This is a genomic window from Permianibacter fluminis, from assembly GCF_013179735.1.
In the GTDB taxonomy this organism is placed as follows: Bacteria; Pseudomonadota; Gammaproteobacteria; order Enterobacterales; family Permianibacteraceae; genus Permianibacter; species Permianibacter fluminis.
On the sequence record NZ_JABMEG010000002.1, the window covers coordinates 288,358 to 346,028 of the forward strand.

The following is a 57,671-nucleotide window of genomic DNA, read 5'->3' on the forward strand; positions in this document are numbered from 1 at the left end:
CGGCGCCATGGCAAGTTTGTCCGGACCGCAATGCGCGTGTTTGAGCCGCCCGCTCCGGATTGATTTCGCTGGCACGCGGCATTCGCCGAGAGTGCCAAACACCTACCCACTCACTACCCACTCACTACCCACTCACTATCCCCTCCGGATTGTCAGCCGGCCGGCGTCACGCCGGTCAGGGCAGACGCGTGTCCGGAAATTGTTGGAGGACAGCATGACTTCGGTAAATTCAATGGCCGCAGCATCCGATCGACTGCACGGTCTCGATGCCTTGCGTGGTTTTGCCTTGCTGCTTGGCGTCGCGTTACACGCCAGCATGAGCTTGCTGCCGGGAGCGCAATACTTTTGGTTGGTTAGCGACAGCCGCTCGGCCGCGACTATCGGACTCATGTTTTATGTACCGCACCTGTTTCGCATGCTGATATTTTTTCTGCTCGCTGGCTTCTTCGGCCGCATGCTGCATGAACGTCTGGGAACCCGTGCCTTTCTGTTGAATCGTCTGCATCGCATCGGCAAACCGCTGCTGATTTTCTGGGCACCAATCCTGATGGCCATTACAGCCGTATTGGTGTGGGCGACATGGTTGGCCAACGGCGGTAAATTGCCGGCCGAGACTCCGCCCGGCCCCAGCTTCTTGCCGAACGATTTTCCACTGACGCATTTGTGGTTTTTGTATGAGTTGCTGCTGTGCTACGGCGTGTTGCTGACGCTGCGCGCGGTGATATATCGGTTTGCCAACAGTGGCCGCTTGTGCCAATGGGCGGATCGGTCGCTGGCGTTTTGCTTGCGACCGGCCGGGACGATCCTGCTGGCGTTGCCACTGCTGTTGGCCTTGGCTGGCCAAGCGAACTGGTATGCCTGGTTCGGCATCCCGACGCCTGATCAGACGCTGTATCCCAATGCGCCGGTGCTGGCCTCGTACTGGCTCGGTTTTCTGATCGGCTGGATGTTGCATCGGCAACCGACGCTGCTGTCGCAGTTGGTGCAACGCTGGCATTGGCATCTCGGTGCGGCGGTGCTGCTGACGGGGCTATGTCTGATTCTACTGGGGCTGGCGCCGGTGCTGCAGCCGGCGCCAATGTCTGAGGTTCAAACGTGGTTGTATGTAACGGCCTATGCCATCGCGGCGTGGCAATGGTGCTGGGGCTTGATCGGTGTTGCGCTGCGCTTTATGTCCAAGCCCAGCCCGCTCCGGCGCTATCTGGCAGACGCTTCGTACTGGATCTACATTATGCATCTGCCGATCGTGCTGGCCTTGCAAGTCAGTATGCGGAATCTGCCGCTGTCGCCATGGTTGAAGCTGTTGCTGATCATCAGCCTCACTATGGCCGTATTGTTGGCCAGCTATGCGCTGTTGGTGCGTGCGAGCTTTCTCGGCGCCATGCTCAATGGTCGCCGGCGACCGCGAACCCGCAGCGAGTGCTGAGTGGTTTATGTTGAGTGCGGGGCGCCAGCGCTGCTGGCTGCAACCATGTGTCGAGCCGTGTCAACTTGGCTTTTTACTAGCCAATTTGACCCGGCTCTCAACGCAAGCCCGGTTCCGGAAACAGTATGTCTTGGCGGGCGGGTCAATAGCCGTAATTATTGCCCCGTTGAATTCTCTAAGATGCATGCCATATTGACGGCCTGACGAAATGGGGTCGTCCCCACTGTGGAGCGGTAAATGCTCAAGTTCACCTGTTGTGATGCCGTTCGGCAGTTTTCCTCGCAGGCCAACGCCCAAGTGTTGCGCGGCATCGTGCGCGGATTGGAAAAGGAATGCCTGCGCGTGACGGCGGACGGCGCACTGGCGCAAACACCGCACCAAACCGCACTCGGCAGCAAGCTGACCCATGAGTGGATCACCACCGATTACTCGGAAGCGCTGCTGGAGTTCATCACGCCGCCCAGCAGTGATCCGGATTTACCGCTGACTTTCCTGCAGCACATCCACCAATTTGCCGTGCGCCAGATCGGTGATGAGCTGCTCTGGAGCGCATCCATGCCCTGCGTGGTTGGCGATGACAGCACCATTCCCATCGCCGATTACGGGCCGTCCAACAAAGGCCGGTTCAAATACGTCTATCGCGAAGGATTGGGTCATCGTTACGGCCGGCACATGCAGACCATTGCCGGCGTGCATTACAACTGGTCGCTGCCGGATGCGTTCTGGCAGGCGATGATGAGCGCCTGCGGCTGTGGTGGCTTGAGCCTGCGCGAATACAAGGACGCCCAGTATTTCGCCCTGATCCGCAACTACCAGCGCTATTCCTGGCTGATCCCGTATCTGTTTGGCGCATCACCGGCGATTTGCCGGTCGTTTGTCAAAGGCAAGAAAACCGAGCTGCTGGAGTATTCATCGCGGACGCTGTTCGCGCCGCACGCGACCAGTTTGCGGATGAGCGATATCGGCTATCAGAACAACGCCCAGGCCGGGCTGCAGGTCAGCTTCGACAATCTGCAGGTCTACACCGAAGCGCTGGAGCGGGCCATCCGGACGCCAGATCCGTTTTATGCCGCCATCGGCGTCGAGGTGGAGGGGCACTGGAAGCAGCTGAACGCCAATCTGCTGCAGATTGAAAACGAGTTTTACGCCGGCATTCGGCCGAAGCACACCCCGGTCAACGGTGAGCGTCCGGCGAAAGTGCTGCGCAGCCATGGGGTGGAATATATTGAGGTTCGGCTATTTGATCTGGACCCGTTCTCGCCGCTCGGCGTCAACGCCGACATGATGAATTTTGCCGACGTGCTGCTGCTGATGTGTCTGTTCCGCGAGAGTCCCTTGATCACCGCTCGGGAAGAAGCCGAGAACAAAGAAAACAAACGGCGGGTTGTCATGCAAGGCCGGCATCCGGATTTGACCTTGTTGCTGCACAATCGCGAACACGAATTTGCCAGCGTCGCCAACGGCCTGTTTGACGACATGACGCCATTTGCCGCCATGCTTGATACCGCTTACGGCAATGATCGGTACAGCAACACACTGGCGACCTTGCGCAAGCGGATTGCCGATCCGGACGCCACGCCATCGGCCGCCATGCTGCGCGGCGCCCATGAGCACGGCGGTTATTTTATCTACGCCCATGAGCTGGCCAAACAGCACAAGGCAGCGTTGCTGGCAACGCCGCTTACCAGCGCGGTCGAGCGGCAATTTCGCGCCGAAACCGAGCGCTCGCTGGCCGCGCAAGCACAGATTGATGCGAACAATACCGGCAGCTTTGCCGAGTATGTCGCGCGCTATTACGCCTGAACAAACTCGGGGTTCAACATGACGGATTTGGTAATACGCGCGGCAACGCCTGCCGAAGTGCCGCAGATTCTGGCGTTTATCAAGGCGCTGGCGGTGTATGAAAAATTGGAACACATGGTGGTCGCTGATGAGCAAAAACTGGCAGCGACACTGTTTGGCGAGCGGCCGGCTGCCGAGGTGCGGCTGGCCGAGTGGCAGGGCAAGCCGGCCGGTTTTGCGTTGTTCTTCGCCAACTATTCGACCTTTCTGGCCAAACCCGGCATCTATCTGGAAGATCTGTTTGTGCTGCCGGAATACCGTGGCAAAGGTATCGGCAAAGCCATGCTGATTCACTTGGCCAAGCTGGCGGTCGAGCGCGATTGCGGCCGGCTGGAATGGTCGGTGCTGGACTGGAATACCCCGGCCATCGAGTTCTATCAGTCGCTCGGCGCCGTGCCGATGGACGAATGGACGGTGTACCGGGTCACCGGTGCAGCACTTCCTGCATTGGCGAAAATGTGAGCAGTTCAAACAACAGTCGCAGGTAGCGCTCTGTACAGTCATTAACACTTCGCAACACTCTCCTGTGCCAGCTCAGACCTGCTTGGCGGCCCAGTGGCGGGCTGGCTTGCTATCCTGCCGCCCTGTCCTCAAGGGACTGAATCGGAGAGAAAAATGTTGCAGCGCATGCGCAAGCTGAAGATTGCCCCTGTGGCGCTCGCGCTGGCAGGTACCCTGACGATGTCGGTGGGCCAAGCCAGTGACAAGTCGGCCGACAAGCCGGTGGTCGAAATCCCGTTTGAGCGGTTCACGCTCGACAATGGCCTGACTGTCATTGTTCATGAAGATCACAAAGCGCCGATCGTCGCGGTCAACGTCTGGTACCACGTCGGTTCCAAAGACGAGAAGCCGGGCAAAACCGGTTTCGCGCATCTGTTTGAACACCTGATGTTCAACGGCACTGAAAATTTCAACGACGAATACTTTGGCCCGTTTGAAAAAGCCGGTGCCACCGATCAGAACGGTACCACCAACTCTGACCGCACCAACTATTTCGAAAACGTGCCGACCACCGCGGTCGACATGGCGCTGTGGATGGAATCCGATCGCATGGGCCATCTGCTCGGCGCGATCACCCAGCCCAAGCTCGATGAGCAACGCGGCGTGGTGCAAAACGAAAAACGCCAAGGCGAGAATCAACCCTACGGCAAGAGCTGGGAACAGATCGGCAAAGCCACCTTCCCGATGGGCCATCCGTATTCCTGGACGACTATCGGCTCGATGGACGATCTGAACGCCGCCAAGCTTGATGACGTGCATGAGTGGTTCAAGCAGTATTACGGCGCCGCCAACGCGGTGATCGTGCTGGCTGGCGATATCGACGTCGCCACCGCCAAGGAAAAAGTCCAGAAATACTTCGGCGACATTCCGGCCGGGCAACCGCTGGTCAAACGCGAAGCCTGGATCGCCAAGCGCACCGAATCGACCCGCGACGTGATGTTCGACCGGGTGCCGCAAACCCGTCTGATCAAAGTCTGGAACGTGCCGCAGTTCGGCACCCACGACGCCGACATGCTGGATCTGTTCGCTGCCGTGCTCGGTGGCGGCAAGAACTCGCGCCTTTACAAAACCCTGGTTTACGACAAGCAATTGGCCACCAGCGCCAATGCCTTCAATGATCAAAACGAGCTGGCCTCGCAGTTCATGATCATGGTTGATGTCAAACCGGGTGCCGATTACAAAGAAGTCGACCGCCTGATCAGCGAAGAGCTGAACAAGCTGCTGAGCAAGGGCATCAAGAAAGACGAGCTGAGCCGTGTGCAAGCGTCACTGGAAGCCGGCTTTATCCGCGGTGTCGAGCGGGTCGGCGGTTTCGGTGGCAAGAGCGATGTGCTGGCCACCTACCAGACCTTCCTTGGCGATGCCAACCTGTTCCAGCAATCGCTGAAGAACTACGCTTCCGCGACCGAGAAAGACTTGGTGTCGGTTGCCAAGACCTGGCTGAGTGATGGCGATTACACGCTGGAAGTGCATCCGTTCCCGACCTACAGCGTCGCCAAAGACGGTGCCGATCGCAGCAAGGTGCCGGAAGTCAAAACCACGCCGGACCTTAGCTTCCCGGCCCTGCAACGGGCTGAACTGAAGAACGGTCTGAAAGTGGTGCTGGCTGAACGCAAAGCGATTCCGGTAGTCAATTTCGAACTGCAGTTCGATGCCGGTTACGCCGCTGACCAAGGCGGCAAACTCGGCACCGCCAGCTTCACCATGGCGATGATCGACGAAGGCACGCAGAAACGCAGTTCGCTGGAAATTGCCGACGAAGCCGAGCGGCTCGGTGCCAATATCGGTGCTGGCGCCGGTCTGGATACCGCCACCGTGTCGCTGTCGGCACTGAAGAAAAATCTGGATGCCTCGCTGTCGCTGTACGCCGACATCGTGCGTAACCCGGCTTTCGCCAATGATGAGCTTGAGCGCAACCGCACCCGCTGGATCGCCGGCATCGCCCGCGAAAAAGCACAGCCGGTGCAGATGGCGCTGCGCACGCTGCCGCCGCTGTTGTATGGCGCGGGTCATGCCTACGCGATTCCGTTCACCGGCTCGGGTACCGAAGCGTCGATCAAATCATTGAACCGAGATGATCTGGTCAATTTCCACCAGAACTGGCTGCGTCCGGACAACGCCACGCTGATCGTGGTCGGTGACACCACGCTGGCAGACGTGCTGCCAAAGCTGGAAAAAGCCTTTGGTGACTGGAAAGCGCCGAGCACCGCGAAGCCGGGCAAGAATATCGCCACGGTTGCCTATCCGGCGAAAGCGCGGGTCTATCTCATCGACAAACCGGGTGCGGTGCAGTCGGTGATCATTGCCGGTCAGGTGATGCCGCCGACCAATGTCGACAACAACCCGGCCCTGATCACGATGAACGATGTGCTCGGTGGCGCCTTCTCGGCGCGGCTGAACATGAACCTGCGTGAGAACAAGCACTGGGCTTACGGCGCCTATGCCCAATTCCCGGGTGCCCGTGGTCAGCGCCCGTACTTCGCTTACGCACCGGTGCAAACCGACAAGACCGCGGATTCGATCAAGGAAGTCTTGAACGAATACCGTGACTACGTCGGCAAGCGTCCGGCCACCAGCGAAGAGCTGCAGAAGAGCGTCATGAACACCGTTCGCTCAATGCCAGGTGAATACGAAACCATGGGCGCCGTCCAAGGCGCCGTGTCGGGCATCGTGCAATACGGCCGGCCGGATGATTACGTCCAGTCGATCAAGCCGAAGTATGAAAGCCTGACCGTGGCCGACATTCAGGCCGCCGCAAAAACCAACCTGAAGCCAGAGCAGTTCACCTGGATCGTGGTCGGTGATCTGAGCAAGGTCGAAGACAGCATTCGTCAACTGAACCTCGGTGAAGTGACGGTGATCGACGCCGACGGCAACAAAATTCGCTAAGCGAGTCGACAGAGAAGCTGTAGATAGATAAACAAAGGGCGCTTCGGCGCCCTTTGTTATTGGCCAAGAGAACGGTAAGCTGGTGTGGTTAATTTATTTGTCACGTTCGGTCCGGAGTTTTGCGCAAACATTCGGTGCAATGAATTGCACCCTACGCATGCCGGGTATGCCGGCTTCGTATGCGATGAGGATATGGGGAATGGTGCTGATGCTCGCGCTTACCTTTTTGGGATTGATTGTTTCTCTCGGTGTGCTTGTCGTCTACCAGAGCATAAAAAATGAGGGACGTTTTGGCATTCGGTTCGGTGCGCCACCGAAATGCCCCGGCTGTTCGAGCTCTCTACCCGTCGCGCGTGTGCCTCAAGATGGTCACGAGGCAATGTGGGGTGGCTGGACTTGTGAAGTCTGCGGAACAAAGCTCGATAAGTGGGGAAAGGTGCGCGCATAGGGCCCATCAATAATCTGGCGTGAGGTGGGTTCGCAGAGCGCAGCACGCGTAGGGTGCGTCTTGACGCACCGAATGTTTCGGATGACTGACCGTAGCCGAGAAGTCTGGCGCTGGTTCAAATTATCCATCAATCGGATCTGTCGCGAAATAGACACGCCTATTGGGTTCCGCTAGGCTCGCGCCAAGACGAAAATTCTTCATGGAGAGAATGCATGACTCGGTTGAAATCGATAGCGCCATTGCTGGGGGTCGTCATGATTACGGCTAACGCCGCCTCGCTGCCGCAGCCGCCGGTCGCGGCTACGCATGATTATGTGGTCAAAGCCCCTGCCGGTGAACGCCACGATCCGTATTACTGGTTGCGTGATGACAGCCGCAGCAAACCGGAAGTGCTGGATTATCTGCGCGCTGAAAACAGCTATTACGATGCCGTGATGGCGCCACACAAGGCGCTCGAAGACAAGCTGTTCAATGAGATGGTCGGCCGCATCCAGCAGGATGATGCGACGGCACCGCAGCTGGACCGTGACTACTGGTACTACACCCGGTACGAACAAGGCAAGGATTATCCAATTGTCGCGCGACGCAAAGGCGATATGAATGCGCCGGAACAAGTGATGCTCGACGGCAATGTACTGGCCAAAGACCTGGCCTATTTCCATCTCAGCACCTGGGAGGTCAGTCAGAACCAGCAGCTGCTGGCATACACGGTCGACAATCAGGGCCGCTACCAGAACAACATTCGCATTCGCGATTTGAGCACCGGAAAAGATTTTCCGGAAACGATTACCGGGGCTTCAGCCGGCATTGCCTGGTCGGCAGACAACAAGAGCTTTTTCTATGTTGAAAATGATCCGGTGACGCTGCTGTCGTTCCGAGTCAAGCGCCATGTGGTCGGAACCGAGCCGGACAAGGACGCGACGGTCTATGAAGAGCAAGACAAGAGTTTCTACACATCGGTGTATCTAACCAACGATCATCAGTACATCGTGATTGATCTGAGCAGCACGGTGTCGAGCGAGCAGTGGCTGATTCCGGCAAATGCACCGGACAGTAAGCCGGTGCGCCTTGCGGCTCGTGAGCGGGACTTTGAATACAGTGCCGGTCATATTGGTCAGCGCTGGGTGATCTGAACCAACTGGCAGGCACCCAATTTTCGCATCATGACTGTCGATGACGGCAAGGTCGGTGTTCGCGCCAATTGGCGCGAACTGGTCCCGCACAATGATCAGGTATTTATCGAGGAATTTTCGCTATTCAACAGCAACCTCGTGATTGGCGAGCGTAGCGATGGCTTGCGGCGTTTGCGCATCTTGTCATGGCAGAAAGGTGAGCCGCGTTATATCAAGATGGACGAAGCCACCTACACCGCCACTCTTGACTCCAACCCGATGCAAAGCAGCGATTGGTTGCGTTACAGCTATACCTCACTGACCACGCCAACCAGCATTTACGAACTGAACCTGAAAACCGGCGAACGCCGTTTGCTGAAGCGATATCCGGTGCTCGGTGGCTTTGATCCGGCCAACTATCAAACCGAACGGGTGTGGGCGACTGTTCGCGACGGCAGCAAGGTGCCGGTGTCACTGGTTTATCGTAAAGGTTTCAAGCGTGATGGCAGCGCGCCGATGCTGCAATACGCCTATGGCTCGTATGGTGCGTCAATGGACCCGTATTTCTCAGCCGCGCGCTTGTCGCTGCTGGATCGCGGTTTTGTTTACGCCCTTGCCCACATTCGTGGTGGTCAGGAAATGGGCCGGCGGTGGTATGAGAGCGGCAAGCTGCTGAACAAGAAAAACACCTTCACTGATTTCATCGATGTCACCGAATTTCTGGTCAAGCAGCAGTACGCAGCAAAAGACAAAGTGTTCGCCAATGGTGGCAGCGCTGGTGGTTTGTTGATGGGCGCCGTTGCCAACATGAAACCGGAGTTTTATCGCGGCATCATTGCGGCCGTGCCGTTTGTTGACGTGGTTACCACCATGCTCGACGAGAGCATTCCGCTGACCACCAATGAGTTCGATGAGTGGGGCAATCCGAAAGAAAAGCCGTATTACGACTACATGCTGTCGTACTCCCCGTATGACAACGTCAGCCGTCAGGCCTATCCGGCCATGCTGGTCAGCACGGGCCTGAACGACTCGCAGGTGCAGTATTACGAGCCGGCCAAATGGGTTGCCAAGCTGCGCGCGATGAAGACCGATAGCAATCCGCTGTTGTTCCGGATCAATATGGAAGCTGGCCATGGCGGCAAATCCGGTCGGTTCCAGAAGCTGCGCGAGACGGCCAAGGATTACAGTTTCATCTTGGCCCAGTTGGGGCAGAAGCCTTGAGTCAGCCTTTGCGATGAGATGTGCCGTTGTTGGTTAGCTGGCTTCACCCTCATCCAACCTTCTCCCATCAAGGGCGAAGGCTTTCAAGTCCTCTCCCTTGATGGGAGAGGATTTAGGTGAGGGTGATGCTCGCTACGGGTTTTGCTGCACTCAAACCATTGCTACATTCAGACTTTCTGCTTTCGAACCTTTCTGCTTTCAAACAAAAGGGACCGCGCGGTCCCTTTGTTTTTCAAACACGAATTTTTTGTACCGTGCTGATGCAGTGATCAGCCAGCAAGCCGACCGTTCGCCAGCTGTATCATCGCTGCCGCCAATTTCTCCAGCCGGGTTTGCTGCTTGCCATCGACAAAGGCTCCGCTGTCATCGAAGGCCGTGTCGGCATTGGTGACGGTCATCATATCCGGCCAGGTCAGCACACCGAGCCGGCTGACGATATCGCGCAGGTGATTCAAGCCGCGAACGCCGCCAAAGGGACCGGGCGACGCTCCCATCAATAACGCCGTTTTGTCTTTGAACGGGACCATGCCGCTTTCACTGCCATCTGGTCGCGACAGCCAGTCGATGGTGTTCTTCAACAGCGACGAGACCGAGCTGTTGTTTTCCGGCGAGGCGATGATCAGTGCCTGATGCGATTTGAACAGTGCTTTCAGTTTTTTGCCGTTGTCGGGGATGCCGGAGGCGGCCTCGTCGTCGCCGTGATAGACCGGCATCGGGTAATCATTCAGATCAATGTAGGTGACCTCGGCGCCGGCTTTGCGGGCCGCTTCGGCGGCGAGTCGGGCGAGCTTTTTGTTGAGCGAATCGCGACGGGCGCTGCCGGCGAAGACCAGTACCTTGATTGTCATAGTCATACTCCTTGTAACGGATGTCTTGCCCGGCTTTTTAGCTCCCCTCCTTGTCAAGGAGGGGCTGGGGGTGGTTGAGCTCAGAAGACACTGTTCTACCCGACGAGAATGGTCACTCTTTCAAGCTCTGCAACCACCCCTAACCCCTCCTTAGAAAGGAGGGGGATCAAAGGCACTGTCCGTGTCAGTTTTGTGCATCATCTCGTGGGTCTGCAACACGATCATTCAGTTCAGGCTCCCGCGTCATTCCGTCAACGCGGTATCAATCACAATTTTACCGCTCAGAATTTTGTGGATGGGGCATTTGTTGGCGATGGCGAGCAGTTGTTCGCGTTGGCTGGTGTCGAGCGCGCCGACCAGGCTGATGCGCCGTACCAAGGTGGCGGTGCCATCGGCAGATTGTTCATCCATTTGCACCTGCACATCTTCCAGCGGCCAGTTCTTGCGCTTGGCATACATGTGCAGGGTCAGCGCGGTGCAGCTGCCGAGCGCGGCGCCGAGCAGGGCGTGCGGGTCCGGACCGGCATCATCGCCGCCGAGTTCAACGGCGACATCACTGAACCATTGATGCTGGTTGTACTGAACTTGTTGTTTCAGTTTGCCATCGGCAGCTTTGCGAACGGTGACGGTCATGGTGCTGTCCTGTGGGTCGGTTGAGCTGAGTATGCCGTTGATGAGTGTGTAGTGGGGCGGCGAGTAGCGAACTGCGTCTCGTAGATTACCCCCTCCCGGCCTCCCCCTTCACAGGGGGAGGAGTTTTTGCTCCCGCCCCTGTGAAGGGGGTGAAGTGAGGAATTCAAAACAGCCCTAGTGGGCTGTTTTGCTCACTGAACGACAAACGCACTGCGTTTGGCCGAACGGGCCGGGGTGGGGTATTTGTCGCTCGGTGTTGGCACCGAGCGACGACAGCTTATTTGCGTTTATCCAGCGAGAACGCACCGGCACCGTATTGGGTGATCAGCAGCAGACCACCGGCGATGGCCAGGTTCTTCATGAACATGATCATCTGCATGACGTCTTGTGGCTGCAGGTGATAAATGAAGGCAGCTACAAGTGTGAATCCTGCGAGCAGGAACGAAACCAGCCTTGCCTGAAATCCGATGAGCAGGAGAATTCCGCCGCCCAACTCCAGAGCAATGGTCAAAGGCAGCACAATTGATGGTAGCCCCATTGGAGTGATCATGTTTTCGAGGTACCAGCTGTATCCGCCAATTTTGCCGTAACCGGCCCAGATGAATATTGCAGCAAGCAGAACACGGCTCGCGAGGTTGAAGTAAGGCGAAAGTTTGTCAAACAGGGCGTTCATAACAGGTTCTCCGATGAAAGGGTGAGTAAACGTTCGTTAAGCGTTGCAAGTGTGTTTTGGGTAAAAATTTTAAGCAGCCAAATCAAACAACAGCACTTCAGCGGCCTGGCCTTGTTCCAGCCGAAGTTGTTTTTCCTCAATCAGTTTCAGGGCATCACCGGCCTGCAGGCGCTGGCCATTGACGGTGATCGCACCATCGGCGACATGCAGGTAATACTGGCGCCCGGTTTGCAGGGCGCGGGTCTCCTGTTCGTCACCGTCAAACAAACCGGCGGCAATCACCACATCCTGATGCACTGTGACAACATTGTCGCCACCGTTGCGGGCAGCAATGACGCGCAGCCTGCCACGCTTTTCACTGTCCGGCACGCTGACCTGTTCGTAACCCGGTTGCAGCCCGGACCGTTCCGGAAAAATCCAGATTTGCAGAAAATGCACCGGCTCTTTGTCCGAGGCGTTGAATTCGCTGTGGACCACGCCTGTGCCGGCGCTCATGCGCTGGACATCGCCACGGCGAATCACCGAGCCCGTGCCCATCGAGTCCTTGTGTTGCAGGCCACCGGACAGGACATAGCTGATGATTTCCATGTCGCGGTGCGGATGCGGGGCGAACCCGCCCTTGGCAGCAACGGTGTCGTCGTTCAGCACCCGCAGCGTGCCGAAGCGGACATGCTCGGGGTCCTGATATTCGGCGAACGAGAAGCTGTGCCAGCTGTTCAGCCAACCATGGTCGGCGTGGCCGCGGTCGGCGGCGGGGCGTAGCGTGATCATCATGCCTCCTTCAAATTTACTGCTGGTGTCTGGCTTGCCGGCTTCAGCCTGGCGGGCCAGTCGCGCTTGGGATGGGAGGCATCTTAGGCCCAATCCGCCCGGAGTAGGCTGAAAGGATTTGAGCGCAATGTTCAGATACACTGAACAAGAACTGTTGACTCAGACCGCCCAAGCCCGAACCGTCCCGGAGCCCAAGACCATGAAACTGACCCTCGATGCCCTGCTGGTGCTCGATGCCATCGACCGCAAAGGCAGCTTTGCCGCTGCCGCCGACGAGATGAACCGGGTGCCCTCGGCGGTGACCTATGTGGTCCGCAAACTGGAAGAGGATCTGGATGTGCTGCTGTTCGACCGCAGCGGCCACCGCGCCAAATTGACCGTCGCCGGTCGAGAGCTACTCGACCAGGGCCGGCAACTGCTTACCGCCGCCGGCGATCTGGAATGCCGGGTCAAGCGGGTTGCCACCGGCTGGGAAACCGAGCTGCGCATTGCCTACGACACCGTGGTGCCGATCGAATCGCTGTACCCGCTGCTGGCGCGCTTTTACGCCGAAGGTCACGCCACCCGCATTCGCCTGCAGGAAGAAGTGCTCGGCGGCGCCTGGGAAGCAATGAAATTCGGCCGTGCTGATCTGGTGGTCGGCGCCTCCGGTGGCGTGCCATCCAGCGCCGATTACAAAGCCATTCCGATTGGCGAGATCGACATGGTGTTCGCGGTTGCGCCCAGCCATCCGCTGGCCAAAGTCGCCGAGCCCATTGCGCTGTCCGAATTGCAGCATCATCGCGTAGTGGCCGTCGCCGACTCCTCGCGCAATCTGCCACCACGCAGCTTCGGCATACTCGACGGCCAAGACACGCTGACGGTGCCGACCATGCAGGCGAAAATTGCCGCCCAGATCGCCGGGCTCGGCGTCGGCAATGTGTTTCGTCATCAAGCGCAATGCCATTTGAACAGCGGCGCACTGATCGAGCGCACCGTCGAACGGCCCAAGCCGGTTGCACCACTGTATTTGCTGACGCCAAAACGCTCGGATGGTAAAGCTTTGCAATGGTGGGTTGAGGCGCTGAGAGATCCGGTGTGGTGGCAGAGCTGGACGGCAAGTGCGGCAGCGGCCCCGGGGCGCTGAGGTTTTCTCCCTCCCCCGCGAGGGGGGTGAAGTAGGGAATTCAAAACAGCCCCAATGGGCTGTCTTGCCTACTGAACGACAAACGCTTTGCGTTTGGCTGGGCGGGCTGGGGTGGGGGGAATTACGAGATTGCGTTTGCCACTTGATTGAGTTGCGTATTCTGATGGCGTTGGATCTCACACCGGCAATCAATTTTTCAGCAGCACGTCATTGAGTGGCATAATGTGACAGCCCTGCTTTACCCTTTTAATCTCTATCTAATAATTCGCATTGTTCAATGCCTGCTAATTCACTATCAGTACAAATTAACTAAGGATGGTTTGATTCATGAGGATAGTCACTTGGCTTGGCAGGTTGTCTGGGTTGGTCTCTTTTCTGCTGCCGACATTCCTTGCGCATGCTGAGGTCAATGGTGGTGTTCAGGCTAAAGACGTGCCATTGGTTCTGGCGCAAGTCAGCTTTGATCCTGACTCGGCAGGTAACTACCCGACGAAAATAATAAGCCCTCGTTTTTTGTTGGATGGCAAGAGCTGGCTTGCGCTAGAAGTTCCATTGAGCCGAAAAGACTACGGCGATAAACGGGACGCAGATATTCCTTCAACAACCGCAGACTTGCCGCTGTTTCCGCGTACGTGGATAACGTTTGACCAGAGTCTTCGCATCAGTTTGGATGTGTTGTCGCAGGCGGTGTTCAAGCGCGAAGCTAGCTTGATTAGCAACTGGTATCCATTTCTTCCGGCAAACCAAGGAGTACCCAACACGGCGGAGCTGCTTGCGACAGGTGCCGCACAAATTGTGCGGTCGTGCAGCCCCGGTTGGGTCCTTGATGCGGTGCCCGCACCGGATACACTTGTTCGTAAAATGGGCGGCTGGGCGAGCAACCAACCCATTCCCACGGCGGTGGCACAAACGATTACGGAGAGTGATCTACCGGAAAAGGTGCGGCTGATGTTCCGCAATGCCTTTACCGAGGAGGAAGCGTGGCAATTGAAACGCTGGTCTGTAAATGCGGTGGACAGTTGGTCGGGGAGGGAGCAGGAGAGGATACCGGCCAGCCTCGAAATTTTACGCGCGCGGCCTGTTCATTCTTGGTTGGGACGCTCTCTGACGTTCCCAGATGGCACCACAGTATTTTCTTTCGAGGTCGTAAAGACCTATAAGGATGCACTCCCGGAGGTTTGCGATGAGAATGCCTTTTGCCGGGCGGCTGAATTGTGCGACCAAGCCCCTACCACGTTTCAGGGCTTTGGCTTGCAAGCTTCAAACGGAATGGCATCGATGCTGGAAATGAAATCCTGGTATGGCAAATGCGGGGATGGAAATCGGCCTGGTGCAGATAAAATTCTGAGCGCCGGCTTTGTCTGGCAAGGGAAAAAATATTTATTGGATTTAATTTATGGATTGGAGTCGAGCGGCACGTTGCTTTACGAGCTCGACGGCAATAAATGGGTTGAATTGTCGAGGCAGGGAAGTGGCTGTTAGTCTGCCATGGTCTTGCATAGCGAAAAAAGGGCGCCATCGGCGCCCTTTTTATTTACGTCACTGCAACCGCGCCGCCCCATCCAATCGCAGCACCGTGCCATTAAACATCCCATTATCAATAATGTGATTCACCAACGAGGAAAACTCATCCGGTTTGCCGAAGCGCGGCGGGTAGGGCACTGATGCGGCCAACTGGGCGCGAATCTCGTCGGTGACATTGCCGAGCATTTGGGTGTCGAACATGCCGGGCGCGATCGCCATGACGCGAATTTTCAGTGCAGCAAATTCCCGCGCCAGTGGCAGCAGCATGCCAACTACGCCGGCTTTCGAAGCACTGTAAGCGGCCTGACCGAGCTGGCCTTCGAAGGCGGCAATGGAGGCGGTGTGGATGATCACGCCGCGATCTTCGTCATCGCTGACGGTGTTGTTTTGCATATGGCGGGCGGCTGCCTTGGTCAGCAGGAACGCGCCAATCAAATTGATGTTGATCACTTTCTGGAAGAACGCGGCTTCCATCGGACCTTTCTTGCCGAGCACGCGGCCATTGCCGAGGATGCCGGCGCAGCTGACGGCAACGGTGATCGAACCGAACGCTTGCGCGGCGGCATCGACGGCGGCGTCGACTTGTTCGGCATTGCTGATGTCGCAGGCAAAGAATTGGGCATTGCCGCCCAATTTGGCGACGGCTTGCGCGCCTTGTTCGGCATTGATGTCGAGCAGGGCGGCTTTGCCACCGCGAGCGATGATCGATTGCGCGACGGCAAAGCCGAGGCCGCTGGCGCCGCCGCTGATCACGGCGTGAAGGTGTTTGACGGGCATGGTGAAAGTCCTGGCTGGGAAGGTGGTCGCGGCTCGGGTTTGCTGCTGTCTCCCGATGGCATGGCGCGACGGAATAGCGAATCGGCGGTCATTTTAGCAGGCCGATTCGGTCGGCCGATATGTGCGCGGCAACACCGCAGCCGGCCCGTTCGCAAAAGGCGCTGGTGGCGCCGATGCGGACCGACCGAAACTCCCGTCAAATTGAAGCGCTGGTCGCGTGACGCCCGGTTGCGGTTGCGGCGGTTGCAGCGGCGGCGGCTCAGGCCGCCGGGTACAGCGGCGGCAACGCGGCGGCTGTGTTCTTGCGGGTTTTGCTGCTGGGGCGCAGCAGTTGCGGTACCAGCGTCGCCAAGCTGTCGCCTTGCCAGCGCTGGGGCGGCGGCCCGTACAGCGCGTGGTTGAGCGCGTGAATAGCAGCGGCAGCGGCACCTTCATGCAACTCGGCCAATGCGCTGAGGCTGCTGCTGCCGGTCAACTGCAACAGGTGGTCGCGGGCGGCGTGCGCATCGTGGCGTTTGCAGGCGTCGACCAAGGCTTTTGCCGTGCTGGCATCGTGTTGCGGAGGGGTAGACGGCGCCGCCGCCGCAACGCTTGAATTTCGTCGACGGGAAAACCACCACAGCGCCGCCGTCAGCAGCCACAACAGCGCAAACAGTGCGGTCAACCACGGCCACCAGCGTGCCGTGTTATCGCTGACGATGGCGGCGCTGGCCACCGGTTCCGGCTGATTGACTGCCGGTGTGGCCACGCTGGGCGGAACCGGTTTGGTTCGTGCGGCAGTTGCGTTGACCGTCGCGCTACTGGAATTGCCATTGGCGTTGGCGGCTACGCTGATGTGATGTGCAGGCAACGTCGCTTGCTGCGCGCTGCCATCGCTGAGCCGCCACCACGGCAGTGTCAGCGTCGGCGTGTCCTGGCTGCCGGGTTGGGTTGGCACCAGGGCAAATTTTTGCGTGCGCACCGTGCGCACGCCGCTGGCGATCACTTGCACGTTGTCCTGCGGCTGATCCGGGTACACCCTCCAGGATTTGTCGGTGCCAGTGCCAGTTCCGGGCAGCAGCTCCGGCAATTGTGCCGGCAGCACGCCATCGGCGGTCACGGTGACGGTCCAGGTCAGCGGTTCGCCGGCGCGATACGGGCCGTCACTGATCGTGTCGGTCAACTCCACTTGCTGTGCCGGCAGTCCGGCATCGGCGGCGGTTGGTGTGCGCACGTCGATTGTGATCTGCTGGGTTTGCAAACTGACCGGCTGGGTTTCGTTGAACGCGCCAAACAGTGACAGTTGCCGTTCGGCACTGACGTCGCCCTGAAACCGGATGGGATCAATGACCAGTTCGCCCGCCTGCTGCGGGAACAGCGCGTAACGACGTTCGATCACCATGTAGCTGACGCCGTTGACGGTGGTTTCGTATTCGCTGTCTTCGCCCAGTTTTTGCACCAGCGCATTGGCTGGTTTCGGGTCCGACATCTGGGCAAAACGCACCGGCACATTGCGCAGCAATTGCACGGTCAAAATGATTTGCTGCTGCGGCAGCACCGATTTCTGATCGACGCTGGCTTTCAACAACAGCGGCTGATTGCCGGTGGCGGCGGCTTTGCTGTCGGCGGCCAGCACAGTCACGGAAATCGGATCGGCCTTGTCCTGTCCGATGCGCAGGGCCGGAAAAACAAATTCGCCCGGCTGCCGCGCCACCAGGTTGTAGCGCCAGGTTCGGCTGGCCTCGATGCGGCCATTGATGATCGAGCGCGAGCTGATGGTGTTGCGCCGGATCATCTGCACGCCATCGGGCAAATCCAGTCGCGGCTCGTCGGCATCGGCGTCATCGCTTTTGACATCAAGCGTAAAGGTTTCGTTGACCCGAACCGGATTGCGGTCGAGGCTCATGCTGAGTTCGGCAACGGCCGCACGGGACCATGCCGTGGTCAACAGCGCAACGAGCACGAAGGCTCGAATGGGACGGGACACTACCATCGCTGCTCCTGATCTTGCTGCTGCGTCTCCTGACCGCGACGCAGGTATTCCAATTTCATTTTCCGGCGTAACAGGCCGCCCGGATCCTCCGGCAATTGCTTCAGCTGAATCGGCATCGGCCGCTGGTTGGCCGGTGGCGCCTGATCGTCGCTTTCGGCGAGCGCTTGCGCCTGTTTGGCTTTGTCGTCAGCGGTCTTGCCGTCCTTTGCTTGAGCGGCCTTTGCCTGTTCCTGTTTCGACTGCTCTTGCTTTGACAGACTCTCTTTTGCCTGTTCTTGCTGCGCCTTGCTGTCGCCGTCCTGCGAGTTGCTTTGCTCGTTGTCTTTAGTGCCGTTTTGCTGACCGGTTTGGCTCTGATCGGCTGGCGAGTCGCTTTGCTTACCGTCGTCGCCCGGTTTGGACTGGCCGTTCTGTTGTTGATCAGATTGCTGCTGACCGGATTGCTGTTGTGACTGTTGCTGTGACTGTTGTTGTTCGGACTGCTGTTTATCCGACTTTTGATCCGACTGTTGCTGCCCGGATTGTTGCTGCTTTTGCTGCTGGCGCAGCTTCTCGACGGCCTCGCGGTTTTCCTTGGCCGCAGTAAAGTCAGGTTTCTGTTTCAGGGCGGCGTCGTAGGACGCGATAGCGTCATCGAGCTTGCCGGCTTTGGCGAGCGCATTGCCGCGATTGTATTGGCCGTTGGCGTCGCTGCCATTGAAGCCTTCGGCTGCCTGAGTGAAATCGCCTTCGCGATAGTGCGCCAGCGCTCGCCAGTCAGGATTCTTGAACGTCGCGGCGGCGGCTTTGGCATCGCCACGAGCCAGCTGTGCGGCAGCTTGCTGATCAGCGGTTTGCCACAAGTTTTTCCAAATATTGTCTGGCCACCAGCCAGCTTCGCTGCGCGGGCTGGCGGTCAGCATGGCCAGCAGACAAACCGGCAACAGGCTGCCACGGCGAAACGCCAACAGCACGATCAACAATAGCGGCAACACCAGCCAGGCACCGGCGTCTTCGCGCAGGCTCAGCGCGCCGTCGACGCGGCGGGTGGCGCCGGCAAAATCATTGCGATCAAACTGCAGGGCCTGCCAGTCGCTGTCGTCGGCTTGCAGTGTCGTCAGTTTGCCGTTGACGCGGTTGACCACCGTTTGCAGCGGCGCCAGATCCAGCGCCGCCAGCACCACCTTGCCGTCGCGATCGGTCAACAGGTTGCCGGCACTGGTACGCACCGGCGCACCTTCCGCAGTGCCAACGGCAAGCACGCCCAGTTGCATGTGCTGATCGCGCAGCACCTCGACAACGCGATCAACCTGATCGGCTTCGATGCCATCGGTCAGCCAGAGAATTTCGCCACTGTCATGGCCGGCGTCGTGCAGCAATTGCACCGCACGTTGCAGCGCCAATTCCGGCCGGTTGCCGCTGACCGGCAGCAGACCGGTGCCAAGCACCGGCACCTGGCTCGCCAGTGTCCGGGCATTGGTCGCGAGCGGCGTCAGCACATGGGCGCTGCCGGCGTAAACGATCAAGGCTTGTTCGCCATCACGCTGGCTGTTCAGGGCATCGAGCAATTTCAGTTTGGCGCGCGCCAATCGGCTCGGTTTGACATCATCGGCATTCATTGATGGCGACAAATCAAGCACGTACACCCGGGCGTTGTCGCGCTGAAACAGCGGTGCGTCCTGACTGCGAAAACTCGGCCCGGCCAGTGCCAGCGTGCTCAGCAACCACGCCAGCGCAATGCCGATCAGCGGCGCCCGCGACGGTTTGCCATCACGACCTTGCTGCAGCAACACGCGCAGCAAATGCGAGTCGATAATGTCCTGCCAACGACCAGCGCCGGCCTGCCGACGCAGCAGCAGCCAGATCACCACTGGCAGCGGCAGCAAGGCCAACAGCCACCACGGCCGCAGCCAGACAAAATCTGTGAGCGAAAGCCAGTTCATCACTGCACTCGGTACCCTTGGTTCATGAGAATCGTTTCATGGGAATCGGTTCATTGGATTAGGTTCATAAGAATCTGCTCATGTCGCGGCGCGCCGTGGCGGCCACAGCAACACCAGCCAGCGCCATAGCGCCAAGGCAAATGCCAGCAGCAAGGGCCAGTAAAACAAGGCTGTTTGGGGCCGCACCGCATCGGCATCGCTTGCCGCCGGTTCCAGTTGATCCAGCAGCTGATAAATTTGCGCCAAGGCGTCTTGATCGCGGGCGCGGAAGTATTCGCCACCGGTCGCACTGGCGATGGCTTTCAAGGCGTCTTCATCCAGTTCGGCGGAGGGATTGACCCGCCGTTTGCCAAACGGCCAGTCGTTGACCACCATTTCATCGGCGCCAACGCCGATGGTGTAAACGGTCACGGTCTCGTCTTTTGCCAAGGTCGTTGCTTGTTCCGGCGTCAGCGAGCCTGCGTTGTTGGCACCATCCGTCACCAGGATCATCGCGCGCCGTTTTGCCGGACTGTCATGCAAATGCTTGAGCGCCATCGCCATGCCGTCACCGATGGCGGTGCGTTGGGCGCCGGCCAAACCGATCTCGGATTCGCTGAGAAATTGCCGGACGGTTTTCCGATCAAAACTAAGCGGCGCCTGCAGATACGCGCGTTCACCAAACAGCACCAGTCCGAGCCGGTCACCGGTGCGCCGTTCAATGAATTCGCCGACCACTTGTTTCAACACATCCAGCCGACTTGCTGGCGCACCGTTGAGCGGCAAATCGGTGGCTTCCATGCTGCCGGAAACATCGATGACCAGCATTAAATCACGCCCGCTGCGTGGCTGGCTGATCGGTTCGCCGACCCAGCGCGGCTGTGCTGCTGCCAGCACCAGCAACAGCCAGATCAGCCACAGCAACAAGCGTCGGCGCGGATCGCGGGTCGGCTGTTCGCTGTTGGCCAGTTGTTGCCAGCGCGAGAAAAACGGCAGCCATAACGCACTGCCCTGCAAGGCCGGATGGCGGGCGCGGATCAGCAGTGGCAACGGCAGCGCCAGCAACAGCCAGGGCAAGGCAAAATCAAAACCGGACTCAAGCATGTGGCACCTGTTTCACGGTCGCTAGACTTTTTTGCGGTTGTTGCGGTTGTTGCGGTTGTTGCGGTTGTTGCTGTTTTTGTTGCTGCAGCCAGCGCAAGCAGGGCTCGAACGGTGGTGCGTCGGTGTCGAGCTGCGGCGCTTGATAGAACTGGCCAAGCAGAGCCACGCTGGCGTCGTTGAATGCACCGTTGCCGGTGCGCAGCAAAAATGCCTGCCACTGTGCGCCGCTCAATGCCGCGGTGTCGTCGTTGGGATAACGCCAGCGCGCGGTCCGCTTCAGCAGCGCCGAGAGTGCGGCCGTCGCGGCGCGGTGATCGCGGTGTTGTTGCCATTGCCGCTGGACTTCCGCGTGTTCCTGCAGTGCTTGCCGCAGCGGCGCCAGTGCGCGATGGCGACGCAGCAACCAGCGGATCAGCAACGTGCCGGCGACGATAGTCACGACCAGCAACAGCCACCAGCCCGGCGCCAGCGGCCACCAGCCAATCGGCGCCGGCTCGATCACGTCATGCGGCAACACCAGTGGTACCGGAGTCGTCATCACGCGGCCTCTTCAAATTGTTTGAGGCCGTGCGCCAGGCCGTCACTTGCTGACAAGGGCAGGCACAGCACGCCTTGCTGTCGGCAGAACTGCAACAGATGGCTTTCGATGGCGGCAAAGCGTTGTTGATACTGTTGGCGCAGCGATGTGTCACTGGTATCGAGCAGCAAACGTGCGCTGCCATCGGTGCCGAGATAGTGGCCGGGCGGCGGCAGTTCGGCTTCCAGTTGATCGTACAGAGGATAAATGCGCAGCTCATTGTGCCGGGCCAGCCACGACAGCGCCGGTTGCTGCGCTTCACTGCACGAGGCCAGATTGACGAAGGCCTGAATCTGGTAGCCGTGCAGCGCCTGCGCCCGCAGCGTCTGCCATTGCCGATTGAGCAATTCGTCGCTCGCCAGCTCGCCTTGCTTGTTCGACCGCAATTGCTGCTGATGCGCCTGCACCAGCTGATGCAGCACATGCACCGCCAACGAGCGCCGATGCGACGGCGTGAATTGCTGGCCACCGTGTTCCGAATACAGCCGGGCGCCAACCCGATCGCCACTGCCCAAGGCCCGCCACAAGGCCCGGGCAAACAAGCGCGCTGCCAACACGCTCTTTAGCGCATGCCGGCTGCCAAAAAACATCGGCAAGCTTTGATCCAGCAACAACAACACCGGCCGCTCGCGCTCGGCGCGAAACACCTTGGTGTGCGCCTTGCCAGTACGCGCCGTCACCCGCCAATCCATATGGCGAATCTCGTCACCCGGCTGATAACTACGGGTCTCGTCATAATCCATCCCTCGACCTTTCAACCGCGTCCGGTACTGGGTTCCGCCCGGCGAATCAACGTAACGCGGTGTGGTGGCGTGACGCGTGCGCAGCTCCAGCTGCAGCAGCTCTGCGAGAGTCAGTTCGACGCCTTGGATCGGTGAGGTTGGAGTGCTCATATGAATTTGGGGATGCTCGATAAAGCGCGTAGCGTGCAGTTATCGCCCGTCTGACGAGCCGAGCAACGTAGCGGAGTCTGGGTTAACAGCCCGTAGCGCGGGCGAAGGGGCGAGGCAGGAGGCCGAAGCCTTTTCTGACTGCACAGGGATGTGCTGTCAGAAAAGCCCCAGAAGGAGCGAAGTCGCGCAGGGGACCGCGCGTTGTTGGCGCGGCGAGGAATCGGGCATGTTTCTTTGGTGACTTTCTTTGCGTCAAAGAAAGTCACTCGCCCGCCGGGGCGAGACCCGGCAATGGTGGCAGTCGAACAACTCATTTCGCGCACAAACAGCCCCCTCTCCCCAACCCCATTGAGACATGGCGCTCTGCCATGTCCCCTTCGGGCAGCCGCGCTGTCCAAAATCGCTCCCTGCGATTTTGTCCCACAAAGGGCGAGGGGCTAAAAGCGGAATCGCGAGCAAGCTCGCTTCTACAACGGAGCAAATTGCGATCGCGGCTAAAGCCGCTCCCACAACCAACAGCCGCCAAGATCACGGTGCCGCCACCAACGTCACCAATCGCGCAATTACATGCTCGGCATCAATGCTCTCCGCTTCCGCTTCATAAGAAAGCAGCAAGCGATGCCGCAACACATCGGCCAGCACATGCTGAACATCATCGGGGCTGACAAAATCGCGGCCCGACAACCACGCCTGCGCGCGAGCGCAGCGATCTAGCGCGATGGTGGCGCGCGGGCTGGCGCCGTAGGCAATCCAGCGGGTCAAATCGGCGCTGTAGCGGGCGGCGCTGCGGGTGGCCAGCACCAGCTCGACAATGTAGCGCTCGACTTCGGGCGCCATATACAGCGCCAACACGTCATCGCGGGCGGCAAAAATCTCGTGCTGACTCATTTGTTCGTGGACGACAGGGGCATGTTGCTGCGCTTCGCCACGGGCGAGTCGCAGAATGGCGAGCTCGCTGTCGGCATCCGGATACGACACTTTGACGTGCAACAAAAAGCGATCGAGCTGCGCTTCCGGCAACGGATAGGTGCCTTCCTGTTCGATCGGGTTTTGCGTGGCCATGACCAGAAAGAGCCGTGGCAGCGCATAGGTTTCGCCGCCGACGGTAATTTGCCGTTCGCCCATCGCTTCGAGCAGTGCCGATTGCACCTTGGCCGGCGCCCGGTTGATCTCGTCGGCGAGCAGCAGGTGGTGGAACAGCGGTCCGCGCTGGAACACGAAGCTGGCATCCTGCGGCCGGTAGATTTCGGTGCCGGTCAGATCGGCCGGCAGCAGGTCCGGGGTGAACTGGACCCGGTGGAAATCAGCCTCGATGGCCTCGGCCAGCGCCTTGACGGCGCGGGTCTTGGCCAGGCCCGGCGCGCCTTCGACCAGCAGGTGGCCATCGGCGAGCAGGGCAATCAGCAATTTGCGATTCAGGTCGGGCTGGCCAATGACTCGTTGGTTGAGTTGGGCCTCAAGGGCGGCAAAGCGGTCGCGTAAGCTCATGGGTCGGCTATCTTCTTGTTTGCAACTGGTTGTTTGTAAATGCGGTTTTGCAGTGCCGCGATTGTAAACGGGCCGATTCGACCTGTCCGGGAAACGAAATATCCCTTACAACTCTGGCTGATGATTAAACGGCCGTTTGAAACCGACCGGCGGATCGCTACAATCCTCCGACCAGTAATACCACCCGGCCACAGCCACCGTTGTCCCGCCGGACCACAAGAGCCCCATCAGGAGCAGCAAATGACTCATACCCCAGTGGAAAGTCCGGTTCGGCGCAAAGCCCGGCCGGTGCAGTTTGCCGAGCGCGTGGCCGTGGTGGCCGGGCTGCGGACCCCATTTGGGCGCCAGCTGACCTATTTCAAGGGCGTCAGCTCCATCGACATGGGCAAGCTGGTGGTCAATGAAATGCTGGCCCGTACCGACATCGATCCCAAGTTGATTGATCGGGTGGTGTTCGGTCAGGTGCTGGTGCTGCCGGAGGCGCCGAACATCGCCCGCGAGATTGTGCTCGGTACCGGCATGGATGTGCACACCGATGCGTTCTCGGTGTCGCGTGCCTGCGCCACCAGTTTTCAGGCCGCAAGCTCGGTCACCGAAGCGATTCTGGCCGGCGATATCGATATCGGCATTGCTGGCGGCGCCGATTCCTCGTCGGTGGTGCCCATCCAGTTCTCGCGCCGCTTCGCCAATATTTTGGTGGAATTGCAAAAAGCCAAAACGCTGGGCCAGCGGCTCAGCCTGCTGAAAAAGCTGTCGCTGAAAGATTTGGCGCCGGTGCCGCCGTCGGTGCGGGAATATTCGACCGGTCTGATGATGGGCGACAACGCCGAGCAAATGGCGCGTGATCACGGTATCAGTCGGGCCGAGCAGGATGCGCTGGCGCACCGCTCGCACATGTTGGCCGCGAAAGCCTGGAATGACGGCAAGCTCGATGACGAAGTGATGACCGTGCAGTTGCCGCCGTTCAAGGACGCGGCCCGACGCGACAACAATATCCGCTTCGATTCGACGCTGGAAAATTACGCCAAACTGAAACCGGCCTTTGACAAAGCGCATGGCACCGTCACTGCCGCCAACGCGACGCCGCTAACCGACGGCGCCGCCAGCCTGATGCTGATGCGGGAATCGCGGGCGAAGGAACTCGGTCTGGAACCGCTCGGTTTTATCCGCTCGTACGCCTACGCCGCCATCGAAGCCGATATCGACATGCTGATGGGGCCGTCATACGCCTCGCCGCGCGCCATGGACAAAGCGGGCGTCACATTGAAAGACATCAACCTGATTGAAATGCACGAAGCGTTTGCCGCGCAAACGCTCAGCAACGTCAAGATGTTTGCCTCCGACAAGTTCGCCAATGAAAAACTGGGTCGCGCCAGCAAAATTGGCGAGATCGACATGGACAAGTTCAACGTGCTCGGCAGCTCCATCGCCTACGGTCATCCGTTTGCCGCGACCGGTGCCCGCATGATCACCCAGAACCTGCGCGAACTGCGCCGCCGCGGTGGTGGTCTGGCGCTGGTCACGGCCTGCGCCGCCGGTGGTCTGGGCGTGGCAATGGTGCTGGAAGCGGATTAATCAAAAACCGAATGGCGTAGGGCGGTTCAAGGTGCAGAGCACCGGAACCGCCGAATGGAGACGGTGGCTCCGCTGCCGCTTGAGCCACCCTACAAGAGCGACAACAACATGATCCTGAAACAAACCAGCAGCTTTACCCTGACCCTGCGTGGCGATGGCATCGCCATTTTGTGCATGGATGTGCCGGGCGAAACAGCCAACACTTTGCGCGCGGAATTCACCGCCGAGTTCAACGACATTCTGACCGCCCTGCGTGGCGAGACCCGGGTCAAGGGCATAGTGCTGACCTCCGGCAAAGCCGATTCGTTTGTGGTCGGCGCCGACATCAACATGCTGAAGACCATTGAGCGGCCAGAGCAGGCGGAAAAACTCAGCGGCGAAGGTCATCAGGCCATGTTCGAGCTGCAAAAGCTCGGCGTGCCATTGGTGGCGGCCGTGCACGGTCCGGCACTCGGTGGCGGTCTCGAACTGGCGCTCTGTTGTCACGAGCGGGTGCTCAGCGATGACAACAAGACCATTGTCGGTCTGCCGGAAGTACAACTCGGCGTGCTGCCCGGTGGTGGCGGTACCCAGCGCTTGCCGAAACTGGTTGGCATTGCCAATGCGCTCGACATGATGCTGACTGGCAAACAGGTGCGGGCGAAACAGGCACTGAAAATGGGCCTGGCCGATGAAGTGGTGCCGAAAGCCAATCTGGAAATCGCTGCCGTCAAACGGGCGCTGAAGCTGGTGTCGCGGCCGGAGCGTGACAGCATGCTGCGCACCGTCCGCAAGCCGGCGCCGCTATTGTCCGTGCCGGGGTTGATGCGGGTCCTGCTGGAAAGCAATCCGATTGGTCGCAACATTATTTTCAGTCAAGCGCGGAAAGCCGCGGGTGCCAAAACCTACGGCAATTACCCGTCGCCGGACAAGATCATCGATTGCGTCGCCGCGGCCTATGGCAGTGACGGTTTTGCCACCGAAGCGAAAAAATTCGGTGAGTTGGTGGTGACGCCGGTCGCCCGGCAGTTGATGAATATTTTCTTTGCCACCACCGCGTTGAAGAAAGATCAGTTCGCCGATGCGCCCGCGCGTGAGGTCAAGAAAGTGGGTGTGCTCGGTGGTGGTCTGATGGGCGCCGGCATCGCATTCATCAGCATCGACAAGGCCAAGGTCGCGGCCCGGGTCAAGGACCGCGATGACAAGGGCACCGGTCATGCCCTGAAGTATGCCAACGACATCGTTCGCGATCGGATCAAAAAGCGCCATGTCAGCGAAGCCGCTGGCGGCAAGTTGCTGTCGCGGCTGACGGTCAGCACCGACTATCGCGGCTTTCATGATGCCGACATGGTGATCGAGGCGGTGTTTGAGGATCTGAAGCTCAAGCAAAGCATGGTCAAGGACATCGAGACGCATTGCCGGCCGGACACCATTTTTGCCACCAACACCTCGTCGATTCCGATCCACAAGATCGCCGAAGGCGCGCAGCGGCCGGAAAATATCATCGGCCTGCATTATTTCTCGCCGGTGGAAAAAATGCCGCTGCTGGAGATCATCACCACCGAGCAAACGGCCGACTGGGTGATCTCCACCAGCGTCGAGTTTGGTCGGGCGCAGGGCAAGACCGTCATCGTGGTCAAGGACAAGGCGGGCTTTTACGTCAACCGCATTCTGGCGCCGTACATGAACGAAGCTGGCTATCTGGTCGCTGCTGGCGTGCCAGTGGACCAGGTCGACAAAGCGCTGAAGAAACTGGGCTTCCCGATTGGTCCGATCAACCTGCTCGATGAAGTTGGTATCGATGTTGGCACCAAAGTGGCGCCGATTCTGGCCGAGGCCTTCGGTGACCGGATGAATCCGCCGGCCGCCTTCAAGAAATTGATCGAAGACAACCGGCTCGGCAAAAAGAATCAGCGCGGCTTTTACAAATACGATGGCAGCAGCAAAGGCAAGAAAGCAGTCGATGACAGCGTCTACGCCTTGCTGGGTGTCACGCCGAGCACGCAGCTCGACGGCCGGGAAATTGCCGAGCGCTGCCTGTTGATGATGATCAACGAAGCCGTGCGCTGTCTCGATGAAGGCATTATCCGCAGCGCCCGCGATGGTGATATCGGTGCCATTTTCGGCATCGGCTTCCCGCCTTACCTTGGCGGTCCGTTCCGCTATGTTGACAGCTTCGGTGCCAGCGCCATTGTCGATCGGCTCAAGCACTATCAGGGGCAACATGGCGAGCGTTTCGCGCCGTGCGAACGCTTGCTGCAAATGGCGGCCGCTGGCGCGTCGTTCTATTCCTGAGTTTGATGGTGGCAAAAAAAGGCCGGGCATTGCCCGGCTTTTTTTTGGGTCCACATTTTTTAAGCTTCACATTTCAGTCAGTGACTCGGTGTCATCGGCGCGCCAGCGCAGGCGGCGCAGTGAGCGCTGGGAATACTGCAGCTCAACATCGCCGGTTGCGACGGCGCTGGCACCATTTTCCCGCAGCCGGTGCAGCAGCAAATCGGGGCGGGACTCCTGGGTGCTGACGGCACCGACCCATTGATTGCGGCCGCTGTGTTTGGCGGCATAGAGCAGGCAGTCAGCCACTTGCAGTACCTGTTCGCAGGTGTAGGCGGCAACGTCCTGCCGGTTGAGCGGAAACGCTGCGTAACCGAGCGAGCAGGTGACCGGTAGCCGGGCACCGTTGCTGAGTGAAAACGGATGATCACCAATCACGCTGCGGATCCGTTCGGCCAGCTGCGGTGAGCTGTCACGATCGCTGTAGCGGCTGACCAGCAGGAACTCTTCGCCGCCGTAGCGCACCAGATAATCCTGCTCGCGGCAAATGTGCTGCAGGCGGTCCTTGACCGCAAGCAGCACCTCGTCACCGGCATCGTGACCAAAGCTGTCGTTGATGCGTTTGAAGTGATCGATGTCGATCAGGAAAAACAGCAAATCCCCTTTCTTGATCGGCAGGTTCTGCTGCTTGCCATCCTGATGCAGGCGCAGGATGGCCGGCGCATCCTTTTCCAGATAGCGGAACAGCATCCTGCGATTGCCCAGACCGGTCATCGGGTCGGTCAGGCTCATGGTGTCGAGCCGACTATTGGCGTGCTGCAGTTCGCTGTTCAGTTTTTCGAGCGCGTCATTTTTTTCCTGCAGTTCGCGGGTGCGGCTGGCAACCTGCTGTTGCAGACCGGTCAGCAGTGCGCGCTCCTGATTGCGTATGCGCTGGCGCTGCGCCAGCAGCAACAGCAGCAGCGCGCCGCCGAGCAGGGTATAGCTGATGCGGGCCAGCGTGCTGTTCCAGAATGTGGGCTGAATCTCGATGTTGAGCGTACGCACTGCGCTATCCCAGATGCCGGCAGCACTGCCGGCGCGCAGTTCAAATTGATAATGCCCCGGCGCCAGTTGGCTGTAATAGGCCTGATGCTGGCCGCCATCAAGCTCGTTCCAGTCCGACTCCAGCGGTCGCAGGCGGTAGCGATATTTGTTGCCGCTGGGCGTGCTGTAGTGCTGAGCGGAAAAACTCAGCGCCAGCATGTTCTGGTTGGCCGGCAGCACCAATTGCTGCAAGGAATGCACGGCAGCCGGCCAGTCTTTCTGCATGACTTGCAGATCGCTGATGGTGCTTCGCGGTGCGACGTCATTGAGCGTGACTTGATCCGGCTCAAACCAGTTCAGACCTTTGATGCCACCAAAATACAAGCGGCCGTCGGCGCGGCGGGCACCGGCACCGGAATTGAATTCGCGATCCTGCAGGCCGGCAGAAACTGGATAGGCGTCGGCTTTTTCGCTGTCCGGATGAAAGCGGAACAGGCCGTCATTGCTGCTCAGCCAGAGCCGGCCGTTGTTGTCCGGCAAAATGGCGTAAAAGCTGTCGTTGCTGAGGCCATTGCGCTGATCGAAGCGGTGAATGCGCTGGCTGCGGCGATGCAGTTTCAGCATCGAGTCACCATAGCTGCCGACCCAGATGGCGTCGGCGTCGACATGCAGCGACCAGACCGAAAAATTGGCCGGCAGCAATCGCGTGATGGTGCCATCGCGGCTGCGCCGGCACAGGCCGCCATCATCGCTGCCGATCAGCAGGCTGTCGTCCAGATCGGCCTGCAGCACAACGACTCGGTTTCCACAGGCATCGGCAATGGTTTCAAAGCGCTGACTGGCAGGCTGGTAGCGCAGCAGACCGGCGCCCCAGGTGCCGATCCACAGATTGCCCTCGGCGTCGTCGCTGAGCGCGCGAATATGCTGCTGGTTGTCACTGTCGATGGTGCCGGGCGGCATCCGGACATGAACGAATTTGCGTTGCTCGCTGCGATCCCGATCCAATCGATCCAGACCTCCGTCAGTACCGAGCCAGAGCCGCTGCGCACGGTCGCGAAAGATGACCCGGATGTGATTGCTGACCGGTGAATTGGCGTCGTTCGGGGCATGTTGAAAGTGCTGAAAATGTTCGCCGTCGTCGCGTGACAGTGACAGACCGCCACCGTCAGTGCCGACCCAGAGGGCATCAGGTTCGGCCAGAATGCTGCGCACGCTGCTGACCGGCAAGCTGTCAGGCTGGGCCGGATCGCTGCGCAGAACGTGAAAGCTGGCCTGATTCGGATCAATGCGACTGACGCCGCCGAGCCAGGTGCCGATCCAGACCACTCCGTCCGTGCTTTCGAACAGACTCAAAACGTGATCATCAGCCAGGCTGTCATGGCGACTGGCGTGCTGACGCAGCTGCTGCCAGCGCTCACCGGGCTTTGCCTGCATCAGCACACCGTGCTCGGACGTGCCGAGCCAGAGCCGGCCAGCGTGGTCGCGCAAAATGGCGCTAATGAACAGTGGATTGTTGAACCGCGGCAGTGGGATCGCCGTCAGGCTGTTGTCGCGACGCGACCAGCGCCACAGACCGCCATTGTCGGTGCCGATCAGCACGTCGTCACCATCGAGCAAAAAACTGCTGAAGGCGGCCCGCCCGGCCAGCGTGGTCGGTGCCGCTTCGGCTTGCAGGCCATTGTCGACGCGATAGACGGCTTGGCCACTGAGTGCATACAGCACGCCATTGCGGTCTTGCTGCAACGCCAGCAGTCGTTGCCCGGTGTCGGTTTGCTGGGCAGCGGCCAATGGCCAATGTTGAAAACGATTTTGCGCCGGCAGGTACCGGCTGAGACCGGTGTCGGTAGCAAACCAGATGGGCCCGGAGGGCTCACCCAGACAGGCATTGAGGCGGCCCGGCAACGGGCCATTGTCGCTGCCATCACCGGCACGGAGCGGTTCGAGCTGGCCGGTGTCGGCGGCGAGCCGATGCACGCCACCGTCAAACAAACCAACCCAGAGTCCGTCCTGACTGTCGGTGCACAAGGCGTTGATGCTGCTGCGCGCGAGCCCGCGTTCACCGCGGCGCCAAATCCGCAGCGCGTGACCATCGTAACGATTCAGGCCATCGATGGTACCGAGCCAGATAAAGCCATAGCGATCCTGGGCGATGGTCTGCACCGTGGATTGCGACAGGCCATCATCGGAGCCCAGCGTCAGCAGCCGGGCACCGCTGTCAACCACGGTGACCGCAGCATCAGGGGCCGTGGTGTTGAGGGGCGTGGTGTTGAGTCGGGTAGCGTCGAGGGTGGCGGTGCCGTTGACAGTTGCTGCACTCGGCAGCGCGCTGGCGCTGTCTGTTGCTGCCCAACCCGCAACCGCCCAACCCGCAACCGCCAGCGCGGTGAGCCAGTGCATACCGTGTACTCGTAATAAAAAATCAGGACCTGCCTAACAATAGGCGAGTCCGCTGATCCTGCAAGCTGTTATCGCTGGCTGGCGCCGGCTACCATAGCTGACGGTACCGTCGCCAGCTCATGGCGACAGCGATTGACAAGAAAGGGAGAACAGGATGAACAATGCAATCGTGGCCCGACTGGCCTTGACCACAACGCTGCTGCTACCTGCTGCAGTGCTGGCGGAGGATGCAACTGAGGCGACACCGGCCTGGAAAGGCGAAGGTGAGCTGGGTTATGTCGCGGCGCGCGGCAACACCGATACCGAAACCGTTTCCGGCAAATTGAAACTCGGTTATGCCAGTGGTGCCTGGAGTCACGAACTGGGTTTGGCGGCGTTGAAGTCGACCGCCGAAGATCCGGACACCGGCGAAGACGAAGAAACCGCCAACCGCTATCAAGTGACTGGGCAAAGCAATTACGCCGTGTCCGAACGCAGCTATGCCTTTGGCTCGTTCCGCTATGAAAAAGACGAGTTCAGCGGCTATGACCACCAGACCACGCTGGCAGTCGGTTACGGTTATCACTTTCTGAATGAAGAACTGCACAAGCTGTCGGCCGAAGTCGGTGCCGGTCAACGGCGCAGTGAGCTGATCGATACCGGCGAGAAAGAAAGTGAAACCATCATGCGGTTGCGGGTCGCGCACGGTTGGCAATTTACTGCCAGCAGCAAATGGACCAATGATCTGCTGGTCGAAGCGGGCGATGAAAATACCTTCAGCGAATTTGTCACCGGCCTGAAAGTGGACATGAACAGCAGCTTTGCCATCAAGGTTGCCTACGCAATCCGGCAGAACAGCGAAGTGCCGGATGACCGGGAGAAAACCGACACGCTGACCACCATCAATCTGGTGTTCGGTTTCTGATAACCAGTTTGTGAAAAGCGGTTTCAGAAAGCCAGTCTCAGAAAACCGGTTTCGGAAAACCAGTATCTGAAAACCAGTATCTGAAATCGGATCTTTGAATACGGAGAGCAAAAAGAACGTGGCCAGTGTGACTGCTCGCGTGCCGTCCGCACCGCTGCTGAAACAACTGGCCGCGGCGGCGCTGCAATACGCTGACGGCGAGCGGGCAGTGACGCTGACGCTCACGCAACAGCCGATCAGCGGACCGGTTCGGCTGTTGGCGCTGGGCAAAGCGGCCGCCGCGATGTGGCGTGGTGCTGCACGCAGCGTTGGCAGCCAGCTGCGGGCAGCACTCGTGATTGCGCCCTCGCCTGCCAGCGAATCTGATCGTGCGGTCGCTGCTGTGTCACCGCAGTGGCAGCTCGGCGGCCATCCGCTGCCCAATGCCGATTCGCTCGCAGCCGGCGCGGCGGCAATGGAGTTCGTCAGGCAGAGTGCGGCGGATGAAACCTTGTTGGTGTTGTTGTCGGGCGGCGCATCGGCGCTGTGCGACGTGCTGGTCGATGGGGTCAGTCTTGCCGACGTGCAGGCGCTGCAGCAGGCCTTGTTGGCGGCCAATTTGCCGATCGAGGCGATCAATGCGGTCCGGCAATCGTTGTCGCAGATCAAGGCCGGTGGTCTGGCGCGTTGTTGCCCGGCGGCCGTGCCGGTGCGCCAACTGATCATCTCCGATGTGCCGAATGATGATCTGCAGGTCATCGGTTCCGCACCGTTCATCGTATCGGCAGCTCGGACGGTGAACCCCGAATGGCTGCCGGCGCCGTGGCCGCAATGGCTGCGACAGCATGCGCCTCGTCATTGTTCGGAGCGCCAGTCGCCCGCGCTTGTGCCAGTGAACCCGGGCCCGCTAGCTCACGTGCAGACGGAGGTGATCGCCAGCAATCGCAGCGTGCGGCAAGCACTGCAACAGCTGGCGATGCAAGGTGGTTATCCGGTGGTGGTCAATCAAGACTTTGCCGGTGACTGTGCCAGCGTGACTGCGCAGATTGCCGCACAGCTGCGGTGCGGGTCGCCCGGTCTGTATCTGTTTGGCGGTGAATGCCATCTGCAATTGCCGAACCGGCCCGGCCGTGGTGGTCGCAATCAGCATCTGGCCCTGAGTTTGGCGGTCGAGTTGGCGGGACTGCCGGACATAGCGGTGCTCAGTCTGGCAACCGATGGCGTGGATGGTCAGTCCGATGCCGCGGGCGCACTGTTTGAAAGCGGCAGGTGGCCGGTCACGTCGGCGCAACAGGCCGAGGCAAGTGCAGCACTCGCCGGCGCCAGCAGCTATGATTGCTGGCAACGTCTTGGCGGCTTGCTGTTCACTGGCCCAACCGGCAGCAATGTTGCCGATTTGCTGTTTTGCTTGAAAAGCTGACGACTGCAATCCGCAGGGTTTTAAAGCGCGCTTGTCGGAACTGTGACACTCTGTTTGCGGGTAGAGCTGAAATACTTAAGTACAGAAATACAGAATCGCCATTTCTCCAGAATCATCGTGATGGAACTGTCCACGTGAGCCAAGCCGAACTGCAAGCTGTTCTGAACCTTCTCAATCGCATCATCGTTGGCAAGCCGCAGGTGATCCGGCTGGCGCTGACCTGTCTGCTCGGTCGCGGCCATTTGCTGATGGAAGATTTGCCCGGGATGGGCAAAACCACCTTGGCGCAGGCGCTGGCGCGAGTGCTCGGCTTGCAGTTTCAGCGTATTCAATTTACGGCGGATTTGCTGCCAGCCGATATTCTCGGCAGTTCCATATTCAATCGCGGTGACAACAAGTTCGAGTTTCATCCGGGCCCGGTATTCACTCAAGTGCTGCTGGCCGATGAAGTCAACCGGGCCACGCCGAAAACCCAGAGCGCGCTGCTGGAAGCGATGGCCGAACAGCAGGTCACCGTCGAAGGTGCGACCCGGGCCTTGCCGCAACCGTTTTTTGTCATCGCGACGCAAAACCCGTTGCATCAAATCGGCACCTATCCGTTGCCGGAGTCGCAACTCGATCGCTTTCTGATGCGGCTCGCGGTCGGCTATCCCGACATCAAGGCCGAGCGGGAGTTGCTCCGCGGTGAAGATCGGCAGCAGTTGCTGACGACATTGAAAACACAGGTTTCCGCCGCGCAGCTGATGGCCTGGCAACAGGCTGTCGAGCAGGTCAAAGTCAGCGACACCTTGCTCGACTATGTGCAATTGCTGCTGACGGCAACTCGTACCGGCAGCGTGTTCCTACACGGGCTGAGTCCCCGCGCCGGTTTGGCGCTGCTGCGGGCCGCCCGCGCCTATGCCTTCGTCAATGGTCGCGATCATGTTCTGCCGGATGATGTGCAAGCGGTGTTTGTTCCGGTCGCGGCGCACCGGCTCTGGCTGCGCGATGCCCGTGAGGAGCACAGCGAGCGGGCCGTGCTGGAATTGCTGAAATCCGTGCCGGTGCCGATGTAATGCAATCGGTTTGTAAGCACTGAGCGCGGCCATGGTTTCCTCGCTGGTCAATGCGGTTGCCCGCTCGCCACTGCCGCTGTTTCCGCGCTGGTGGCGAGGCCGCTTCGCGTCGTGGATCGAGCGACGCTTGCTGGCGACGCCGGAGCTGCGGCTCAGTCATCGCGAGATTTTCATTTTTCCGTCGCGCGGCGGCTGGTTGTTCATCTGCGTTGGTTTTCTGATTCTGGTTGGCGCGTCCAATTACCAGAACAATCTCGGTTTGGTGTTGGCATTCTGGCTGGGTTCGCTGGGCGTGCTGGCAAAGTTCCTGAGTTTTCGCAATGTACTCGGTGTGCGCTTGCGCGCCGGCGATCCGTCGCCGACCTTTGCCGGCGAAACCTTGCGCTTTCCGATTTGGCTGGATGACCCGGATGGCCGCGCCCACTCGGCCATTTCGGTTGGCCTGACTTCAACCTCCGATGAAGCCTGGGATGTGCCGCCGCAAGGCGCGGTCTGTGCCGAATTGTTGGTGCCGGCGCAGCAGCGTGGCTGGCAGGACATGCCGCGGTTTTGTCTGCAATCGCTGGCACCGTTTGGCTGGTTGAGGGTTTGGAGCTGGCCGAAGCTGAGCGCGCGGGCGCTGGTGTATCCGGCGCCGCTGGCGCCGCCGTGGCCTTTGCAACCGCAGGGCGACGGTGACGGCAAACACGCACAGCCGGTCAGTGGCAGCGAAGATTTCGCCGGTCATCGCAGTTGGCGCCAGGGCGACTCCTTGCGGCAAGTCGACTGGAAAGCCTATGCGCGTGAACGCGGCCTGCATCTGCGTTTGTTTGTTGCACCGAGCGGCGATGAATGGTGGTTTCGGCTGCGGGATTTGCCGGCCGCTGATCGCGAGACCCAGCTGAGCTGGCTGTGCTTTCTGTTGCTGGAGGCCGAGCGCAAAGGCCAGCGTTATGGTCTGGAACTGGGCGCCGGCACTGCCGGTGCAGAAAAATTTCCTCCCGATCAAGGCGACGTGCATTTGCATCGCTGCCTGAAAGCCCTGGCGTTGTTTTGATCATGGCACGACCGATGCGGGTGGCCCGCTGATGAAGCGCTTCGAACTCGACCGACCGGGCGTGCGACCACTGCTGCTGCTGGCGATCAGTGCGGCGCTGCTGCCACTGTGGCTGAAAACACCGGCCTGGGTTGGAGCGGTCAGCGCGTTGGTGTTGCTGTCGGCACTCGGTGTCGGCAAGCGCTTGCCGCGTTGGTTACTGCTCAGTCTGGTAATCGCCGCCAGCGCTGGCGTCGTGTTTCAACACAAGGGTTTGTTCACCCGCGACGCGGGGTTGTCCTTGATTGTGTTGATGGCCAGCTTCAAATTGCTGGAGCTGAAAAATTATCGCGATGCGATGCTGATCAGTGCGTTGACATTTTTCCTGAGCTTTGTCGGGCTGCTGTTTTACCAGTCGCTGGCGGTTGCGCTGTATTTGTTTTTGCTGTTGCCATTGCACACGGCGGCGGTGCTGGTGCTGCATCGACTCGAAGGGTGGCGTGGCTTGCTGGTGCTGGCCAAAGACAGTGGTCGTTTTGTTTTGCTGGCGTTGCCTTTGGTGGCGCTGTTGTATCTGTTTTTTCCACGGCTTTCCGCGCCGCTGTGGCGCCTGCCCGGCAGTGGTGTCACCGGGCCTACCGACTCGATGACCATCGGCGATGTCCAGTCACTGGTGCTGTCCGATGAATTGGCTTTCCGGGTCAAATTTGACGGCCCGCCACCACCAGAGAATGAGCGCTATTGGCGTGGCACTGTGCTCGCTGATTTTGATGGCTTGGCCTGGACCGTCGGCATGCCGCAGGCACCCGAAAAAATAGAGTCGCTGGGACCGGTGCAGCGCTACAAAGTGGCGCTGGAGCCGACCCGTTTGCGCTGGCTCTATGCGCTGGACATTCCGCAGACGGTCGATTCGCCGCTGCAAACACGTCGGGCCTGGAATGCCACCTTGCTGACCTACAGTTTTGTCCGGCAGCGAGTCGATTACAGCGTGGAGTCGTTGCTGAAGTATCGGCTCGGTGCCGACGCAACCGAAAAACAATTGCAGCCCTACCTTGCCTTGCCCGACAGCGGCAATCCTCAGGCGCGGCAGTATGCCCGGCAGCTGCGCCAGCGCCATCCCGATCCGCTTCAGTTCACTGAGCAGTTGCTGCGCACCATCCATACCGACAATTATTGGTATACGCTGCAAGTGCCGGAACTGAGCGAGGATATTGTCGATGACTTCTGGTTCAACAAGAAGCGCGGCTTCTGCGAACACTACGCCAATGCGGTGACGTTTCTGCTGCGTGCCGGTGGCGTGCCGGCACGGGTCGTGGTCGGTTACCAGGGCGGGGAATGGAATCCTTACGGCGAATTTCTGACCGTGCGCCATCTCGATGCTCATGCCTGGCTGGAATTCTGGCAACAAGACAAGGGCTGGACCCGGCTCGATCCGACGGCGGCGATATCGCCGGCGCGCATCGATGAGTCCTATCTGCAGCGCATCGCCAAACGCGATGCGCTGATGGCATTTGAAGGTTGGGACAGCGTCGCCAATACCGTGGCTGACGCGGGTGGTTGGGCGGTGACGCAATGGTGGCAGGAAGCCAATCGCTGGTTTGAAGCCAACGTCAGCCAATTCAATGCCGATCTGCAGCAGGATTGGCTGCAAAATCTCGGCTTGCCGAAATTGTCGATGGCGGACATGGTCCGCATTCTGGTGTTTGGTGTGCTGACCCTGATGTTTGCCAGTGCCTGGTTCATTCTGCGGGCGCGGCCGATACGGGACCCGGTGGCGCGTGTTTATGCCGCGTTCTGTGCCAAATTGGCCCGCGCCGGTATCCGGCGTGAGCCGCACGAAACCCCGCAGGACTTTTTGCGCCGGGCGCAGCGTGCCTTTCCGGCCGAGCGCGGCGAGCTGCGCGCCTTCATTGATTGCTATCTGGCACTGCGCTACGCCGAAATCGGATCGTTACGCGAGTTGCATGCGCAGTGGCGGCGCCTGCGTTGGCGCCGGTTGAAAGTGCTCTGACTCACGGCATTCTGATTCACGGTGCTCTGATTCACGATGCTCTGATTCACGACACGGCGCGCACAGGCGTTGTCCCGGTATAATTCGCGCCAATTTTCTTATCTCTTTTTTGCGAGCGGTTTGATGAGTCTTGCTGACGTCCGTGCCTTTTTGCACTGCGAAACCCCTGCTGGCTGGTTGGCCCGCGCCAATGACGAGTTGCCGACGCTGCTGATCGACCACGCCCATTGCGAGAAAAAAGCCGCCTCGACAGCCATGAGCCTGATGCACCGTTTTCCCGAACGGCATGAACTGCAGCATCAGCTATCGCGACTGGCCCGGGAAGAGCTGCGGCACTTTGAGCAGGTCATGGACTTGATGCAGGCGCGCAACGTGCCATTCACGGCCCTGTCGCCGGCACGCTATGCCATCGGTTTGCGCAGCCACACCCGGAAACCGGATCAGGAGTTTTTGATCGATGTGCTGATTGCAGGCGCCTATATCGAAGCGCGCTCCTGCGAACGCTTTGCCGCACTGGCCGAGGTTGTGCGCGATGAGGAGCTGGCGACCTACTATCGCTTTTTGCTCCGTTCGGAGTCGCGGCATTTCCGCAATTATCTGGGCTTGGCGAAGCTCTACGCAGAAGGGGATATCACTGAGCGGGTGCGTGAATTTGGTGTGTGGGAATCGGAGTTGATTCTGCTGCCGGATGAGCAGTACCGGTTTCACAGTGGGGTGCCTGTGTGATTTGTGAGATGGGTTTGATTCAATTTCGCGCCCTCATTGGCAGAGCTATTAGTAGGATCTTTTTGGTTGTGTGGCCGCCAGAAGGGGAGGTGCTGAACAAGGACGTCGATATGTCACTTGGGCTTGAGTTTAGCGATCAGAAAAACATATTGGTTACTATCTCAATTTCACGGGATGATAATTGGACGCCCGAGATCAATTGTGTCGTGCTGACCGATTTTCTCCCTTCCGAACAGATGGACTCATGGCTAAATGGTTGGATGAAGTTGAGCTTAGGCGGTACTTTTCAGCTGCAGAATTTTGATTTCAGCGATGACAGTCGATTCATTCATTTAATCGGCAAGTCGATTACAGACATTAAGCTTGCTTCAATCGGAGGCGATCCTTTCGGGGTAAAGCTGAATATAGATTCCGACCATCTAATGGTGGTTCCTATTTCCGACGGTGCGACTGTAGTTACAAGTCGGTTTGGTGATCGTTCGGCGATAGAGGGCTTTGAATATTTAGGCCAAATTATCTATAAGGACGTAAATTGATTGTAGGCATTGCGGCAACAGGGGAATGCCAATCGGCTGCTGCGCTGTTGATGTAAGCGAGAAGGGTGGAGCGGCAATGCCACCACCCCAACCCGTCCAGTCGTCAACTGAGTTGGCGCCGTTCAGGTGGCAAGTTCGTCAATTGTGACGAACATGAATTCCTGACTCCCCTCCTTCACAGGGGGGGAGCAAATAATCAGAAGCTCTCTTCCTTTCGCTTCGTCAGCACTTCACAACCGGAAGCTGTAATCAAAATCGTATGTTCCCACTGTGCTGACAAGGACCGGTCTTTGGTTACGGCGGTCCAGCCATCGCGCATCAGCGACACATGCCGTTTGCCGGCGTTGATCATCGGCTCGATGGTGAAGCACATGCCTTCTTTCAGCTCCATGCCGGTGCCGGCGCGGCCGTAGTGCAGAATCTGCGGATCTTCGTGGAAGATGGCGCCGATGCCGTGGCCGCAGTATTCCTGAACGACCGAATAGCCAGCGTTTTCCGCGTGCTGCTGAATCACCGAACCGATATCGCCGAGTTTGACGCCCGGTTTGACGATGGCGATGGCCCTGTACAGGCATTCTTGCGTAACGCGAATCAGCCGCTCGGCCTGAATGGTGGGTTTGCCGACCACGAACATCTTGCTGGTGTCGCCGTGGTAGCCATCCTTGATCACGGTGATGTCGATGTTGACGATGTCGCCGTCTTTCAGTTCACGCTCGTTCGGAATGCCGTGGCAGACCACGTGATTGACTGAAGTGCAAATCGATTTCGGAAAGCCGTTGTAGTTCAGCGGCGCCGGAATGGCTTTTTGCACATTGACGATGTAGTCGTGGCAGATCTGGTTCAGCTGGTCGGTACTGACCCCTTTCTTGACGTGCGGCTCGATCATCTCGAGCACTTCAGCGGCCAAACGGCCGGCGACACGCATTTTTTCTTGTTCGGCAGGGGTCTTGATGGTGACGGTCATTGGTGGTCTCGTTACTCGCTAAGCCAGTAAAAATGTATTGTAGGAGCGGCCTTGGCCGCGATTGTTTGGCCACCGAATTGGTGGCGAGAATCGCGGCCAAGGCCGCTCCTACCGATAAAGTCCTGTGCCGCTCAGTCCTGCGGCAACTCAAACCGGAACTCCGGTCGGCCGGTCAGCGACAGGTGCAACCGCGGCCGCTGACTGGCCAGCAGCAGTTGCAGTCGGCCCCGCATTATAAAGAAGGCCGAGCCGGTTAGCCGGGCGCCGCGTTTCTGATGCGAGCGCAGGCTGGGGGCATTGAAGGCGCTGATGCGGCTGACCGACCAGCGGGCGCCATCGCGATAAAGCGCTTCGTTGGCCTCATCCCAGAGCTGGGCGAACAGCCGGGTGACCCGGTATTTGGGCGCAACATAGACGTCGTAGTCCCAGACGAGCTCGTGGGGGCCGAGCCGGTAGTCACAGCGGGCGTCATCTTCCGGGTAGTGAGTGTTTGCTAGCCACAGGAAGGCCGCCAGCTCGCCGGCCTTGAACGCGGCCAGACAGCGATCTCCGCGGTCGAACCGGGCCCGGACGATGGCCTCCTTGCGGTCTTCGACCATCAGCGCGGGTTCGAAGGCGGTCAGCCAGCGGAACTCGACCCCAACCGCCGGGGCGACCGAGCGCGTGGCCGGAATCGGTTGGTAGGCAAATCGGTAGGCGACCAGCTTGCCGCCGAGGCGCTTCCAGAGCTTCTGGAACAGGTAGAGCAGGGCGACGCCGGTGCCAAGCTCGTGGCGCAGGGCGGTCCATTTGTTGAGTGCGGAAGCCATTCCTCTTTATGAGCCTGTCGTCCTTGTTATCGGGGTCGCAGTGTTTCAGCGTGGCCGGAGCCGGTCAAGCGCTGGCCGGCAACGCTCCGGGGAAATGGCTGGCAAGGCGAGGTTGGCGTTGAGACGGCAGGGCTGGTTGTGGTATAAAGCGCACCCCGCGCTGGGACCCCGGTTGCTCTGCAAGAGCGGCCGAGCTCCATGACGCGGTATACCCCACACGCGACTCCACCAATTTCTGACCCGGGTCCTGCTTGCAGGCGGCCAGAAAGGAGCGCGGAGGCCCAACCCGACTCTCAATGAGGTCTACTATGGCTCGCGTCACTATGCGTGACATGATCCAGGCTGGCGTGCACTTCGGTCACCGCACCCGGTTCTGGAACCCGAAAATGAAACAGTACATTTTCGGTTCGCGTAACAAAATTCATATCGTCAACCTCGAACACACCCTGCCTATGTTCCAAGATGCGCTCAATTTCCTGGGCGGCATTGCGGCCAAGCGCGGCAAGATCCTGTTTGTTGGTACCAAGCGCGCAGCAGCTGACGTTGTTGCCCTGGAAGCCAAGCGTTGCGGTCAGTACTACGTCAACAACCGCTGGCTCGGCGGCATGCTGACCAACTACAAAACCGTACGCCAATCGATCAAGCGTCTGAAAGACCTCGAAGCGATGGCTGCTGACGGCACGTTCAACAAGCTGACCAAGAAAGAAGCGTTGATGCGTCAACGTGAACTGGAAAAGCTGGAAAGCTCGCTGGGCGGTATCAAGGACATGGGCGGCCTGCCGGATGTGTTGTTCGTGATCGACACCGATCATGAAAACATCGCCATCTCGGAAGCCCGCAAGCTGGGTATCCCGGTGGTTGCCGTGGTGGATACCAACTCGAATCCGGACGGCGTGGATTACGTCATTCCGGGTAACGACGACGCCATTCGCGCCATCGAACTGTACCTGCACAGCGTTGCTGACGCCGTCATCGAAGGCCGTCAAAGTGCTCCGCACGCTGACGACGCCGTTGCTGATGAGTTTGTCGAAGAAGCGCCGGTTGCTGCGACCGAGGCCGACGAAGAGGCGTAATTGCCCTTTGGCTGGACTCAAGAAAAAGGGGGCTGCGGCCCCCTTTTTTGAAACTTGTTTCTGTTCGCCTGTTGCCGTTCAAGCGATTCTGTCCAGAGCATTCTGGGCAACTGATTGCGCTGGCAGCAACAGGCAAACGATGAATGTGTTCGACCTGACTGGCTCGTGATGGCCAGTCTTCTGCAAGAGGATTCTCCCATGGAAATCACTGCTTCCCTGGTCAAAGAACTGCGTGAGCGCACCGCTGCCGGCATGATGGAGTGCAAGAAAGCACTGCAAGAAGCCAATGGCGATATCGAGCTGGCCATCGACAACATGCGCAAGTCGGGTGCCGTCAAAGCCGCCAAGAAAGCCGGCCGTATCGCCGCTGAAGGCGTCGTGGTCGGTCGCGTTGGCGCCGGCGAAGCCGTGCTGGTCGAAATCAACTGCGAAACCGATTTCGTGGCCAAGGACGCCAGCTTTGTCGCGTTCGCCAATGCCGTTGCCGATGTCGCGCTGAGCAGCAAAGTGACCGATGTCGCAGCGCTCGGCGAGGTCAAGCTGGCATCGGGCGAAAGCGTCGAAATGACCCGCGCCAACCTGGTCGCCAAGATCGGCGAAAACATGACCGTGCGTCGTCTGACCCGGCTGGCCGGCGCCAATCTGGCGACCTACAGCCACGGCGGCCGTATCGGCGTTGCTGTTGCCCTGCAAGGTGGTGACGAAGAGCTGGCCAAGCAAGTTGCCATGCACATCGCCGCCGCCAAACCGCTGGTCGTCAACCCGGAACAAATGCCGGCCGCTGACGTGGCCAAAGAGCGCGAAATCGCCACTGCCCAGGCAGCCGAATCGGGCAAGCCGGCCAACATCGTCGAGAAGATGGTGGAAGGTCGCGTCAACAAGTTCCTGAGCGAAAACAGCCTGGTTGGCCAAGCGTTTGTGATGGACCCGAACACCACCGTCGGCAACCTGCTGAAGGGCAAAGGCGCCACGGCGACCGGCTTCTTCCGCTGGGAAGTCGGCGAAGGCATCGAGAAGGCCGAAGATAACTTCGCTGCCGAAGTCGAAGCCATGAAAGCCGCCGCTATTGGTACCAAAGCCTAAGGCTGCGGTTACCGTTGCTGCCGGACTGGCGTTTTGCCTGCAGTCCGGGGCAGGCAAAAGCCCGGATTTGTGGCAGAATCCGGGCGCAAACAACCAACCCCTCTCCCAATCCGAGAGGGGTTGGCGTAATCGGGGTTTGGAAAGTCTCGTACCCCGGTGGATGCTGAATTGATTGCAGGCCGGAGGCTCGATAATGCCGGCTTGTTGCTGACCGAACCGACCCGAAAAAAAGGATGACCATGTCCGAATCGACCGAGCTCCCGTACAAACGCATCCTGCTGAAGCTGTCAGGTGAAGCCCTGATGGGCAATGAATCGTTTGGTATCGATCCGCTGGTGCTGGATCGGATGGCCGCGGAAGTGAAGTCAGTTCGGCAGATGGGCGCCCAGGTCGGTATCGTCGTTGGCGGTGGCAACTTGTTCCGCGGCGAACGGCTGGCACGCGCTGGCATGAACCGCGTCGCCGGCGACCATATGGGCATGCTGGCCACGGTGATGAACTCGCTGGCGATGCAGGATGCGCTGGAGCGCATCAAACAGCCGACCCGGGTCATGAGCGCAGTCGCGCTGGCCGGTGTTTGCGAAGATTACGATCGCCGCTTTGCCATTCGCTTCATGGAAGCGGGCAATGTGGTGATTTTCTGTGCCGGTACCGGCAATCCGTTTTTTACCACCGACACTGCAGCGGTCTTGCGCGGCATCGAGATCGAGGCCGATCTGATCCTGAAAGCGACCAAGGTCGATGGCGTCTATTCGGCCGATCCGATGAAGTTTCCGGAAGCGGTCCGCTATTCGCGTTTGTCTTACACCGAAGCGCTGGAGCGCGAGCTCGGCGTGATGGATCTGACCGCGTTCTGCCTGGCCCGTGATCACACCAAAAAAATTCGCGTGTTCAACATGAACAAGCCCGGCGCGCTGGCCGCGGTACTGAAAGGTGCCGATGAAGGCACCTTGATTGAGAAATAACACGCGGCTGACCGTTCGCCGCTGGTGAGCCTCAGCAGGCAGTTTTAGCCGACCGGGCCAACGAATGCGCAGGTCCGCGGTAAAAGTGATTCCGCCGTATCGGTGTTGCGACACCGAATAAAAAATTGCGCTTGTGGGGCACTTCCTGCCGCGCCGCCGGTCTGGCAACAGGCTGGCGAAAAACAGAAACCATGGAGACGACCATGACCATTGCCAATACCAAAACCGATGCGCAAACGCGCATGGCCAAGTCCGTCGAGTCATTGAAGGGCAATCTGGCCAAGATCCGCACCGGCCGGGCGCATCCGTCGCTGCTGGAACATATCCAGGTCAATTATTACGGCAGCATGGTGCCGTTGCAGCAAGTCGGTAACGTCAACGTGCAGGATTCGCGCACGCTGGTGATTCAGGTTTACGACAAGGGCGCGATTGCCCCGGTCGAAAAAGCCATTCATGAATCCAATCTGGGTCTGAATCCGCAAAGCGCCGGCCAGAACATCCGGGTGCCGTTGCCGCCGTTGACCGAAGAGCGCCGCAAGGAATTGGCGAAAGTGGTCAAGGGCGAAGGCGAGCAAGCCAAGGTTGCCGTGCGCAATGTTCGCCGTGATGCCAACGAAGCGTTGAAAAAACTGCTCAAGGACAAACTGGTCACCGAAGACGAAGAGCGTCGGGCCCAGGATGATGTCCAGAAACTCACCGATGGCAAAATCGCGGAGATCGACAAGCTGCTCGCCGACAAAGAGAAGGAACTGATGTCGGTGTAATCGCTTCGGCGACCACCTGCAGCAGTTACTCCGGAGGCGTTGTCCTTGTCTTCTTCAGCACCCGCCAGTCTGGTGCCGCAGCACGTTGCCATCATCATGGATGGCAACGGTCGCTGGGCCAAGCAGCGCAGCCTGCCCCGTGTTGCCGGCCACAAGGTCGGCATGGAGCGGGCGCGCGACATCACCGAGGCCGCTGGTCAGCGTGGCGTAAAGTCGCTCACGCTGTTCGCGTTTTCATCAGAAAACTGGCAACGTCCGTTCGAAGAAGTCAGCTATCTGATGGATTTGTTCGTGACCGGGCTGGAGCGTGAAGCCAAATCGCTGCACAAGAACGGTGTGCGTTTGCGGGTAATCGGTGATCGCAGTCGCTTTGCCGAAAAGCTGCAAAACCGGATGGCTGAGGCCGAAGCGCTAACGGCCGGCAATACTGCGCTGACCCTGAATATTGCGGCCAATTATGGCGGCCGCTGGGACATCATCAATGCCAGCAATCTCGCGCTCGCCGGCAAGCGTGCCGCTGGCGATTCCAGTGCGTTGCAGGAAGCGGATGTAACGCCGCATCTGGCGCTGGCCGATCAGCCGCCACTCGATTTGCTGATTCGCACTGGCGGCGAAATCCGCATCAGCAATTTCCTGCTCTGGCAGGCGGCCTATGCCGAACTCTTTTTTTCTTCCGTGCTGTGGCCCGATTTCAGCGCTGCTGAATTGGATGCAGCGATCGCCGACTATGGCCAGCGTCAACGCCGGTTTGGCAAAACCGGCGAACAAGTGGCGGAGACCAACTGATGCTTTGGCAACGTGTAATCACCGCATTGCTGCTGTTGCCGCTGGTGCTGGTGCTGGTGTTTTTTCTGCCGCTTGAACTGTTTGCCATGGCGGTGGCCTGCATCCTGGTGCTCGGTGCTCGCGAATGGGGCCGTTTCACCAGTTCGGAAAGGTCCGCTCAGTTGACCGCAATGCTGAGTTATTTCGGCGCCGCCGTGCTGCTCTGGCAGCTGTCGCCGCCGTTTGCGTTTTGGCCCAGCCTCAGCTGGCCGGAATGGTTGTGGTCCGGCGACAACTTGCCGTTACTGGTGCTCGCGCTGGCGGTATTGTTCTGGCTGTTCAGTCCGGTGCTGCTCTGGTTCTACCCGCAGCGCACCGGCTGGTGGCGTACTGCATCGGGCGTGCGGCAAGGATTGGGTGTATTGCTGCTGCTGGCAACCTGGGTTGCGCTGGTGTCGCTGCGCAAAATCGGTTTGATGCAAGGCGGTGGTGCGCTGTTTGGTTTGCCCAAAGGGGCGCTGGTGATTTTCTATGTGTTGCTGCTGGTTTGGGCTGCTGATGTTGGCGCCTATATCACCGGTAAAATGTTTGGCAAACACAAGCTGGCGCCCGCTGTCAGTCCCGGCAAAACCTGGCAAGGTTTCTGGGGGGGCTTGGTGCTGGCGTTGGTGATAGGCCATTTCGCCGCGCAGCTGTTTGACTTGTCGAGCAATTCGGTTTGGGGGTTTCGAGCGCTGATGCTCGTCACCATTATCGCGTCGGTCGTTGGCGATTTGATTGAGAGCCTGTGCAAACGCGAGGCTGGCATCAAGGATAGCGGCACGATTTTCCCCGGTCATGGTGGCATGCTGGATCGCATTGACAGTTTGATGGCCGCCGCACCGGTATTTGCACTCGGCGCGCTGCTGTTGGAGCTGCACTGATGCAACGGCTGGTCGTACTGGGCAGCACCGGGTCGATCGGCGTATCGACGCTGGATGTTGTTGCCCGCCATCCGGATCGGTTTTCGGTTGTTGCGCTGGCGGCCAAGCGCAGTACAGAACGCTTGTTTGAGCAAATTCAGCAGTTCCGGCCGCGCTACGCGGTGCTGGTCGACGAAGTGGCTGCCGCTGCTTTACGCGATAAAGTGAAGGCCGCTGGCCTTGCCACTGAAGTGTTGGCGGGTGAGCGCGCGCTGGCTGAAGTTGCCGCTCTGGCCGAAGTCGATGTCGTGATGGCGGCGATTGTCGGCGCGGCCGGTTTGCTGCCGACCTTGGCTGCCGCCCAGGCAGGCAAACGCATCCTGCTCGCCAACAAAGAAGCGCTGGTGATGTCTGGCCCGCTCTTCATGCAAGCGGTGCGTGATAACGGCGCGACGCTGCTGCCGATCGACAGCGAACACAACGCGATTTTTCAGTGTCTGCCAGCGACGGTGGCGGAGCGCGACCTGCTTGCCAATGGCGTCGAAAAAATTCTGCTGACCGCCTCGGGTGGTCCGTTTCTGCGGCGTGAACTGCGCGAGCTCGAGCGGGTGACACCTGATCAGGCGTGCGCGCATCCGACCTGGAATATGGGCCGCAAAATTTCGGTAGATTCCGCCACTTTGATGAACAAAGGGCTGGAAGTGATCGAGGCCTGTTATTTGTTCAATGCCCGGCGCGAGCAAGTGGATGTGGTCGTACATCCGCAAAGTGTCGTGCACAGTTTGGTGCGCTATGTCGATGGCTCGGTGCTGGCGCAGCTCGGCAACCCTGACATGCGGACTCCGATTGCCCATGCGCTGGCCTGGCCGGATCGCATTGCGGCTGGCGTTGCGCCGCTGGATCTGGCGCTGATCGGCAAGCTGGAATTTTTGCCGGTTGATCTGCAACGCTTCCCTTGTTTGAGTTTGGCGTATCAGGCCCTGCAGGCGGGCGGCAGCGCACCGGCTGTGTTGAACGCAGCCAATGAAGTGGCCGTTGCGGCTTTCCTCGACTCGCATTTGCCTTATCCCCGCATTGCCGCCGTCATCGCGGAAACCTTGCAACGCTGCGCGGCACCTGCTGCCGGCTCGCTGGCCGAACTGCTGGCGATTGATGCCGAAGCCCGTCGCCACGCAACTGAACTGTTGGGAGCGCGGGCCGCATGATCGCTTGGCTCTGGAATATCCTGTTTTTGTTCATCACCATCGGCGTGCTGGTCACGGTGCACGAGTTCGGCCATTTCTGGGTCGCCCGTCGGCTCGGTGTCCGGGTACTGACGTTTTCGATCGGTTTTGGCAGCGCGCTATGGTCGCGACGGGCGGCGGATGGGGTGGAATACCGCATTGCTGCCATTCCGCTCGGCGGCTACGTCAAGATGCTCGATGAGCGGGAAGCGGACGTGCCGACCGAGCAGTTGCCGCAGGCGTTCAACCGGCAGTCGGTCTGGACTCGCATCGCGGTGGCGTTGGCCGGCCCGGTGGCCAATTTCCTGTTTGCCATCATCGCGTTCGCGGCCATGTATATGGTCGGCATCCGGGATCTGAAACCGGTGCTTGGCGATGTTGCGGCGGACAGTGCCGCTGCCGCCGCAGGATTGCGTGCTGGCATGGAGGTTGTCGCGGTTGATGATGAGGCCGTGCAAACCTGGGAGGAGCTGACCTTTGCCTTGGTGGCGCGAGTGGGGTCCGAGCGGCCGGTGGAATTGCAGGCCCGGGACAACGGAGCCATTGGCCGTTATCGGCTGCCGGCGGGCGCGCTCGATTTATCAGGTTACGAAGCGGATATTGCCGGGCATGTCGGTTTGCGTGGACGGTCGTTACCGTGGCCGGCGATTATCAATAGTCTGGATGAAAATGGCGCGGCAAAACGGGCCGGAATCCAGGTTGGCGATGTCATCAGTTTATGGGATGGTGAGCCGGTTTCCGGCTTTCCCGCGCTGACTGAAAAGATAACGGCCGCCGCAGGCAAAACTGTTACACTCCGGCTGCTTCGGGCTGATGCTCCGCTGGATATTGCCGTCACAATTGCCGATGACAATGGCCGTGGTCGACTCGGTGTCGGCTCGGTCCGACCCGCGACTCCGGATGATTGGTTAGTTTTGCGGCAGCTCGGGCTATGGGATGCATTGGTTGGCGGCTGGCACAAGATGGTGGATACCAGCGCTCTGGTTCTGGATGGCTTGAGCAAACTGGTTACCGGCAAGCTGTCGCTCAAGTCTTTGAGCGGACCGGTCACCATTGCCGAAGGTGCGGGTGCCACTGCCGCGGCCGGTCCCGATCGATTTTTTTGGTTTCTGGGATTGATCAGCGTAAATCTCGGTCTCATCAACCTCATGCCCATCCCAATGTTGGATGGCGGCCACCTGCTGTATTTTGGGGTGGAGGCAGTACGCGGCCGGCCGTTGTCGGAACGCGTGCAGGAATGGGGACTGCGTATCGGGGTGGCACTGGTTGGTGCCCTGATGCTCATCGCTCTCTTTAACGATTTCGCCCGCCCGTAACGGGCTGGCTGTTGGTGTAAATAGAACAACATGAAAATCCCGTTCAAGCGTTTGTCCCTGGCTGTTCTCCTGGCGCTCGGCGCCACCCGTGTTCTGGCAATCGAGCCTTTTGTCGTGCAGGACATCGAAGTCCGTGGCCTGCAGCGGGTTGAGCTCGGCACGTTCTTTACCTATTTGCCACTGCGCGTTGGTGAAACCATTGATGATACCCGGGTGCCGCAGATCATTCGGACGCTGTACAAGCAAGGCTCGTTCGAGTCGGTCAAGCTGGAGCGTGACGGCAACAAGCTGGTGGTGGTGATCGAGGAGCGGCCGACCATTTCCACCATCGTTTTTGATGGCAACAAGCAGATCAAAACCGAGCAATTGCTGGAAGGCTTGAAGCCGATGGGTTTCGCCAAGGGCGAAGTGCTCAACCCGTCGATGCTTGCCCAAATTGTCCAAGAACTCGAACAGCAGTATTTTTCGCACGGCAAATACAGCGTCCGCATTACCCACAAAGTGGTCAAGTTGCCACGCAACCGGGTCGATGTCCGCTTCAAAGTGGTCGAGGGCGATGCGGCCGTCATTGGCGCGATCAATATCGTCGGCAACCAGGTCTTTAGTGACGAAGAACTGTTGAAACAGTTTGAATTGACCACTGGTGGCTGGTTCAGTTTCTTCACTGATGACAATCAGTACGCCAAGGAAAAGCTCTCCGGCGATTTGGAGAAGCTGCGGTCGTATTATATGGATCGCGGCTATTTGAAGTTCCAGGTCAGTTCGACGCAAGTGGCCATTTCGCCGGACCGCCAGCAGATATACATCACCATCAACATCAATGAAGGTGAGCAGTACAAGATTAAAGACATCAAGTTTGTTGGTGATCTGATTGTTACGGAAGAGCAACTGCGTCAGATGTTGCCGGCCAAGAGCGGCGATATCTATTCGGCGGCGGCCTTTACCTTTGCCGAGACCAATATCAGCAAGCTGCTCGGGCTCTACGGCTATGCTTTTGCCAACGTGACAACGGCACCCACACCAGATGATCAAAACAAAGAAGTCGATGTTACCCTGATGATTCAACCGGGCAAGCGTACCTACGTTCGCCGGATCAGCTTCTCGGGCAACGAAACGACCAACGACCACGTGCTGCGCCGCGAAATGCGGATGATGGAAAGCGGACCGTTTTCGACCGACCTCGTTGACCGTTCCAAGACCTTGCTGGAGCGGCAACCGTTTATCGAAGAAGTGACCATCGAGACGCCCAAGGTTGAGGGCACGGACGATCAGGTCGATGTTGATGTCAAGGTCAAAGAACGCAATGCCGGGACATTCAATGCCGGTTTCGGTTACAGCGATTTTTATGGCCTGCAGTTCACCGCAGGTATCAGTCACGAGAACTTCCTGGGCAGCGGTAACAAGGTTGCGTTCAACCTTTCCAACAGCAAGGCCATCAAGAGTTACGACGTCAGCTTTACCGACCCCTATTTCACGGTTGATGGCGTCAGTCTCGGCACCCGTGTCTATTTCCGGGAGACCGATTACGGCGAGTTGAACCTGGTGGGTCAGGCGCTTGATTCGGTCGGCACCAAAGTGACGCTGGGCATACCGTACAGCGAGGTATCACGGTTCAGCATCGGTGTCGGTTTCCAGGACAGTACCTTCCAGACCGGTGGTGCCACCTCTGTGCTGCAGCTGCAGGAGTTTTTCCAGCGTGCCGACCAGGACATTTCGGTTGAGCCGGATTTCGATTATTCGTATTTGACGCTTGAGCTTGGCTGGTTACGAAACACCTTGAACCGGGGTATTTTCCCGGATCGCGGCACCTCGCAATCTTTTTCGGTTGAGGCCTCGGTGCCGAACTCCGATTTCCAGTTCTACAAAGCGCAGTATGACCTGCAGCATTACATTCAGATCACCGACGGATGGAGCTTTCTGGTCCGCGGCAATTTGGCCTATGGCGATGGTTACGGCGATGGCGTAGAGAACTACAAACTGCCGTACTTTGAAAATTTCTATGCCGGTGGTCAGGGAACCGTGCGTGGTTTTGAGCGGAATACCATCGGACCGCGCGAAATCATTCGGACTTCACGGACATCAGGTACGCCGCCGGGGACTGACCCGGGCGACATAGGGGTGCCTGTTGTGTTGCCGCCAGAGTTTGATCGGATCCAGGTGGGTACCCGGGGCGTTGGCGGTAATGCTCGTGCGCTTGCCGGCATGGAGCTGATCTTTCCGACGCCGTTTGCGGACGGCAATCGTTCAGTCCGTACCAGTCTGTTTGTCGATGCGGGCCATCTGTGGGATACCGAGTTTGACCGTACCCACTACAGCTTCCTGCAAACGGATGACTACGAAGCCATTCCGGATTACAGTGACTCGAGTCAGTTCCGGGTGTCGTATGGTTTGGCTTTGCAATGGCTGTCGCCGATGGGACCTATCGGTTTCCATTTCTCGCGTGCCTTGCGCAAGGAAGATGGCGACAACACCGAGAATTTCGGCTTCACCATCGGCCGCACCTTCTAATTAATCTGGGCTTTGTTTAGAGGACAACAACATGAAAAAATTTGCTGTATTGCTCGCTCTGGTGCCGGCACTGGCGATGGCCGAAGCATCCGCTGAGCTGAAAATTGCCGTTGTCGATATTCAGGAAGTGGCGGCCAAGTCGCCTCAGCGTGAAGCCATTGGCGAGAAGCTGAAGGCGGAGTTCAAAGACCGCATGGATGCATTGAAGAAGATGGATACCGAAATCCGTGCCCAAGCCGAAAAGGCCCAGAAGGATGCACCGACCATGACCGAGCAACAGAAGGTTGATGCGCAGCGGTCGTTGCAGTCCAAGGGTAGCGATCTGCAATTGAAAGATAAGGCGCTGAAAGAGGATTACCAGCGTCGCGGTGCGGAAGAGCAGCGGGTCCTGATGGGCAAAATCAGTCAAGCCATCAGCGCGGTTGCGGCCAAAGAAGGCGTGCAAATGGTGCTGACGCGCGATGCAGTGCCTTATGTCCAGCCGCAATTCGACATTACCGCCAAGGTCATTCAGGCCATGGGCACGCCCGGTAAATAATCGGCGATGAAGCTCGCGGAACTTGCGCAGCAACTACAGGCCCGGCTGGTTGGCGATGGTGACATCGACATCCGCCGGGTCGCTGATTTGCGCACGGCAGGAATCGGTGATATCAGTTTTCTGACCAGCAGTGAATACCGTGAACATCTGGCGGTTACCCGCGCCAGCGCGGTGATGCTGAAAGAAGCTGACCATGCTGGCTGCCCGGTCGCAGCTTTGGTGGTTGCCTCGCCGTACCTGGCCTATGCCAAAGTGGCCCAGTTGCTTGATCCGACGCCGCGACCTGCGGCGGGGATTCATCCCACCGCCGTGATATCACCGGAGGCTCAGCTCGCGAGCGATGTCTCGGTAGGTCCGAGTGCTGTGATCGAGCGTGGCTGCATTGTGGCGTCGGGTGCCATCATCGGCAGCCACTGTGTGCTCGGCGAGCAGGTGCAGCTCGGCGCAAACAGCCGGCTGTGGCCCGGGGTCGTGCTTTACCACGGTGTCCGATTGGGTGAGCGCTGCACGGTCCACAGCGGAACAGTGATTGGGTCTGATGGTTTTGGCTATGCTCAGGAAGCGGGGCAGTGGGTCAAGATTCCGCAGACCGGCACCGTTGTCTTGGGCGACGATGTTGAGATCGGCGCCAACTGCACCATCGACCGGGGCGCGCTGGGCGACACCGTCATCGCCAATGGCGTCAAGCTAGACAATCTGATTCATATCGCCCACAACGTGCAAATCGGTGCTCATTCGGCGATTGCCGGCTGTTCTGGCGTTGCTGGAAGTACTGTAATTGGCAAGCAGGTCACACTCGCTGGTCGGGTAAGCGTGCTCGGGCACCTGACAATTTGCGATAATGCCCATGTGACGGCTTGTTCGCTGGTCAATAAATCCATTACTGAACCCGGCGCCTATTCGTCGGGGACTACACTTCAGGACAACCGCAGTTGGCGCAAGAGCGCCGCCCGGTTTCACCAGCTTGATGATCTCGCCCGTCGCTTGCGGCGGCTGGAGAAGCAGCTTGGTGCGGGACTAGATGAGAATGACAATGACTGAGACCACGCCCTCATTAAATACGATGGATATCCACGATGTGCTGCAGCATCTGCCACACCGGTATCCATTTTTGCTGGTCGACAAAGTGCTCGACTACCAACCGAATCAGTATCTGGTCGGGGTCAAGAATGTCACCTTCAATGAGCCGTGCTTCACCGGCCATTTCCCGCACCGCCCGGTATTTCCGGGTGTGTTGATCCTGGAAGCGATGGCGCAGTGCACCGGCATACTGGCGTTCAAAAGCACCAATGAAATGCCGAACGATCATTCGGCGTATTATTTTGTCGGTATTGATGGCGCGCGGTTCCGCGATCCGGTCGAGCCGGGTGATCAGTTGGTCATGCGGGTCGAAGTGCGCAAACAAAAGCGTGGCATCTGGGTGTTCGGCGCCACGGCGACAGTGGACGGCAAGGTCGTCTGTGAAGCCGAATTGATGTGCACCAAAAAAGAATTCTGATCACGACAACGTATGCGTGTTCAGGCCTGGGATGGCAAGCTTGGCGCCAGGATGGTCCGGAACGCCTGTGATAGTGGCGTCAACACATTGAAGGAATGCTGAGCGTGATTCATCCGAGCGCAATCGTCCATCCGGGCGCCCGATTGGCGCCCGATGTCGAAGTCGGCCCCTACAGCATCATCGGCGAGCACGTTGAAATCGGCAGCGGTACCGTGATCGGGCCGCATGTCGTGATCAACGGTCATACCCGCATCGGTCAGCACAACCAGTTCTACCAATTTTCGTCCATTGGCGAAGCCAATCAAGACAAGAAATACAAAGGCGAACCGACCCGCACGGTAATCGGTGATCACAACGTCTTTCGTGAATGTTGCACGGTACACCGCGGCACCACCCAAGACCGGCATGAGACCACGATTGGCAATCACAATCTGTTCATGGCCTATGTTCACGTTGCCCACGATTGTCTGGTTGGCAATCACTGTATTCTGGCCAACAACGCCACGCTGGCTGGTCATGTCCATATCGGTGATTGGGCGATCCTGGGCGGCTTTACCGCGGTGCATCAGTTCTGCCACATTGGTGCCCATGCCTTCCTCGGCATGAAGTCGGGTTTGCAAAAAGATGTGCCGCCGTTTGTCATGGCCGAAGGTTTTCATGCCGAACCACGCGGCATCAATAGCGAAGGGCTGAAGCGCCGCGGTTTCACGGCCGAGCAGATTTTGCTGATCAAGCGCGCCTACAAGATCATTTACCGGCAGGGCTTGACCGTTGAACAGGCGCTGGCGCCACTGCAAGAACTGGTGGCCGAGTTTGATGGTATTCGCGTGCTGACCGATTTCATCGCCAACTCCAGCCGCGGCATTATTCGCTGATCGATCAACTGCTGCGCTGATCGCTCTGATCGGCGCCTTTCCTCCGGCTGACACGATGACCGCTCGCATGACTGAGTCTTCCCTTGCTGTGCCCAGCACCGACACGCCAGTGCGGGTTGCCATTGTCGCGGGCGAAGCGTCGGGCGATATTCTTGGCGAGGCACTGCTGAAAGCGCTGCGGGAGCGGCTTCCGCAGCTGCAAGCCGAGGGCATTGCCGGTCCACGTATGCAAGCGCAGCACTGCCACAGCCGCTATCCGATGGAGCGCCTGTCGGTGATGGGGATTCTGGCCATCCTCAAGCGCCTGCCGGAATTGCTGTCGGTACGAAAACAACTGGTGCGTCACTGGTTGCAGCAGCGACCGGATGTTTTTATCGGTATCGATGCGCCGGAGTTCAATCTGGGTCTCGAAGAGCAGCTACGCGCCGGTGGCGTGACCACGGTGCATTTTGTCAGCCCGTCGGTTTGGGCCTGGCGGAAGAAGCGCATTTTTACCATCCAGCGTGCCGTCGATTTGATGCTGACGCTGTTTCCATTCGAACAAGCGATTTATCGCGAGCACGGTGTTGGCGTGGCTCACGTGGGCCACCCGCTTGCCGATCAAATCGCGCTCGACAATGAGCCTGGCTCGGCCCGTGCGGCCTTGGCGATTCCGGACGAGGCGCGCGTGCTGGCTGTCTTGCCGGGCAGTCGCGGCAGTGAGCTGAAGTTTCTGTCCGAGCCGTTTATCCGGGCGATGCAATTGCTGCAGCAGCGTGATGCGACGCTGCACTTTCTGGTTCCTTGCGCGACACCGGCACGACGAGCGCAATTTTCTGCTGCGCTGCAAGCGGCCGGCGGAGTCAGCAACCTGCATCTGCTCGATGGTCAATCGCAAACCGCAATGATTGCCGCGGATGCCATTTTGTTGGCGTCTGGCACTGCTACGCTGGAGGCCATGCTGATCAAGCGGCCGATGGTGGTGGCGTACAAAGTTTCCGGTTTCAGCTACGCCATTTACAAACGGCTGCTGACCATCGGCCGTTTCGCCTTGCCGAATCTGCTGTCCGGTCGCGATTTGGTGCCTGAATTGATGCAGGATGATTGCACGGCTGAAAAGCTGGCGGACGCGATGTGGCAGCAACTCTCGCTGTCGGCGGCCGAACGCGCGGCGCTGCTCGCTGAATTTCGTCGTCTGCATGAGGAACTGCGTGGCAACGCGGGCGCCCGTGCGGCTGAGGCCATCATTGCTTTGCTGCTGCAGAAGGGCCGGTTGCCATGAGCATTATTTTGATTGCCGGTGTTGATGAAGTGGGTCGTGGCCCGCTGGCGGGACCGGTCGTGACGGCGGCGGTGATCCTCGATCCGAACAAACCGATTGCCGGCCTGGCGGACTCGAAAAAGCTCAGTGAAAAAAAGCGTGAATTACTGGTGCCGGAAATCGAAGCCAAAGCTCTGGCTTTTGCCTACGGTCGCGCTGAAGTGGAAGAGATTGATCAGCTCAATATCCTGCAGGCCAGTTTGCTCGCCATGCGCCGGGCTGTGCTTGCATTGCCAATCGTACCGCAGGAGGTTTGGGTCGATGGCAACAAGGCCCCGGATTTGCCGATGAAGGTGCTGACCTTCATCAAGGGCGATGCCACGGTTGCCGCCATCAGCGCTGCATCAATTCTGGCCAAAGTGGCTCGTGATCGAGAAATGCTGCAGTGGCACGAACAGTATCCGCAGTATGGTTTTGCTGGCCACAAAGGCTATCCGACCGCTGCCCATGTTGAAGCGCTGCGTGTCCATGGCGTAACGCCCATTCATCGGCGCAGTTTTGCCCCGGTGCAGGCGAGCCTGCAGCTGGTTTGAAGACGGTTTACTGAAGACCGCGAACAGAAAATTGTAATCTGAAATCCGTTTAGATTAGCTACAAAAAAACGGCGAGGTCTCCCTCGCCGTTTTCTTTTTGTCGTGGTCGCGTGCTTATTTGCGACGACGCATCATGCCAAATCCGAGCAGGCCAAAACCCATCAGTGCCAACGCTTCCGGTGCCGGCACAGCGTGTGCCGAGATCCAGTCGTAATGGTAGGCAACGGAAGTGTCGACGGCGCCTTCGCCCCATGACGAGTTCAGTGCGCGACCGCGGGTGGTGCAGTTGGCATCAAACAGGCGGCAGCCGAGGGTAAAGCCGTACGAGGTCAAGCCTGCCAGTTGGCCGTTGACCAACACGGTGCCGCCCGAATCACCAGGGGCCGAATTGACTTCCATGCCGGTGGCGCCATGAACGTAAGCGGTGTTGCCGCCATCGTAGTTCAGGAACAGATTGCCCCAGAGATCATTGGCGCTGTTGAACGGATTGTCGAAATCCGACGTCAGCACCTGGCCGCCTTCGCAGTTGTAGCCGAGCATGTAGCAGAGCGCGTAGTTGTCGCTGTCGAAATGGTTGCTACCGAATACGCGCAGCAGGTTGCCGTCAGCGCCGGTGATGCCACCGTATTGGGCGCCAACGTCACCCCAACCGAAGCCACCGTAGCCAACGCGGGTGTAGTCCTGGCCAATGGCATCGCCGGTGTACAGGTCGTAACGGTTGGCCCAGGTGGGGGCTGCAGTGTGCAGCGTGATGATGGCGACGTCATTACCGTTGCCGGCGTAATCAAAGGTCCAGCCTTCATGCACGGCGACGCCGGCAAAGCCGATGTCGACACTGCCATTCGGGCCGTCGAACTGAATGCTGTCATTGGCGAAGCTCGGCAGCACGTTGCCGGCGTCATCGGTGACGCAGTGGGCGGCGGTCAGGATGTGCCGACCCGAGGCCAGCAGACTGCCGGTGCAGTAGCGGCTGCCGTTGCTTTGCAACTGGACGGTGCCGGTGTACTGATCATGGCCCAGATCAAGATAAGGCAGGGCACCGGCGATGCCGGTGCTGGACGGCGCGCCGACGACAACCAGCGGCTCCAGTTCGGCGGTTGAGGTATCCACCAAACCGGCGTGGGCACTGCCCGCGACAGCCAGCGCGAGGCCAGCCAATTGATACGACGAAAACTTCATGACATCTCCTTGAGTCGTTGCCTGGTTATTGCTGTTCAGGTCTTGGGTTTTCAGGCGCCGTTCAAGAGCAATGTACAGGCCAAGGTAGCAAAGGCTTATTTTTAAAGACATTCGAGCTATAAGAACTGATACAAAGCGATACCATGTAAAAAGTGCTGACAGCTGGCGTGGAATATGGCCCGGCCATGGCCGGCACAAAACATTCACCGCCGGCTGGCCTGTCAAGCGTTCCCCTTCGGCCTGCTGCCCCCTAGAATGCGCCCTCAGTCCGTAAGGGAGTTGTCATGAGTCAGTTCGTCCATTTGCGGGTGCACACCGAGTTTTCCATGGTCGATGGATTGCTCCGTACGGACGAGGTGGTCAAGGCCTGCGCCGGTGCCGGCATGGCAGCGGTCGCGCTGACCGATCAGAACAATCTCTGTGGTCTGGTCAAGTTCTACAAGGCGGCGCAATCCGCCGGTGTCAAACCGTTGATTGGTGCCGACATCTGGCTGAAAAGTGAGCGCATGGGCAACGAGTTGTTTCGTGCCGTGCTGTTGGCCCAGAGCAATGACGGTTACAAGAACCTGACCCGGCTGATTTCCCGTGCCTACACCGAAGGCCAGCAGCGCGGCGTGCCGGTGATCGAGCAGCAATGGCTGTTCGATGCCAACGATGGCCTGATCGTGCTGTCGGGCGGTCGCGAAGGCGATGTCGGCAAGCTCCTGCTGGCGAACCAGCCAGCGCTTGCTGCCGAAAGTCTGGCCGCCTGGA

47 protein-coding genes and 1 pseudogene (1 of these 48 running past the window's edge) are annotated in these 57,671 nt (G+C 59.1%); 33 read left to right on the forward strand and 15 right to left on the reverse strand.

From position 1 onward, the window contains the following. Nucleotides 1-214 precede the first annotated feature (214 nt). From HPT27_RS16610 to HPT27_RS19410, 6 genes and pseudogenes are all read left to right on the forward strand, one after another. The gene (locus HPT27_RS16610) at nt 215-1,426 is read left to right on the forward strand and encodes an acyltransferase family protein (RefSeq protein WP_172245863.1); all 1,212 of its coding nucleotides are present in this window, start codon (nt 215-217) and stop codon (nt 1,424-1,426) included. Nucleotides 1,427-1,663: 237 nt separating this feature from the next. Further along, entirely contained in the window at nt 1,664-3,229 is a 1,566-nt protein-coding gene (gene gshA, locus HPT27_RS16615) for a glutamate--cysteine ligase (protein ID WP_172245865.1), read from the forward strand. 18 nt (nt 3,230-3,247) lie between these two features. Further along, the gene (locus HPT27_RS16620) at nt 3,248-3,730 is read left to right on the forward strand and encodes a GNAT family N-acetyltransferase (RefSeq protein WP_172245867.1); all 483 of its coding nucleotides are present in this window, start codon (nt 3,248-3,250) and stop codon (nt 3,728-3,730) included. 153 nt (nt 3,731-3,883) lie between these two features. Continuing rightward, nucleotides 3,884-6,658, forward strand: a complete 2,775-nt coding sequence (locus HPT27_RS16625) for a M16 family metallopeptidase (protein WP_172245869.1) — start codon at nt 3,884-3,886, stop codon at nt 6,656-6,658. A 702-nt stretch (nt 6,659-7,360) separates the two neighbouring features. Beyond that, nucleotides 7,361-8,587 (forward strand): annotated as a pseudogene (locus HPT27_RS19110) (hypothetical protein); the annotation flags it as partial. A 183-nt stretch (nt 8,588-8,770) separates the two neighbouring features. Then, a complete protein-coding gene (locus tag HPT27_RS19410; protein WP_235951104.1) occupies nt 8,771-9,439 on the forward strand; it encodes a prolyl oligopeptidase family serine peptidase in 669 nt (222 codons plus the stop codon). A gap of 269 nt (nt 9,440-9,708) precedes the next feature. Here HPT27_RS19410 and HPT27_RS16635 read toward each other — a convergent pair whose 3' ends face one another. From HPT27_RS16635 to HPT27_RS16655, 4 genes are all read right to left on the reverse strand, one after another. Then, nucleotides 9,709-10,287 carry an NADPH-dependent FMN reductase gene (locus tag HPT27_RS16635; protein WP_211198083.1) on the reverse strand — a complete coding sequence of 193 codons (579 nt, stop codon included), beginning with the start codon at nt 10,285-10,287 and terminating at the stop codon, nt 9,709-9,711. Nucleotides 10,288-10,530: 243 nt separating this feature from the next. Then, nucleotides 10,531-10,920, reverse strand: a complete 390-nt coding sequence (locus HPT27_RS16640) for an OsmC family protein (protein WP_172245873.1) — start codon at nt 10,918-10,920, stop codon at nt 10,531-10,533. Nucleotides 10,921-11,197: 277 nt separating this feature from the next. After that, on the reverse strand, nt 11,198-11,593 hold the full coding sequence (locus tag HPT27_RS16650) for a DoxX family protein (RefSeq protein WP_172245875.1): 396 nt from the start codon (nt 11,591-11,593) through the stop codon (nt 11,198-11,200). 69 nt (nt 11,594-11,662) lie between these two features. Further along, complete coding sequence (locus HPT27_RS16655; protein WP_172245877.1) at nt 11,663-12,364, reverse strand: pirin family protein; 702 nt, start codon at nt 12,362-12,364, stop codon at nt 11,663-11,665. Nucleotides 12,365-12,563: 199 nt separating this feature from the next. On the opposite strand from HPT27_RS16655, the gene HPT27_RS16660 reads away from it, so the two are divergent. Both HPT27_RS16660 and HPT27_RS16665 read left to right on the forward strand, forming a co-directional pair. Further along, nucleotides 12,564-13,490: a LysR family transcriptional regulator gene (locus HPT27_RS16660; RefSeq protein ID WP_172245879.1), complete on the forward strand. Its 927-nt coding sequence runs from the start codon at nt 12,564-12,566 to the stop codon at nt 13,488-13,490. A gap of 327 nt (nt 13,491-13,817) precedes the next feature. Continuing rightward, entirely contained in the window at nt 13,818-14,972 is a 1,155-nt protein-coding gene (locus HPT27_RS16665; protein ID WP_172245881.1) for a hypothetical protein, read from the forward strand. A gap of 57 nt (nt 14,973-15,029) precedes the next feature. On the opposite strand, the gene HPT27_RS16670 is transcribed toward HPT27_RS16665, so the two are convergent. From HPT27_RS16670 to HPT27_RS16700, 7 genes are all read right to left on the reverse strand, one after another. Beyond that, the gene (locus HPT27_RS16670; protein ID WP_172245883.1) at nt 15,030-15,791 is read right to left on the reverse strand and encodes an SDR family NAD(P)-dependent oxidoreductase; all 762 of its coding nucleotides are present in this window, start codon (nt 15,789-15,791) and stop codon (nt 15,030-15,032) included. A gap of 259 nt (nt 15,792-16,050) precedes the next feature. Continuing rightward, complete coding sequence (locus HPT27_RS16675; RefSeq protein WP_172245885.1) at nt 16,051-17,757, reverse strand: BatD family protein; 1,707 nt, start codon at nt 17,755-17,757, stop codon at nt 16,051-16,053. Beyond that, entirely contained in the window at nt 17,757-19,685 is a 1,929-nt protein-coding gene (locus HPT27_RS16680) for a VWA domain-containing protein (RefSeq protein ID WP_172245887.1), read from the reverse strand. Before HPT27_RS16680 ends, HPT27_RS16675 begins: the two co-directional genes overlap by 1 nt. A 78-nt stretch (nt 19,686-19,763) precedes the next feature. Further along, nucleotides 19,764-20,768 (reverse strand): vWA domain-containing protein, encoded by a 1,005-nt coding sequence (locus HPT27_RS16685; protein ID WP_172245889.1) that lies wholly within the window; start codon nt 20,766-20,768, stop codon nt 19,764-19,766. Further along, complete coding sequence (locus HPT27_RS16690) at nt 20,761-21,306, reverse strand: DUF4381 domain-containing protein (protein WP_172245891.1); 546 nt, start codon at nt 21,304-21,306, stop codon at nt 20,761-20,763. The genes HPT27_RS16685 and HPT27_RS16690 overlap by 8 nt, the downstream gene beginning before the upstream one ends. Continuing rightward, complete coding sequence (locus tag HPT27_RS16695; RefSeq protein ID WP_172245893.1) at nt 21,306-22,238, reverse strand: DUF58 domain-containing protein; 933 nt, start codon at nt 22,236-22,238, stop codon at nt 21,306-21,308. Before HPT27_RS16695 ends, HPT27_RS16690 begins: the two co-directional genes overlap by 1 nt. 528 nt (nt 22,239-22,766) lie before the next feature. Then, nucleotides 22,767-23,726, reverse strand: a complete 960-nt coding sequence (locus tag HPT27_RS16700) for an AAA family ATPase (protein ID WP_172245895.1) — start codon at nt 23,724-23,726, stop codon at nt 22,767-22,769. A 348-nt stretch (nt 23,727-24,074) separates the two neighbouring features. On the opposite strand from HPT27_RS16700, the gene fadI reads away from it, so the two are divergent. After that, nucleotides 24,075-25,301, forward strand: coding sequence for an acetyl-CoA C-acyltransferase FadI (fadI, locus tag HPT27_RS16705; RefSeq protein ID WP_407951156.1), 1,227 nt, complete (start codon nt 24,075-24,077; stop codon nt 25,299-25,301). A gap of 54 nt (nt 25,302-25,355) precedes the next feature. After that, nucleotides 25,356-27,575 (forward strand): fatty acid oxidation complex subunit alpha FadJ, encoded by a 2,220-nt coding sequence (fadJ, locus tag HPT27_RS16710; protein WP_211198084.1) that lies wholly within the window; start codon nt 25,356-25,358, stop codon nt 27,573-27,575. 66 nt (nt 27,576-27,641) lie between these two features. Here the strand turns inward: fadJ and HPT27_RS16715 are convergent, their stop codons facing one another. After that, nucleotides 27,642-30,977 (reverse strand): diguanylate cyclase, encoded by a 3,336-nt coding sequence (locus HPT27_RS16715; protein WP_172245899.1) that lies wholly within the window; start codon nt 30,975-30,977, stop codon nt 27,642-27,644. 154 nt (nt 30,978-31,131) lie between these two features. On the opposite strand from HPT27_RS16715, the gene HPT27_RS16720 reads away from it, so the two are divergent. The 7 genes from HPT27_RS16720 to HPT27_RS16750 all read left to right on the forward strand — a co-directional run bounded on the left by HPT27_RS16720 (nt 31,132) and on the right by HPT27_RS16750 (nt 38,623). Next, on the forward strand, nt 31,132-31,881 hold the full coding sequence (locus HPT27_RS16720) for a DUF481 domain-containing protein (protein WP_172245901.1): 750 nt from the start codon (nt 31,132-31,134) through the stop codon (nt 31,879-31,881). A 118-nt stretch (nt 31,882-31,999) separates the two neighbouring features. Next, a complete protein-coding gene (locus tag HPT27_RS16725; protein WP_172245903.1) occupies nt 32,000-33,280 on the forward strand; it encodes a DUF4147 domain-containing protein in 1,281 nt (426 codons plus the stop codon). A 134-nt stretch (nt 33,281-33,414) separates the two neighbouring features. Further along, complete coding sequence (locus HPT27_RS16730; protein WP_172245905.1) at nt 33,415-34,335, forward strand: AAA family ATPase; 921 nt, start codon at nt 33,415-33,417, stop codon at nt 34,333-34,335. Nucleotides 34,336-34,366: 31 nt separating this feature from the next. Next, nucleotides 34,367-35,371, forward strand: coding sequence for a DUF58 domain-containing protein (locus HPT27_RS16735; RefSeq protein ID WP_172245907.1), 1,005 nt, complete (start codon nt 34,367-34,369; stop codon nt 35,369-35,371). Nucleotides 35,372-35,402: 31 nt separating this feature from the next. After that, the gene (locus HPT27_RS16740) at nt 35,403-37,361 is read left to right on the forward strand and encodes a transglutaminase TgpA family protein (RefSeq protein WP_172245909.1); all 1,959 of its coding nucleotides are present in this window, start codon (nt 35,403-35,405) and stop codon (nt 37,359-37,361) included. 123 nt (nt 37,362-37,484) lie between these two features. Continuing rightward, nucleotides 37,485-38,087 (forward strand): tRNA-(ms[2]io[6]A)-hydroxylase, encoded by a 603-nt coding sequence (gene miaE / locus HPT27_RS16745; protein ID WP_172245911.1) that lies wholly within the window; start codon nt 37,485-37,487, stop codon nt 38,085-38,087. An 8-nt stretch (nt 38,088-38,095) separates the two neighbouring features. Beyond that, nucleotides 38,096-38,623, forward strand: coding sequence for a hypothetical protein (locus tag HPT27_RS16750; protein ID WP_172245913.1), 528 nt, complete (start codon nt 38,096-38,098; stop codon nt 38,621-38,623). A gap of 196 nt (nt 38,624-38,819) precedes the next feature. Here HPT27_RS16750 and map read toward each other — a convergent pair whose 3' ends face one another. After that, on the reverse strand, nt 38,820-39,587 hold the full coding sequence (map, locus tag HPT27_RS16755) for a type I methionyl aminopeptidase (protein ID WP_172245915.1): 768 nt from the start codon (nt 39,585-39,587) through the stop codon (nt 38,820-38,822). Nucleotides 39,588-39,718: 131 nt separating this feature from the next. Continuing rightward, a complete protein-coding gene (locus tag HPT27_RS16760) occupies nt 39,719-40,396 on the reverse strand; it encodes a GNAT family N-acetyltransferase (protein ID WP_172245917.1) in 678 nt (225 codons plus the stop codon). A gap of 308 nt (nt 40,397-40,704) precedes the next feature. Between HPT27_RS16760 and rpsB the strand changes: the two genes are divergently transcribed. From rpsB to rnhB, 15 genes are all read left to right on the forward strand, one after another. Then, entirely contained in the window at nt 40,705-41,469 is a 765-nt protein-coding gene (gene rpsB / locus HPT27_RS16765; RefSeq protein WP_172245919.1) for a 30S ribosomal protein S2, read from the forward strand. Nucleotides 41,470-41,667: 198 nt separating this feature from the next. Next, nucleotides 41,668-42,552: a translation elongation factor Ts gene (gene tsf, locus HPT27_RS16770; RefSeq protein ID WP_172245921.1), complete on the forward strand. Its 885-nt coding sequence runs from the start codon at nt 41,668-41,670 to the stop codon at nt 42,550-42,552. Between the two features lie 233 nt (nt 42,553-42,785). Next, the gene (gene pyrH, locus HPT27_RS16775) at nt 42,786-43,517 is read left to right on the forward strand and encodes a UMP kinase (RefSeq protein ID WP_211198085.1); all 732 of its coding nucleotides are present in this window, start codon (nt 42,786-42,788) and stop codon (nt 43,515-43,517) included. 203 nt (nt 43,518-43,720) lie between these two features. Then, a complete protein-coding gene (frr, locus tag HPT27_RS16780) occupies nt 43,721-44,281 on the forward strand; it encodes a ribosome recycling factor (protein WP_172245925.1) in 561 nt (186 codons plus the stop codon). 45 nt (nt 44,282-44,326) lie between these two features. Then, nucleotides 44,327-45,067, forward strand: coding sequence for a polyprenyl diphosphate synthase (gene uppS, locus HPT27_RS16785; protein WP_211198086.1), 741 nt, complete (start codon nt 44,327-44,329; stop codon nt 45,065-45,067). Beyond that, nucleotides 45,067-45,969: a phosphatidate cytidylyltransferase gene (locus HPT27_RS16790; protein WP_172245927.1), complete on the forward strand. Its 903-nt coding sequence runs from the start codon at nt 45,067-45,069 to the stop codon at nt 45,967-45,969. Before uppS ends, HPT27_RS16790 begins: the two co-directional genes overlap by 1 nt. Then, nucleotides 45,969-47,153 (forward strand): 1-deoxy-D-xylulose-5-phosphate reductoisomerase, encoded by a 1,185-nt coding sequence (gene ispC, locus HPT27_RS16795; protein ID WP_172245929.1) that lies wholly within the window; start codon nt 45,969-45,971, stop codon nt 47,151-47,153. The genes HPT27_RS16790 and ispC overlap by 1 nt, the downstream gene beginning before the upstream one ends. After that, nucleotides 47,150-48,487, forward strand: a complete 1,338-nt coding sequence (rseP, locus tag HPT27_RS16800; protein WP_172245931.1) for an RIP metalloprotease RseP — start codon at nt 47,150-47,152, stop codon at nt 48,485-48,487. The genes ispC and rseP overlap by 4 nt, the downstream gene beginning before the upstream one ends. Nucleotides 48,488-48,517: 30 nt before the next feature. Beyond that, the gene (bamA, locus tag HPT27_RS16805) at nt 48,518-50,995 is read left to right on the forward strand and encodes an outer membrane protein assembly factor BamA (protein ID WP_172245933.1); all 2,478 of its coding nucleotides are present in this window, start codon (nt 48,518-48,520) and stop codon (nt 50,993-50,995) included. A gap of 31 nt (nt 50,996-51,026) precedes the next feature. Beyond that, nucleotides 51,027-51,533, forward strand: a complete 507-nt coding sequence (locus HPT27_RS16810; protein ID WP_172245935.1) for an OmpH family outer membrane protein — start codon at nt 51,027-51,029, stop codon at nt 51,531-51,533. Between the two features lie 6 nt (nt 51,534-51,539). Next, a complete protein-coding gene (lpxD, locus tag HPT27_RS16815) occupies nt 51,540-52,574 on the forward strand; it encodes a UDP-3-O-(3-hydroxymyristoyl)glucosamine N-acyltransferase (RefSeq protein ID WP_172245937.1) in 1,035 nt (344 codons plus the stop codon). A gap of 22 nt (nt 52,575-52,596) precedes the next feature. Next, nucleotides 52,597-53,031: a 3-hydroxyacyl-ACP dehydratase FabZ gene (gene fabZ / locus HPT27_RS16820; RefSeq protein ID WP_172246403.1), complete on the forward strand. Its 435-nt coding sequence runs from the start codon at nt 52,597-52,599 to the stop codon at nt 53,029-53,031. A gap of 98 nt (nt 53,032-53,129) precedes the next feature. Then, a complete protein-coding gene (gene lpxA / locus HPT27_RS16825; RefSeq protein WP_172246405.1) occupies nt 53,130-53,906 on the forward strand; it encodes an acyl-ACP--UDP-N-acetylglucosamine O-acyltransferase in 777 nt (258 codons plus the stop codon). A 67-nt stretch (nt 53,907-53,973) separates the two neighbouring features. Then, nucleotides 53,974-55,167 carry a lipid-A-disaccharide synthase gene (lpxB, locus tag HPT27_RS16830; RefSeq protein ID WP_172245939.1) on the forward strand — a complete coding sequence of 398 codons (1,194 nt, stop codon included), beginning with the start codon at nt 53,974-53,976 and terminating at the stop codon, nt 55,165-55,167. After that, nucleotides 55,164-55,739: a ribonuclease HII gene (gene rnhB / locus HPT27_RS16835; RefSeq protein WP_172245941.1), complete on the forward strand. Its 576-nt coding sequence runs from the start codon at nt 55,164-55,166 to the stop codon at nt 55,737-55,739. Before lpxB ends, rnhB begins: the two co-directional genes overlap by 4 nt. 114 nt (nt 55,740-55,853) lie before the next feature. On the opposite strand, the gene HPT27_RS16840 is transcribed toward rnhB, so the two are convergent. Continuing rightward, a complete protein-coding gene (locus HPT27_RS16840; RefSeq protein WP_172245943.1) occupies nt 55,854-56,918 on the reverse strand; it encodes a trypsin-like serine protease in 1,065 nt (354 codons plus the stop codon). Nucleotides 56,919-57,202: 284 nt separating this feature from the next. On the opposite strand from HPT27_RS16840, the gene dnaE reads away from it, so the two are divergent. Beyond that, nucleotides 57,203-57,671 carry the beginning of a DNA polymerase III subunit alpha gene (gene dnaE / locus HPT27_RS16845; RefSeq protein WP_172245945.1) on the forward strand. 3,008 nt of this gene lie beyond the right edge of the window, so only the first 469 of its 3,477 coding nucleotides appear in the window; it begins with the start codon at nt 57,203-57,205; its stop codon lies off the right edge, out of view.

What these genes read in the sequence shown, in the direction of transcription:
- HPT27_RS16610 (WP_172245863.1), top strand. Translation starts at nt 215, where the DNA reads ATGACTTCGGTAAATTCAATGGCCGCAGCATCCGATCGACTGCACGGT.
- gshA (WP_172245865.1), top strand. Translation starts at nt 1,664, where the DNA reads ATGCTCAAGTTCACCTGTTGTGATGCCGTTCGGCAGTTTTCCTCGCAG.
- HPT27_RS16620 (WP_172245867.1), top strand. Translation starts at nt 3,248, where the DNA reads ATGACGGATTTGGTAATACGCGCGGCAACGCCTGCCGAAGTGCCGCAG.
- HPT27_RS16625 (WP_172245869.1), top strand. Translation starts at nt 3,884, where the DNA reads ATGTTGCAGCGCATGCGCAAGCTGAAGATTGCCCCTGTGGCGCTCGCG.
- HPT27_RS19410 (WP_235951104.1), top strand. Translation starts at nt 8,771, where the DNA reads ATGGACCCGTATTTCTCAGCCGCGCGCTTGTCGCTGCTGGATCGCGGT.
- HPT27_RS16635 (WP_211198083.1), bottom strand. Translation starts at nt 10,287, where the DNA reads ATGACAATCAAGGTACTGGTCTTCGCCGGCAGCGCCCGTCGCGATTCG.
- HPT27_RS16640 (WP_172245873.1), bottom strand. Translation starts at nt 10,920, where the DNA reads ATGACCGTCACCGTTCGCAAAGCTGCCGATGGCAAACTGAAACAACAA.
- HPT27_RS16650 (WP_172245875.1), bottom strand. Translation starts at nt 11,593, where the DNA reads ATGAACGCCCTGTTTGACAAACTTTCGCCTTACTTCAACCTCGCGAGC.
- HPT27_RS16655 (WP_172245877.1), bottom strand. Translation starts at nt 12,364, where the DNA reads ATGATCACGCTACGCCCCGCCGCCGACCGCGGCCACGCCGACCATGGT.
- HPT27_RS16660 (WP_172245879.1), top strand. Translation starts at nt 12,564, where the DNA reads ATGAAACTGACCCTCGATGCCCTGCTGGTGCTCGATGCCATCGACCGC.
- HPT27_RS16665 (WP_172245881.1), top strand. Translation starts at nt 13,818, where the DNA reads ATGAGGATAGTCACTTGGCTTGGCAGGTTGTCTGGGTTGGTCTCTTTT.
- HPT27_RS16670 (WP_172245883.1), bottom strand. Translation starts at nt 15,791, where the DNA reads ATGCCCGTCAAACACCTTCACGCCGTGATCAGCGGCGGCGCCAGCGGC.
- HPT27_RS16680 (WP_172245887.1), bottom strand. Translation starts at nt 19,685, where the DNA reads ATGAACTGGCTTTCGCTCACAGATTTTGTCTGGCTGCGGCCGTGGTGG.
- HPT27_RS16685 (WP_172245889.1), bottom strand. Translation starts at nt 20,768, where the DNA reads ATGCTTGAGTCCGGTTTTGATTTTGCCTTGCCCTGGCTGTTGCTGGCG.
- HPT27_RS16690 (WP_172245891.1), bottom strand. Translation starts at nt 21,306, where the DNA reads ATGACGACTCCGGTACCACTGGTGTTGCCGCATGACGTGATCGAGCCG.
- HPT27_RS16695 (WP_172245893.1), bottom strand. Translation starts at nt 22,238, where the DNA reads ATGAGCACTCCAACCTCACCGATCCAAGGCGTCGAACTGACTCTCGCA.
- HPT27_RS16700 (WP_172245895.1), bottom strand. Translation starts at nt 23,726, where the DNA reads ATGAGCTTACGCGACCGCTTTGCCGCCCTTGAGGCCCAACTCAACCAA.
- fadJ (WP_211198084.1), top strand. Translation starts at nt 25,356, where the DNA reads ATGGAGACGGTGGCTCCGCTGCCGCTTGAGCCACCCTACAAGAGCGAC.
- HPT27_RS16715 (WP_172245899.1), bottom strand. Translation starts at nt 30,977, where the DNA reads ATGCACTGGCTCACCGCGCTGGCGGTTGCGGGTTGGGCGGTTGCGGGT.
- HPT27_RS16720 (WP_172245901.1), top strand. Translation starts at nt 31,132, where the DNA reads ATGAACAATGCAATCGTGGCCCGACTGGCCTTGACCACAACGCTGCTG.
- HPT27_RS16735 (WP_172245907.1), top strand. Translation starts at nt 34,367, where the DNA reads ATGGTTTCCTCGCTGGTCAATGCGGTTGCCCGCTCGCCACTGCCGCTG.
- HPT27_RS16740 (WP_172245909.1), top strand. Translation starts at nt 35,403, where the DNA reads ATGAAGCGCTTCGAACTCGACCGACCGGGCGTGCGACCACTGCTGCTG.
- miaE (WP_172245911.1), top strand. Translation starts at nt 37,485, where the DNA reads ATGAGTCTTGCTGACGTCCGTGCCTTTTTGCACTGCGAAACCCCTGCT.
- HPT27_RS16750 (WP_172245913.1), top strand. Translation starts at nt 38,096, where the DNA reads ATGGGTTTGATTCAATTTCGCGCCCTCATTGGCAGAGCTATTAGTAGG.
- map (WP_172245915.1), bottom strand. Translation starts at nt 39,587, where the DNA reads ATGACCGTCACCATCAAGACCCCTGCCGAACAAGAAAAAATGCGTGTC.
- HPT27_RS16760 (WP_172245917.1), bottom strand. Translation starts at nt 40,396, where the DNA reads ATGGCTTCCGCACTCAACAAATGGACCGCCCTGCGCCACGAGCTTGGC.
- rpsB (WP_172245919.1), top strand. Translation starts at nt 40,705, where the DNA reads ATGGCTCGCGTCACTATGCGTGACATGATCCAGGCTGGCGTGCACTTC.
- tsf (WP_172245921.1), top strand. Translation starts at nt 41,668, where the DNA reads ATGGAAATCACTGCTTCCCTGGTCAAAGAACTGCGTGAGCGCACCGCT.
- pyrH (WP_211198085.1), top strand. Translation starts at nt 42,786, where the DNA reads ATGACCATGTCCGAATCGACCGAGCTCCCGTACAAACGCATCCTGCTG.
- frr (WP_172245925.1), top strand. Translation starts at nt 43,721, where the DNA reads ATGACCATTGCCAATACCAAAACCGATGCGCAAACGCGCATGGCCAAG.
- HPT27_RS16790 (WP_172245927.1), top strand. Translation starts at nt 45,067, where the DNA reads ATGCTTTGGCAACGTGTAATCACCGCATTGCTGCTGTTGCCGCTGGTG.
- ispC (WP_172245929.1), top strand. Translation starts at nt 45,969, where the DNA reads ATGCAACGGCTGGTCGTACTGGGCAGCACCGGGTCGATCGGCGTATCG.
- rseP (WP_172245931.1), top strand. Translation starts at nt 47,150, where the DNA reads ATGATCGCTTGGCTCTGGAATATCCTGTTTTTGTTCATCACCATCGGC.
- bamA (WP_172245933.1), top strand. Translation starts at nt 48,518, where the DNA reads ATGAAAATCCCGTTCAAGCGTTTGTCCCTGGCTGTTCTCCTGGCGCTC.
- HPT27_RS16810 (WP_172245935.1), top strand. Translation starts at nt 51,027, where the DNA reads ATGAAAAAATTTGCTGTATTGCTCGCTCTGGTGCCGGCACTGGCGATG.
- lpxD (WP_172245937.1), top strand. Translation starts at nt 51,540, where the DNA reads ATGAAGCTCGCGGAACTTGCGCAGCAACTACAGGCCCGGCTGGTTGGC.
- fabZ (WP_172246403.1), top strand. Translation starts at nt 52,597, where the DNA reads ATGGATATCCACGATGTGCTGCAGCATCTGCCACACCGGTATCCATTT.
- lpxB (WP_172245939.1), top strand. Translation starts at nt 53,974, where the DNA reads ATGACTGAGTCTTCCCTTGCTGTGCCCAGCACCGACACGCCAGTGCGG.
- rnhB (WP_172245941.1), top strand. Translation starts at nt 55,164, where the DNA reads ATGAGCATTATTTTGATTGCCGGTGTTGATGAAGTGGGTCGTGGCCCG.
- HPT27_RS16840 (WP_172245943.1), bottom strand. Translation starts at nt 56,918, where the DNA reads ATGAAGTTTTCGTCGTATCAATTGGCTGGCCTCGCGCTGGCTGTCGCG.